The 57671-nt window shown below is 49.3% G+C and carries 57 protein-coding genes, 1 rRNA gene, 1 pseudogene and 5 riboswitches (1 of these 64 running past the window's edge); of the genes and pseudogenes, 21 read left to right on the top strand and 38 right to left on the bottom strand.

The features are described 5' to 3' along the window. From ABIC15_RS11210 to mtnK, 16 genes and pseudogenes are all read right to left on the bottom strand, one after another. A 16S ribosomal RNA gene (locus ABIC15_RS11210) occupies window positions 1–67 on the bottom strand; the annotation flags it as partial. Window positions 68–395: 328 nt separating this feature from the next. Continuing rightward, on the bottom strand, window positions 396–1307 hold the full coding sequence (locus ABIC15_RS11215) for a proline dehydrogenase family protein (protein WP_354020725.1): 912 nt from the start codon (window positions 1305–1307) through the stop codon (window positions 396–398). Window positions 1308–1398: 91 nt separating this feature from the next. Further along, window positions 1399–2751, bottom strand: a complete 1353-nt coding sequence (locus tag ABIC15_RS11220) for an NCS2 family permease (RefSeq protein ID WP_012369350.1) — start codon at window positions 2749–2751, stop codon at window positions 1399–1401. 87 nt (window positions 2752–2838) lie between these two features. Further along, a riboswitch (purine riboswitch) is annotated at window positions 2839–2940 on the bottom strand. 285 nt (window positions 2941–3225) lie between these two features. Next, window positions 3226–4316: pseudogene (tnpB, locus tag ABIC15_RS11225) on the bottom strand (IS200/IS605 family element RNA-guided endonuclease TnpB). A 138-nt stretch (window positions 4317–4454) separates the two neighbouring features. Beyond that, complete coding sequence (locus ABIC15_RS11230) at window positions 4455–5324, bottom strand: acyltransferase family protein (RefSeq protein ID WP_354020726.1); 870 nt, start codon at window positions 5322–5324, stop codon at window positions 4455–4457. 184 nt (window positions 5325–5508) lie between these two features. Further along, window positions 5509–6453: a YsnF/AvaK domain-containing protein gene (locus ABIC15_RS11235; RefSeq protein WP_354020727.1), complete on the bottom strand. Its 945-nt coding sequence runs from the start codon at window positions 6451–6453 to the stop codon at window positions 5509–5511. Window positions 6454–6765: 312 nt separating this feature from the next. Next, complete coding sequence (locus ABIC15_RS11240) at window positions 6766–7305, bottom strand: hypothetical protein (protein ID WP_012369346.1); 540 nt, start codon at window positions 7303–7305, stop codon at window positions 6766–6768. A 299-nt stretch (window positions 7306–7604) separates the two neighbouring features. Continuing rightward, complete coding sequence (gene guaA, locus ABIC15_RS11245) at window positions 7605–9125, bottom strand: glutamine-hydrolyzing GMP synthase (protein ID WP_041261800.1); 1521 nt, start codon at window positions 9123–9125, stop codon at window positions 7605–7607. A 129-nt stretch (window positions 9126–9254) separates the two neighbouring features. Further along, window positions 9255–9356, bottom strand: a riboswitch (purine riboswitch). Window positions 9357–9393: 37 nt separating this feature from the next. Next, entirely contained in the window at window positions 9394–11466 is a 2073-nt protein-coding gene (locus tag ABIC15_RS11250; RefSeq protein ID WP_354020728.1) for a transglutaminase TgpA family protein, read from the bottom strand. Next, on the bottom strand, window positions 11463–12545 hold the full coding sequence (locus ABIC15_RS11255) for a DUF58 domain-containing protein (protein WP_012369343.1): 1083 nt from the start codon (window positions 12543–12545) through the stop codon (window positions 11463–11465). The genes ABIC15_RS11250 and ABIC15_RS11255 overlap by 4 nt, the downstream gene beginning before the upstream one ends. Next, window positions 12542–13498, bottom strand: coding sequence for an AAA family ATPase (locus ABIC15_RS11260; RefSeq protein WP_012369342.1), 957 nt, complete (start codon window positions 13496–13498; stop codon window positions 12542–12544). The genes ABIC15_RS11255 and ABIC15_RS11260 overlap by 4 nt, the downstream gene beginning before the upstream one ends. Window positions 13499–13863: 365 nt before the next feature. Further along, the gene (locus ABIC15_RS11265) at window positions 13864–14883 is read right to left on the bottom strand and encodes an ABC transporter permease (protein WP_012369341.1); all 1020 of its coding nucleotides are present in this window, start codon (window positions 14881–14883) and stop codon (window positions 13864–13866) included. Next, window positions 14876–16399 (bottom strand): sugar ABC transporter ATP-binding protein, encoded by a 1524-nt coding sequence (locus ABIC15_RS11270; RefSeq protein WP_354020729.1) that lies wholly within the window; start codon window positions 16397–16399, stop codon window positions 14876–14878. The genes ABIC15_RS11265 and ABIC15_RS11270 overlap by 8 nt, the downstream gene beginning before the upstream one ends. Then, window positions 16396–17478, bottom strand: coding sequence for a sugar ABC transporter substrate-binding protein (locus tag ABIC15_RS11275; protein WP_354020730.1), 1083 nt, complete (start codon window positions 17476–17478; stop codon window positions 16396–16398). The genes ABIC15_RS11270 and ABIC15_RS11275 overlap by 4 nt, the downstream gene beginning before the upstream one ends. A gap of 19 nt (window positions 17479–17497) precedes the next feature. Continuing rightward, entirely contained in the window at window positions 17498–18544 is a 1047-nt protein-coding gene (mtnA, locus tag ABIC15_RS11280) for an S-methyl-5-thioribose-1-phosphate isomerase (protein WP_354020731.1), read from the bottom strand. Continuing rightward, complete coding sequence (gene mtnK / locus ABIC15_RS11285) at window positions 18541–19710, bottom strand: S-methyl-5-thioribose kinase (protein WP_290829500.1); 1170 nt, start codon at window positions 19708–19710, stop codon at window positions 18541–18543. Before mtnK ends, mtnA begins: the two co-directional genes overlap by 4 nt. 78 nt (window positions 19711–19788) lie before the next feature. Beyond that, window positions 19789–19891: riboswitch (SAM riboswitch) on the bottom strand. A 207-nt stretch (window positions 19892–20098) separates the two neighbouring features. Further along, a riboswitch (SAM riboswitch) is annotated at window positions 20099–20200 on the top strand. Window positions 20201–20280: 80 nt separating this feature from the next. On the opposite strand from mtnK, the gene ABIC15_RS11290 reads away from it, so the two are divergent. From ABIC15_RS11290 to ABIC15_RS11315, 6 genes are all read left to right on the top strand, one after another. After that, window positions 20281–21471: a 2,3-diketo-5-methylthiopentyl-1-phosphate enolase gene (locus ABIC15_RS11290; RefSeq protein WP_354020732.1), complete on the top strand. Its 1191-nt coding sequence runs from the start codon at window positions 20281–20283 to the stop codon at window positions 21469–21471. Further along, window positions 21468–22127, top strand: a complete 660-nt coding sequence (locus ABIC15_RS11295) for a 2-hydroxy-3-keto-5-methylthiopentenyl-1-phosphate phosphatase (protein WP_354020733.1) — start codon at window positions 21468–21470, stop codon at window positions 22125–22127. The genes ABIC15_RS11290 and ABIC15_RS11295 overlap by 4 nt, the downstream gene beginning before the upstream one ends. Then, on the top strand, window positions 22124–22747 hold the full coding sequence (locus tag ABIC15_RS11300) for a methylthioribulose 1-phosphate dehydratase (protein WP_354020734.1): 624 nt from the start codon (window positions 22124–22126) through the stop codon (window positions 22745–22747). The genes ABIC15_RS11295 and ABIC15_RS11300 overlap by 4 nt, the downstream gene beginning before the upstream one ends. 15 nt (window positions 22748–22762) lie before the next feature. After that, complete coding sequence (locus ABIC15_RS11305; RefSeq protein ID WP_214767803.1) at window positions 22763–23302, top strand: 1,2-dihydroxy-3-keto-5-methylthiopentene dioxygenase; 540 nt, start codon at window positions 22763–22765, stop codon at window positions 23300–23302. Window positions 23303–23443: 141 nt separating this feature from the next. Next, window positions 23444–23953 (top strand): arsinothricin resistance N-acetyltransferase ArsN1 family A, encoded by a 510-nt coding sequence (locus ABIC15_RS11310; protein ID WP_012369332.1) that lies wholly within the window; start codon window positions 23444–23446, stop codon window positions 23951–23953. Window positions 23954–24021: 68 nt separating this feature from the next. Next, window positions 24022–24777 (top strand): MBL fold metallo-hydrolase, encoded by a 756-nt coding sequence (locus tag ABIC15_RS11315; protein WP_354020735.1) that lies wholly within the window; start codon window positions 24022–24024, stop codon window positions 24775–24777. A gap of 61 nt (window positions 24778–24838) precedes the next feature. Here the strand turns inward: ABIC15_RS11315 and ABIC15_RS11320 are convergent, their stop codons facing one another. Next, window positions 24839–25486: a pentapeptide repeat-containing protein gene (locus ABIC15_RS11320; protein ID WP_012369330.1), complete on the bottom strand. Its 648-nt coding sequence runs from the start codon at window positions 25484–25486 to the stop codon at window positions 24839–24841. Window positions 25487–25644: 158 nt separating this feature from the next. On the opposite strand from ABIC15_RS11320, the gene ABIC15_RS11325 reads away from it, so the two are divergent. The 3 genes from ABIC15_RS11325 to ABIC15_RS11335 all read left to right on the top strand — a co-directional run bounded on the left by ABIC15_RS11325 (window position 25645) and on the right by ABIC15_RS11335 (window position 28165). Then, a complete protein-coding gene (locus ABIC15_RS11325) occupies window positions 25645–26970 on the top strand; it encodes a Y-family DNA polymerase (RefSeq protein ID WP_012369329.1) in 1326 nt (441 codons plus the stop codon). Then, entirely contained in the window at window positions 26954–27283 is a 330-nt protein-coding gene (locus tag ABIC15_RS11330; RefSeq protein ID WP_012369328.1) for a YolD-like family protein, read from the top strand. Before ABIC15_RS11325 ends, ABIC15_RS11330 begins: the two co-directional genes overlap by 17 nt. 69 nt (window positions 27284–27352) lie before the next feature. After that, complete coding sequence (locus ABIC15_RS11335; RefSeq protein ID WP_012369327.1) at window positions 27353–28165, top strand: ZIP family metal transporter; 813 nt, start codon at window positions 27353–27355, stop codon at window positions 28163–28165. A 63-nt stretch (window positions 28166–28228) separates the two neighbouring features. On the opposite strand, the gene ABIC15_RS11340 is transcribed toward ABIC15_RS11335, so the two are convergent. Continuing rightward, window positions 28229–30352 carry a heavy metal translocating P-type ATPase gene (locus ABIC15_RS11340; protein WP_354020736.1) on the bottom strand — a complete coding sequence of 708 codons (2124 nt, stop codon included), beginning with the start codon at window positions 30350–30352 and terminating at the stop codon, window positions 28229–28231. Between the two features lie 171 nt (window positions 30353–30523). On the opposite strand from ABIC15_RS11340, the gene ABIC15_RS11345 reads away from it, so the two are divergent. The 5 genes from ABIC15_RS11345 (at window position 30524) to ABIC15_RS11365 (ending at window position 34254) form a co-directional block, all read left to right on the top strand. Further along, window positions 30524–31360: an undecaprenyl-diphosphate phosphatase gene (locus ABIC15_RS11345; protein WP_214766232.1), complete on the top strand. Its 837-nt coding sequence runs from the start codon at window positions 30524–30526 to the stop codon at window positions 31358–31360. A gap of 109 nt (window positions 31361–31469) precedes the next feature. Further along, window positions 31470–32063 (top strand): LemA family protein, encoded by a 594-nt coding sequence (locus tag ABIC15_RS11350; protein ID WP_012369324.1) that lies wholly within the window; start codon window positions 31470–31472, stop codon window positions 32061–32063. Beyond that, entirely contained in the window at window positions 32060–32800 is a 741-nt protein-coding gene (locus ABIC15_RS11355) for a TPM domain-containing protein (RefSeq protein WP_012369323.1), read from the top strand. Before ABIC15_RS11350 ends, ABIC15_RS11355 begins: the two co-directional genes overlap by 4 nt. Before the next feature lie 8 nt (window positions 32801–32808). Continuing rightward, window positions 32809–33081, top strand: coding sequence for a DUF1294 domain-containing protein (locus tag ABIC15_RS11360; RefSeq protein ID WP_354020737.1), 273 nt, complete (start codon window positions 32809–32811; stop codon window positions 33079–33081). 210 nt (window positions 33082–33291) lie between these two features. Then, window positions 33292–34254 carry an EAL domain-containing protein gene (locus ABIC15_RS11365; protein ID WP_354020738.1) on the top strand — a complete coding sequence of 321 codons (963 nt, stop codon included), beginning with the start codon at window positions 33292–33294 and terminating at the stop codon, window positions 34252–34254. A gap of 54 nt (window positions 34255–34308) precedes the next feature. Here the strand turns inward: ABIC15_RS11365 and ABIC15_RS11370 are convergent, their stop codons facing one another. Beyond that, window positions 34309–35334 (bottom strand): iron-containing alcohol dehydrogenase family protein, encoded by a 1026-nt coding sequence (locus ABIC15_RS11370; RefSeq protein WP_354020739.1) that lies wholly within the window; start codon window positions 35332–35334, stop codon window positions 34309–34311. Between the two features lie 138 nt (window positions 35335–35472). Between ABIC15_RS11370 and ABIC15_RS11375 the strand changes: the two genes are divergently transcribed. Beyond that, window positions 35473–36297, top strand: a complete 825-nt coding sequence (locus ABIC15_RS11375) for an aldo/keto reductase (RefSeq protein WP_354020740.1) — start codon at window positions 35473–35475, stop codon at window positions 36295–36297. Between the two features lie 73 nt (window positions 36298–36370). Here ABIC15_RS11375 and ABIC15_RS11380 read toward each other — a convergent pair whose 3' ends face one another. The 3 genes from ABIC15_RS11380 to ABIC15_RS11390 form a co-directional block, all read right to left on the bottom strand. Beyond that, window positions 36371–37126, bottom strand: a complete 756-nt coding sequence (locus tag ABIC15_RS11380; protein ID WP_354020741.1) for a general stress protein — start codon at window positions 37124–37126, stop codon at window positions 36371–36373. Window positions 37127–37249: 123 nt separating this feature from the next. Further along, a complete protein-coding gene (locus ABIC15_RS11385) occupies window positions 37250–37567 on the bottom strand; it encodes a DMT family transporter (protein ID WP_354020742.1) in 318 nt (105 codons plus the stop codon). Beyond that, window positions 37564–37893: a DMT family transporter gene (locus tag ABIC15_RS11390; RefSeq protein WP_354020743.1), complete on the bottom strand. Its 330-nt coding sequence runs from the start codon at window positions 37891–37893 to the stop codon at window positions 37564–37566. Before ABIC15_RS11390 ends, ABIC15_RS11385 begins: the two co-directional genes overlap by 4 nt. 263 nt (window positions 37894–38156) lie before the next feature. Between ABIC15_RS11390 and ABIC15_RS11395 the strand changes: the two genes are divergently transcribed. After that, entirely contained in the window at window positions 38157–38714 is a 558-nt protein-coding gene (locus ABIC15_RS11395) for a GNAT family N-acetyltransferase (protein ID WP_012369315.1), read from the top strand. A gap of 181 nt (window positions 38715–38895) precedes the next feature. Then, window positions 38896–41448: an NlpC/P60 family protein gene (locus tag ABIC15_RS11400; protein WP_354020744.1), complete on the top strand. Its 2553-nt coding sequence runs from the start codon at window positions 38896–38898 to the stop codon at window positions 41446–41448. Between the two features lie 54 nt (window positions 41449–41502). Here the strand turns inward: ABIC15_RS11400 and ABIC15_RS11405 are convergent, their stop codons facing one another. Further along, window positions 41503–41796, bottom strand: coding sequence for a putative quinol monooxygenase (locus ABIC15_RS11405; protein ID WP_012369313.1), 294 nt, complete (start codon window positions 41794–41796; stop codon window positions 41503–41505). A gap of 77 nt (window positions 41797–41873) precedes the next feature. Between ABIC15_RS11405 and ABIC15_RS11410 the strand changes: the two genes are divergently transcribed. Further along, on the top strand, window positions 41874–43046 hold the full coding sequence (locus ABIC15_RS11410) for a M20 metallopeptidase family protein (protein ID WP_214766244.1): 1173 nt from the start codon (window positions 41874–41876) through the stop codon (window positions 43044–43046). A 71-nt stretch (window positions 43047–43117) separates the two neighbouring features. After that, a riboswitch (SAM riboswitch) is annotated at window positions 43118–43221 on the top strand. A 104-nt stretch (window positions 43222–43325) separates the two neighbouring features. Continuing rightward, window positions 43326–43856 carry a peptide-methionine (S)-S-oxide reductase MsrA gene (msrA, locus tag ABIC15_RS11415; protein WP_012369312.1) on the top strand — a complete coding sequence of 177 codons (531 nt, stop codon included), beginning with the start codon at window positions 43326–43328 and terminating at the stop codon, window positions 43854–43856. Between the two features lie 90 nt (window positions 43857–43946). Here the strand turns inward: msrA and ABIC15_RS11420 are convergent, their stop codons facing one another. The 3 genes from ABIC15_RS11420 to ABIC15_RS11430 form a co-directional block, all read right to left on the bottom strand. Then, a complete protein-coding gene (locus ABIC15_RS11420; RefSeq protein WP_012369311.1) occupies window positions 43947–44426 on the bottom strand; it encodes a DMT family transporter in 480 nt (159 codons plus the stop codon). Between the two features lie 20 nt (window positions 44427–44446). Further along, window positions 44447–44875 carry a DMT family transporter gene (locus tag ABIC15_RS11425; RefSeq protein WP_214766248.1) on the bottom strand — a complete coding sequence of 143 codons (429 nt, stop codon included), beginning with the start codon at window positions 44873–44875 and terminating at the stop codon, window positions 44447–44449. Window positions 44876–44997: 122 nt separating this feature from the next. Continuing rightward, entirely contained in the window at window positions 44998–45933 is a 936-nt protein-coding gene (locus tag ABIC15_RS11430) for an NAD(P)H-dependent flavin oxidoreductase (RefSeq protein ID WP_354020745.1), read from the bottom strand. Between the two features lie 83 nt (window positions 45934–46016). On the opposite strand from ABIC15_RS11430, the gene ABIC15_RS11435 reads away from it, so the two are divergent. Continuing rightward, window positions 46017–46535 (top strand): gamma carbonic anhydrase family protein, encoded by a 519-nt coding sequence (locus ABIC15_RS11435; RefSeq protein ID WP_354020746.1) that lies wholly within the window; start codon window positions 46017–46019, stop codon window positions 46533–46535. 51 nt (window positions 46536–46586) lie between these two features. Here ABIC15_RS11435 and paaX read toward each other — a convergent pair whose 3' ends face one another. The 12 genes from paaX to ABIC15_RS11495 form a co-directional block, all read right to left on the bottom strand. Continuing rightward, window positions 46587–47471: a phenylacetic acid degradation operon negative regulatory protein PaaX gene (gene paaX / locus ABIC15_RS11440; RefSeq protein ID WP_214766252.1), complete on the bottom strand. Its 885-nt coding sequence runs from the start codon at window positions 47469–47471 to the stop codon at window positions 46587–46589. A 76-nt stretch (window positions 47472–47547) separates the two neighbouring features. Next, window positions 47548–48318, bottom strand: coding sequence for an enoyl-CoA hydratase-related protein (locus tag ABIC15_RS11445; RefSeq protein WP_012369306.1), 771 nt, complete (start codon window positions 48316–48318; stop codon window positions 47548–47550). Then, the gene (locus ABIC15_RS11450) at window positions 48315–49523 is read right to left on the bottom strand and encodes an acetyl-CoA C-acyltransferase (protein WP_214766256.1); all 1209 of its coding nucleotides are present in this window, start codon (window positions 49521–49523) and stop codon (window positions 48315–48317) included. The genes ABIC15_RS11445 and ABIC15_RS11450 overlap by 4 nt, the downstream gene beginning before the upstream one ends. Further along, window positions 49520–50389, bottom strand: coding sequence for a 3-hydroxyacyl-CoA dehydrogenase (locus ABIC15_RS11455; protein ID WP_354020809.1), 870 nt, complete (start codon window positions 50387–50389; stop codon window positions 49520–49522). Before ABIC15_RS11455 ends, ABIC15_RS11450 begins: the two co-directional genes overlap by 4 nt. A gap of 56 nt (window positions 50390–50445) precedes the next feature. Next, window positions 50446–51954 (bottom strand): aldehyde dehydrogenase family protein, encoded by a 1509-nt coding sequence (locus ABIC15_RS11460; protein WP_354020747.1) that lies wholly within the window; start codon window positions 51952–51954, stop codon window positions 50446–50448. Between the two features lie 14 nt (window positions 51955–51968). After that, window positions 51969–52745 (bottom strand): enoyl-CoA hydratase/isomerase family protein, encoded by a 777-nt coding sequence (locus ABIC15_RS11465; protein ID WP_354020748.1) that lies wholly within the window; start codon window positions 52743–52745, stop codon window positions 51969–51971. Next, the gene (locus ABIC15_RS11470) at window positions 52723–53046 is read right to left on the bottom strand and encodes an EthD family reductase (protein WP_012369301.1); all 324 of its coding nucleotides are present in this window, start codon (window positions 53044–53046) and stop codon (window positions 52723–52725) included. Before ABIC15_RS11470 ends, ABIC15_RS11465 begins: the two co-directional genes overlap by 23 nt. Before the next feature lie 15 nt (window positions 53047–53061). Continuing rightward, window positions 53062–53556, bottom strand: coding sequence for a 1,2-phenylacetyl-CoA epoxidase subunit PaaD (gene paaD, locus ABIC15_RS11475; RefSeq protein ID WP_354020749.1), 495 nt, complete (start codon window positions 53554–53556; stop codon window positions 53062–53064). A 14-nt stretch (window positions 53557–53570) separates the two neighbouring features. Then, on the bottom strand, window positions 53571–54356 hold the full coding sequence (paaC, locus tag ABIC15_RS11480; protein ID WP_012369299.1) for a 1,2-phenylacetyl-CoA epoxidase subunit PaaC: 786 nt from the start codon (window positions 54354–54356) through the stop codon (window positions 53571–53573). Next, window positions 54353–54697, bottom strand: a complete 345-nt coding sequence (gene paaB / locus ABIC15_RS11485) for a 1,2-phenylacetyl-CoA epoxidase subunit PaaB (RefSeq protein WP_012369298.1) — start codon at window positions 54695–54697, stop codon at window positions 54353–54355. Before paaB ends, paaC begins: the two co-directional genes overlap by 4 nt. A gap of 13 nt (window positions 54698–54710) precedes the next feature. Continuing rightward, a complete protein-coding gene (paaA, locus tag ABIC15_RS11490) occupies window positions 54711–55682 on the bottom strand; it encodes a 1,2-phenylacetyl-CoA epoxidase subunit PaaA (RefSeq protein ID WP_214766264.1) in 972 nt (323 codons plus the stop codon). 17 nt (window positions 55683–55699) lie between these two features. Next, a complete protein-coding gene (locus ABIC15_RS11495; protein WP_354020810.1) occupies window positions 55700–56971 on the bottom strand; it encodes a phenylacetate--CoA ligase family protein in 1272 nt (423 codons plus the stop codon). Between the two features lie 349 nt (window positions 56972–57320). Between ABIC15_RS11495 and ABIC15_RS11500 the strand changes: the two genes are divergently transcribed. Further along, a protein-coding gene (locus tag ABIC15_RS11500; RefSeq protein WP_012369295.1) for a thioesterase family protein crosses the window boundary here: on the top strand, window positions 57321–57671 show its 5' portion. It continues 45 nt past the right edge of the window; only the first 351 of its 396 coding nucleotides appear in the window; it begins with the start codon at window positions 57321–57323; the stop codon falls past the right edge of the window.

The following is a 57671-nucleotide window of genomic DNA, read 5'->3' on the forward strand; positions in this document are numbered from 1 at the left end:
GCTCGACTTGCATGTATTAGGCACGCCGCCAGCGTTCGTCCTGAGCCAGGATCAAACTCTCCATAAAGTGTTTGACTTGCTCGTTTTTGTGACCGGAGTCACGTTGACGAAGCTTGCGCTTCATTCATTGTTTGTATCCGAAGATACGTTTTTTTGCCTCATCGTTCAGTTTTCAAAGTTCGTCATTTCTTTCGCGTCGTGTTAGCGACTTTAATAGATTAACAGGTTCTTTCGATTATGTCAACCACGTTTTAGAAAAGATTTTTCAGCCCCAACAAACCGTTTATAAAAGGCGTCTCGCTGGAACATTTATTAATATACCAACAAAATTCGACAAACACAAGCATTATTTTAAAAAAACTTTACAAAGGATTTAAAAACCCTTTGTAAAGCCTTTAGAGTCTTAACATGCTCATTGCCGTGAAGCCGATGTTGGCCGGTCGTTCCGCCAAACGTTTCATCAGATACGTATACCAGTCGACACCATGAGGGACATAAATGACGACACGATATCCTTCAGCTACTAATTCCTGTTGCCGCCTCGGCCGCATCCCTTGCAGCATCTGGAATTCAAATTGATCGAATCCAATTCCCTGTCGGTGGACGAATCGAATGACTTCTTGAATCATATCTTCGTCATGTGTCGCGACTTGCGTATAACAGCCTTGCAAAAGATTTTGTTTCACGAGTTGTAAATACGTCGCATCCACCGTTTCTTTCCGCTCGATATAAATATCTTCCGGACCGGTATATGCTCCCTTGACGATACGAACGGTGGATTGCAAGCGTTCAAGATCAAAACGCGTCCGGTATAGATTGGCTTGCAATGCAATTCCGACATTTGAAAAACGACGATGCAATTGTTCAAAAACTTGAATGATGCTTTCGCATACGGCTTCTTCTTCCATATTAATCGTGACACGCAAATTAAACGTTTCTGCTGTTTCCAAAATCCGTGTCATCTGCGCAACTGCAATTTTCGGATTTAACCTTAATCCGACTGAAGTCAGTTTCAATGAGACTTGCGCATTCAACTTTTCTTCCGAAATCCGATGAATGACTTTGATACATTCATCAGCAATCCCGATTGCATCTTGTTCCTTTTCGATGAATTCACCGAGACAATCAACCGTTACCGCCCGTCCGTCTTCATTTAATTCCCTGACCGTTTGGATCGTCTCTTCCGTTTCCTGCCCTCCAACAAAAAAGGTTCCGCCTAACGGCAGCCCCACCTTCCGCGCCGTTTCAATCAACCCTTTATGCTCCGCCAAGTATTCAAAGACAGGACCTGTAATCTTTTCAATCATGGAAACACCTCCTCTTATTTCTCTTTCCCTTCTGCATAAAAAAAACGCCTTTCTTCTATATAGAAGAAAGACGTTAACTAGAAAAGAAAACTCAGTGTAACCAAATGAAGTAAGCAAGGAATCCGAGTGACATGGCGTACATGATCGGATGGACTTCTTTTCCGCGTCCTTTTGCAATCATCGTGATCGGATAGAACAAGAATCCGAAGGCGATTCCGGTTGCGATCGAGTACGTCAGCGGCATCATGATGACTGTCAAGAAGGCCGGCACTGCGTACTCGAACTTCTTCCAGTCAATCTGGAGAAGAGATGAAGCCATCAATACACCAACGATGATTAATGCCGGTGCTGTTACCGGTGCCGTGATGATGGCAAGTAATGGCGAGAAGAATAATGCAAGTCCGAAGAATAAACCGGTAACAATCGCCGTCATTCCTGAACGACCGCCTGCTGCGACACCCGCACTTGATTCAATGTAAGAAACCGTAGTCGAGGTTCCGAGAATTGAACCCGCGACCGTTGCTGTTGAATCTGCAATCAAGGCGCGACCGGCACGCGGGACTTTATTTTCTTTAATCAATCCTGCCTGATTTGCAACCGCAACAAGTGTTCCAGCTGTATCGAAGAAATCAACGAAGAAGAATGTCAGGATGACGACTGCCATCTGGACTGTGAAGATTTCGTCAAAGTGTAAGAATGCTTGACCGAATGTCGGTGCGATACTTGGTGGTGCTGAGACGATTTCACCTAGACCTGACGGGACCGGAATTAAACCAAAGATCATACCAGCAATGGCTGTGATGATCATCCCGAAGAAAATCGCGCCTTTAATGCCGCGTGTCATCAAGATGGCTGAGATGACTAAACCGAAAACAGCAAGTAATGTCGTCCCCTGCCCCAGGTTACCGAGTGAGACGAGTGTTGCTTCATTGGCAACGACGATACCGCCCGTTTTTAAACCGATGAAAGCGATAAATAAACCGATTCCGGCAGCTACTGCCATTTTAAGAGGTTCTGGAATCGCATTGATGATTGTTTCCCGAATACCAGACGCTGTTAACACCATGAAGACCAGACCGGATACTAAAACACCGGATAAAGCCGTTTGCCATGGGATCCCCATTCCGATGACGACACTGTAAGCGAAGAACGCATTCAGTCCCATACCTGGTGCCAAAGCGATTGGGTAATTAGCGAGTAAGCCCATCGTGACCGAACCGATGATAGCAACGAGTGCTGTTGCACCGAAGACCGCTCCCGCATCCATTCCTGCTTCTGCGAGTGTGTTTGGATTGACGAACAGGATGTAGGCCATCGCGAAGAACGTCGTCATCCCGGCGATGAACTCTGTCCGCATATTCGTACCGAGTCCATTAAAATCGAAGTAACGCGCAATCGCATTCTCCTTTTGCTTTGGTTGTTGCGGTTTCATCTGTGTGCTCATGATTGCCCTCTTTCCAAATAAGCCGTCTCAAGAAACGAAAAAAACGGCAGTTACCTGAGCGGTAAAAGCCGTTTCTTTAAGCGCACACCGGAAATCAGTGCACGCCGTAGTAGGAACCTTTAAGGTGTTCCTGTAGAGACTTCCGGGCCATATCCCCAGAATTATACGGCATTATTTTTTGTTTTTTAGTGGATGATTAAAATAAGAACAGACACATCGTAGCACGCTCTAAATCACCGGTCAACCATAAAAACGAAATTTAGTCGTTCAAATAATCCGAACGTTCGGTTTTGGAAGCGTTTTTTTCGATCAACTCACTTTTTCTATGTTTTTCTGATTACGTCTGTCGTTCTGTGAACTACTCACCACTTATTTGCTTCGCAAATTGAAGTGGGAGCTTCTTAGGAAGACCGTACTTTTACGAGCTACGATTATTGACCAAGCTCATCGGGTGGTTCCCACCCTGAAGGGTTTTCAGTCTGCTAACAGCAACAAGTTGATACTTGCGTTGATATCTCGATCATGATGCGCACCGCAAGTGCATGTCCACTCTCGCATATCCAACGTCTTCTTCTCGCCTTTCGTTCCACAAGAAGAACAGATTTGCGTTGAGGCGTACCATTGGTCCGCTTTGATCAGTGTTCGTCCGTAGAATATGCATTTATATGCCAACTGCCGAACGAACTCATACCAACTGACGTCTCCGATCGATTTGGCGATCGTATGGTTCTTCATCATGTTCTTCGACTTCAGTGTCTCGACGACGATGACTTGGTTATCGTCAACCATCCGTTTCGACAGCTTATGAAGAAAATCTTGACGTTGATTTACAATCTTTTCATGCTTCTTGGCGAGGATGATCCTCGCCTTGTCTCGATTCTTACTCCCCTTTTTTTTGCGGGACAAGGCACGTTGTGCTCTCTTAATCTTCTCTTCAGACTTTCGAAGGAAACGAGGATTTGCAACTTTCTCAGAAGTCCACTCGTCGTTTGTCATGATGGCGAAGTGTTCCAGACCAAGGTCAATTCCTACTTTATTCTTAGCGGGAACCCATTGCTCTTCGGATTGATCGACAAGAATGGAGATGAAGAATCTTGAGGTCTTCGTCATCGAGACCGTCGCGGACTTGATCACACCATCGAACGAACGATGTTGCTTCAACTTCACAAAACCGATTTTAGGAAGCTTCACCTTACGATCTTCGATTCGTATGCTACCCTTCAGATTATTTGTTGTGTAAGATGCACGGGCGTTGTGCTTCGATTTGAACTTCGGAAATCCAACAGACGGATCTCGAAAAAAGTTGTTATACGCTTTGTTCAAATCCATCTGAGCGTTCGACAGAGACAGGCTGTCGACTTCTTTGAGGAAAGGGAATTCGGGCTTATACTTTGCGGGTGTCGGGAGCTTCTGTTTCGCATTAGGGTTCAGTTTCGAATCTTCATACAATCGAATCCTCTCTTCGAGCATCTTATTGTAGACGAAACGGACACAACCGACGTCTTCACGAAATATTCTTGTTGTGGTTTCGTCGGATAGAGTCGAAACTTGTACGCCTTCAGCAACGCAATCACACCTTTCCTTTTGATTCGTTACACTGATTTTATCAAACAATCTCAGTCTTGAAAAACAGGGCGATTCATCTCCCACCTATGCTGGGCTTCGCCCTGAGACGCTTAGAGGTGGGAGAATTCTCGCTAAATTTAGTTAAAATAAGCAGTGGCAATGAGTCCTTTCACAATAAATCCATGAAGTATGTAAATGGTCAGCGTCTTTGTTCCAAGATGAGAAAGTACGAATGGTCTTTTCGGCAACAAGGTAAAGAATGCCATGATCATCATCCACTGAGTCAGATATAGAACAAGTCGTACGATTAGACCAGTGTCGTTTAATCCAATTTTCGCATACGAATTTGCTCCACTCAGTAAGTTAAACTGAAAAAGATCCGGCCAAATCCACATCATCAGAGCACCAGCCAGCATGACCGCTAAAGCCATCCAGCGGTTCGGGAACACCTGATAGATGATCCATCCACGACTCTTGAAGTAATAGCCGAGCACAAAAAACGGAAAAAAGACTACAATGCGTGATAAGCTCCATGCCCAACCGATTTGGTCGATGTAGCCGGCTCCCAAAGCGACCAGTACACTAACCAAAAAAACGCGTCCGATTCCGATCTTGACGGATCGCCCCAGCCAAAGAGCAGCGGGCAGCATTAGACTCCAGACGAACATCGCAAACAGATACCAGTAAATATAAGCGGGTTGTACCGTCAAGAATTGGTATTGATCAATTCCGATCCCTTTCATAACCGCTACAAATACCAGTTGTATCATGATGAATAACATGAAATAGTCCAAAGAGAGTTTCAAGCCGGTTCTAAACGTTAACTTCCCCTTTGTAAAATAACCGGAGATGAAAATGAAGGCTGGCATATGGAATAAATATATAAAATTAAATATACCTTCCAATCCTCGGCTTTTTGAAATAAAGGGCTCGATTATATGACCCAAAACCACTAAAAAAATCAATATTAATTTGGCATGATCGTAAACCCGATCGCGTCCATTCATTATCTTCCTCCACCTCCTTCCACTTTTCATCGGTTAATTGATACATCTCTTTTTTTACGTTACTAAAGTCTATGCTCAAACACACGGTTTTTCGAAGAAAAGAGATAAAAACATGATATATCGTATCGCATGCAAAAAAGAGAGTAGCTGATGAGCCACTCTCTGTTAACAATTAACTATAAAATTATCTTCTCTCATCTCGATCAAGATCGTTATCTCGGTCAAGTCTGTTATCTCGATCATTATCTCGATTAAGATCATTTGTCATGTTCGTACCATCATTGATGTCCGCTTCTTCACGACGGACTGTTTCCGAGACGGTTTCCGTATCCTGAACTTTCCGTTTCCCGACGACAATTTCTTCAGTAACAACATCTTGTTTTGAAACGACAACGCGTTCTTCAGAAAGTGGAACATGAATCGAATCATTTTCATCTACAAAAGCATCTGTTCTTGTTTCGCTCTCGTTGACCGGGCGACGTTCCACATATACTTCTTCGCGTTCAACAGGCACTTCGATGGATTGTTGATCTTCGACAACACGTTTGCTGACATTTACTTCTCCAGTTTGAACTCTTTCTTTATCAACGTTCAAACGTTCTTCATGCAAGCGAAGACGTTCTTCCTCTGTTCCAGCATCTGGTGCAATAGAAGATGTCCGATCCGTTTTTGAAGAGTTATCATAATCCTGATTCCGGTCCACTCCGGAAGTCGTACCGTATCCTTGATTCCCGTTCATATCTGAAGCAACACCATAACTTTGATTGTGTTTTTCGTAAGAATCCCCATACTCACTGTCTACATACAATACTAATTTGCCGTTTTGTACTTGACGGCGGTACTCTTCCGATTCAGTACGATCCAATCCCATACCACTGAATGCTCCCGCAGAAGAATCTTCAGAGAAGGCGGCCATAAATTTCCCCATGAACCCTTGATGCTGCTCTTCACCTGTAGTATCCACATGGACCTCTGTCTGGTCTTTTAACATAGAAAACGAATCTTTATCTTGTGCGACGACATACATATCGCTTTCATTGTAACCCTGTGCCTTTAATTCATTCACTTTACTTAATACTTCCGCTTGGGTATTAAACACGTCGATAAATGTATTTTCTTTTCTACTCATGACCTTCTCCTCCTTTGGGATAAACAGCGTTTAAAATTCAATGTTAAAATCAAATATCAAACGCTTACAAGTAATTTTAAGTGCCAACATTTTGAATTTGCCCTATTTCTTTTTTTATTAAACATTTTTTTCACATGTTTAATTAAAAGAAAGTCCGCGCTGGTTTAGCAACAGACTTTCTTCTGGCATTCCATGTTTTGCATTAATCAACAAAAAAACTAATATTTCGCCTTAACCCCTCTATACTTCTTCACATTTTTTATACATCAGATCTCATGCAAAAAAATTGAGGATTAAAAATCATCTGGAATGTTAGCTAAATATACTTTTAAAGTACTCAGACAGTAGGCCTTCTCCTCTAAATCGATCTTCTAAAACAGGTTTTACCCGCTTTAATTCATTCTTACTTGTTCGACGTGTTCGATAAGTATTCGTGAAAGATCCTAAGTAAGAATATTTATATATAGGTTCCTCAGGATACAATTCATAAGCATGCTTTAACATGGAAATTCCTTTTTCTTCCCACTGTTCATAGTCTCCAAAGTAATAAGGAAACATGGAAATCATATAACCAAAACACCAGAGAAAATCTTCATGCGTTATAAAATGAGCCAAACCGAAATTTGTCACTTCAGTCAAAACAGACTCTAATTCATCCGTATCTATATCTGCATCTGTAATCCCAAGCGGCCCTTGTTCGACTACGACATACCAACAAAAAAAGCCAAGTCGTACAGTCGTTTTTAAGTCCGTCGGATTTTGTTGCCATGCTTTTATAAGATATTCTTTTGCTTCATTCCAATTCTCTTGATGCTCTAATCGATCAACTTCAGGCCATGTCCAATCAATCATAGTAGTTCGCCACCTATTCCATTTCATTACTGACTTCATATTATATCAACTGTACGATACACAGCTCGGTGTGTCTTATTTTACTCCTTAGAATTTGTTGGTTCAGTTTGACGTCACTTAACAGTTCCATAATTTTGGCCAAGAAAAAAGCCCCTTTCATTCACAAATCGTGTGAACAAAAGAGAGCTTCATTTTTAAATATAATTGTTGAAGGTGAAACGGACTTCTTTTCACCTGTCCCCTTTAAAGCGTTGGTACGACAGGCTTCATGAGACGAATCCCCTCAGCAAGTCTAGTTCTTATTCCCACTCAATCGTTGAAGGTGGTTTCGACGTCACATCGTACAGGACGCGGTTGACGTTCTGAACTTCGTTGACGATCCGGACAGAAATCTTCTCGAGCACGTCCCACGGGATGCGTGCCCAGTCCGATGTCATCCCGTCGATTGATGTAACGGCACGGATTCCGACGGCATAGTCGTATGTCCGCTCGTCACCCATGACACCAACTGAACGAAGTGGCGGCAAGACTGTGAAGTACTGCCAGATTTCGCGTTCAAGACCGGCTTTTTTGATTTCATCACGGAGGATGAAATCGGATTCGCGGACGATTTCAAGTTTCTCGTCTGTGATTTCACCGAGGACACGGATCCCGAGACCTGGTCCCGGGAACGGCTGACGCCAGACGATTTCGTCCGACAAACCGAGTTCTTTTCCGAGTTCGCGGACTTCGTCCTTGAACAGCGTGTTGATCGGTTCGATCAACTTGAACTGCATGTCTTCTGGCAATCCACCAACGTTGTGGTGTGATTTAATCGTTTGGGCCGTATCTGTTCCGCTTTCGATGATATCCGTATAAAGCGTTCCTTGAGCCAGGAAGTCCATATCCGTCAGCTTCGACGCTTCTTCGTCGAATACATAAACGAATTCGTTCCCGATGATTTTTCGTTTTTGCTCCGGATCCGAGATCCCTTTTAACTTGTTGAGGAAGCGGTCCTGCGCGTCAATCTTGATGACGTTCATGTGGAAGTGATCCGCAAATGTTTTCATGACACTTTCGGCTTCCCCTTTACGCAAGAGACCGTGGTCGACGAACATACATGTCAACTGGTCACCGATTGCTGCGTGAATGAGTGCCGCGACGACAGATGAATCAACACCGCCTGAAAGGGCGCAAAGGACCTTTTTATCGCCGACTTCTTCTTTAATTTTTGCGATTTCGATTTCGATGAAGTTTTCCATCGACCAGTCGCCCGTACACTGACAGACTTCGAAGAGGAAGTTTTTCAAGAGTTCTTTACCGAACATCGTATGGTTGACTTCCGGATGATACTGGACGCCGTACATCTTTAGCTCTTCGTTTTTGATTGAAGCAATTGGGCACGAGACATTTGTTCCATCGACGACGAAACCGTTTGGTACCGATGTGACGAGGTCACTGTGGCTCATCCAAACCGTCTGTTCGAGCGGGAGGTTCGCATACATCGGCGATGGATCGTTGAGTGTCAACGTCGCTTTTCCGTACTCGCGGTGTCCGGCGCGTTCAACCGTTCCACCAAAGTGTTGCGACATCAATTGCATACCGTAACAAATTCCGAAAATCGGAATGCCGAGGTCAAAGATTTCTGGATCACAGCGGTACGCGTCTTCTGCGTAGACACTCCGTGGTCCCCCGGAGAAGATGATACCGGCTGGTGCGATGTCTTTTACTTCCGCTGCAGTGATCTTATGCGAATGCAGTTCACTGTAAACTCCGAGATCACGAATGCGGCGTGTGATCAATTGATTGTACTGACCTCCAAAGTCGAGGACGAGGATCATTTCTTGGTCCAAATGTGCTTCCAAATCTATTCCCGCCTTTCCAATTTCATGCGTACCCCGATGAAAAAAGCCCACTCTTCCCCCATAGATAAATGGAAAAAGAGCAGGCCGCTTCACAAAAAAGTGTATACGAAGGGTCTGCTCCTTCATAGTCAGGTCGTTTAAGGTGACCCGGTAGAGACTCTCACGCCATATTCGCGAGTATATACAAAGGAGATGCATGTATGATTTACGTTGTTCCCATTGTAACTGTATCAATTCGAAAATATCAACCCTCTATCCGTCGAATGATATTTTCGAAATATTCACGTTTTTTATCAACCGATAACGATTCGCCTCCGTAGACCATCCGTTCATAGACATCCGTCAACGGACGCATCGCATACGTTTCGTAATATCCGTCAACCTCATGCGCAAGTTCCGTCAGTGTCCGGCCGTCCTTGTAGTGGAAGCCTTGTTTGTCGAGACGGCGCAATAAGAAACGGTACATCCGCTTGAATCCTTCCGGACGATGAAGCTGGTTGCGGAAAAATAAAATCGCCGCGGTCCGGGTCAACGGTTTCCGGAACAGATACAAGAATACCAGTCCGACGATTACACCGACAACCGGCCAAATCGGAAACGATTGTTGTTCGGTCTGCGCTGCTGTCGTCGTTTGTTCTTCATCCAGCAGATTCTCCTGCGGACGTTCCGGTGTTGCGGTTTCCGTATCGGTCTCCGTATCGCGTTGCGGATTCGCTTGTTCGGTCTCATTATTCGTTTCCTGATCAATCGTATATTGTCCGGCTCCGTCAAAACTGACGGTCGGTTCGAGCGGTACCCAACCCGGTCCTTCGATATAGACTTCGACCCACGAGTGGGCATTTTTATTGCGGACCGTATAACTCGTCACGGCTGCCCCGATGACATCCGATTCGCCGCCCGTAAATCCTTTTACCCAGCGGGCCGGCAAACCGACAGCGCGTAATAACACGGTCGCGGACGTCGAAAAATTATCACAGTAGCCGAGTTTCGTCTCAAATAAAAATTGATCGACATAATCCTGATTTTCTTCCGGTACGGCGACTTCTTCCGTATTGTATTCGAAGTTTTCCTGCTCAAAATAACTTTCGATCGCCTTCGCTTTGTCCCACGGACTGTCTTCGTCCGCGACGATCTCTTCCGCGAGATCTCGGACACGATTCGGTAACGTATCCGGTAACTGTAAATACCGGTCCTGCTCCATCTCCGACAATGTAATCGGCTCATCCGTCTGGAGCAATTCTTCCGTAAACAACGGATACGTGTATTGAATCTGATAATTTTGCTGGCGTTCCGCATCATCCAGGTACGAGACCTTTTGATTTTCCGGATCAATCAACAGATTTTGCCGTTGCTTATCTACACTCAAACGGACATTGTCCCCGTTATACGGCACAAACGGCAGCTCCCGTGACAGTTCAAATGTCGCCCGTTCTTCCCGTGTCTTGACATCATCTCCGAAGTGCGAGAAAAATCCCCGCGAATCAATTTCCGGTTCTGATTTCGACAGGACCCAGCCTTTTCCGGTATAGACGTCTTTTGTCTCGACACGCCAGTAGCGGCTGCCTTCACTTTCAACCTGGAAGACTTCCCGGTCGTCCATTTGGAACGGACCGCCGAGTTGCTCGTCGTTGTTGCCGTATCCGACTTTTTGGATCTGGCTCGACGACGTGCCTTCACTTTCAAAACCGTCCGTCCAGTCGTACCAGCTGTCTTGCCATGTCGCCGTGATGACGGGACTCTGAACTGCGGCAACCACCGTCGCTCCAATGATCAGCAAGGCGCTGAACGGACGGACATACGATGCCATCGGCCGTTCACTGACTTCTGTCGCATATAACAAAAACAGAGCCAGCACAATCGGGTAGATGATGAACTGTTCGCCCGAGTAATCCGTCCACGTGTCGCAATAGGCAATGAACCCGATGACACCAAGCGCCAGTCCGAAGACGAATCCGCGGTTTGGAAACGTCCGCCGCGCCAGATAACCAATCAGAAAACTGATCAGTCCAATCGAGAACGCAAATGCCGGACGTCCCGGTAACTCCCCGTTGATGACACGGTTGATGTCACCGGCAATTTCACGGAACAGGTTCCACGGTGCTTCGCCGGGAATCAAAATCAAATAGAACGAAACGAGCAATGCCAGTAAACTGCCGAGTAAAAACCAGCTACGTCGGACATGCGACAGCAAAAGTGGTGTCAACAGAAGCGGCAGAAACGGAATGACACTCTCAAACGTCGTCAGCTCAAGCAGCGGCGGCATGAAACTCGCGAACAGCAGCCCGGCGAGCAGATTCCAAATCAGTCGTCGCATCATCCGGTCGTCCTCCTCTCTGGTGTATAGACATGAACGCTTGCTTCCTGCCGGATTTTCGAAATCCACATTTCATTGTTGGATTCAAGGTCCGGTGTGATGAACAGGACATTTCCGCTCAGTCGTAACGCTTTTGAAGAATATTCCCAGGATTCAATGAACGACCGGGTCCGGCTCGGTTGCGCCGTCATCAGGTAATGCGTCAGTTTTGCGCCTTCAAGCGGCAACGATAACGACTGGACGCCATGTCCGACAAGATGAATCCGGTAATTCAGATGACGTTTATTCAATTGATCCGTTGCGGCAGCCAGCATGGAAATACTTTTTTCGAAGTTCTCATCGCTGACGGTTCCTTCGTTAAAGACGATTGTCGTCTCGCGTTCCTGTTCCCGCTCAAACGTTTTCGTCATCAATCCTTGGCGTTTCGCGGTTGATTTCCAGTCAATCTGATTCATCCGGTCTCCGCTGACGTACTCACGGACACCGACGACCGTAAAGGAGGATTGCCGGAGATCCAGTGAAACGGGAGAAATCCCGCCGTCGCCGCGATCGTCTTCATGCGGCAGTTGGACCGCTAACCGGGCCGGTTCGACGGCCAGATACGTTTCGACCGGATAGAGTTTTTTCCGCATGAACAAGCCGAACGGATCACGGATTTCGAGCACACAGCCGGGAATTTGATACAGTCCCCGGCGGATGGAAGGAATCAGATAATCGATGTGCTCGACTTTCCGGTAATGTGCCCGGAGCGGATGCCGGATATCGAGCGGTTCTTCACTGAGTGTGTCCGGAACGGCTTCCGTGACATCGACGGCACCGATGAGAAACGGATATTTCCGCCGGACTCGAAGTGAAACCGGAAGATCGGTTCCGGCAATCAACATCTTATTTGAAACTTCCCGCGTCGCGATTGCTTGTGTGACCGGCCAGATCAAAAACAGCGTCCAGTAGACGGTTAACCCTGCCATGATATAAACCAACAGTGAAGCGACGTTTCCGCCGTCAATCCGGGCATAGATCCACAGAGCTGTGACTGTAATCAGCAAGACGGCGTAACGCCAACCGATTTGCCATTTTGTCATAAGGACTCCACGTCTTGCTGGATCGGCACGGCGACTTCTTTTTTCACTTGTTCCAGAATTCGTTCTGCCGTCTGCCCATGATAGCGGGCATCCGCCGTTAAGATCAAACGGTGCGAGAGTACGGGAGTCAGCAGTTCCTTGACGTCATCCGGTAAGACGAAGGACCGTCCTTCCATATACGCCCACGCTTGTGCCACTTTCATCAGGGCAATCGAAGATCGTGGACTGGCTCCGAGATAAAGCGAGGCATGGGTCCGGGTCGCCTGAACCAAATGAACGATATATTTTTTGACCGGTTGCGAGACATGCACAGCCTTGACGTCTTCTTTCATCCGTAACAATTCGTCGCGTGTGATGACGGACTCCAGCGTCTCGATCGGTTCATCCCGCTCGAACCGTGTCAGTAGCTTCATCTCCTGTTGAAAATCGGGATACCCCATCTTGACCTTAATTAAAAACCGGTCGAGTTGGGCTTCCGGAAGCGGATAGGTCCCCTCGTGTTCAATCGGATTTTGGGTCGCCATGACAAAAAAGGGATTAGGAAGCGTGTGAATTTCTCCATCCACCGTTACGTTCGCTTCCGCCATCCCTTCGAGTAAGGCTGATTGTGTTTTCGGTGAGGTCCGGTTGATTTCATCTGCCAGGACAATGTTTCCCATCAAAGGACCCGGGCGATACTCAAATTGACTCGTCTTCTGGTTGTACATCGAAACCCCCGTCAAATCGGACGGCAACAGATCAGGTGTGAATTGGACACGCTTAAATGTCAAACCGATCGAACGGCTGAATGCACGAACGAGCATCGTTTTCCCGACACCCGGTACGTCTTCCAGTAAGACGTGACCTCCGGCAAGTAACGCGGCTAAAGATTGTGTAATGACATTCTCTTTTCCGATAATGACTTTTTCTACGTTGTCGATGATCGCTTGAATCTCCTTCGTATATGTTCGCATTGTCTGGCCCCTTGCTGTTTAGTAGTTGAATTTTCTGACTTTTTATATCATCTCATATTTTTCAATGCTTTTAAAGGCATGGGGGTAGCTGAATACGCACAAAAGGGGGCGCCGCTGTTCGCGACTCCCCCTTCCTGCTTTCAGGAACGATCACATATCGTAAACCGTTCTTGAGCCGTGCAATCTGCACGTAAAACACGAATCACTTCGTGTCTATTGTCATGTTGCGTCCGTCAAGTCCGGTGATCCTCTTCTTCTCGAAGCGACATGCGATCGTTCCCTATACATTGATAATCATTCATGTGCATCACCATCCTTTCATATACTGAATATTACCGATTCTATTAGAACTTAAACCACTTTTTTTAATTTTTTTTGAAACGGTAATAGGTCGACGCTAAAGCAATCGCCAGGACGGCGCCTTTGATGATGTTTAGGGAATAATATGGTACCGATAACATGACGAGTCCATTCTCGAGAATTCCGACGAGACAGGCACCGACGAGTGTGCCGAGCGCATTCGGTTTCCCTTGGCCGGCAAATGAGGAACCGATGAAGGCTGCTGCGACAGCCGGCATCAAATAACCCGATCCGGCGTTAATTTGGGAAGAACCGACTTGTGACGCCAGTAAAATACCGCCAACGGCCGCCAGTAATCCGGCAATCAGATACGCGACTGCGCGATACCGGTTCACCCGGATTCCCGTCAGATGCGCTGCTTCCGGATTTCCACCGATGATATACAAAAAACGTCCGTGCCGTGTGTGGTTCAAAAAGACATGTGTCACCGCTACGACGACAAGCATTATGAGGATGATCCAAGGCGCCTGACTGATTTTTAAGAACGATTCCGGGATCAGTCCGACCGTTGGTGTCCCGTCAAGACGTGGCATCCCGGCACTGATCGAGCCGCCGCCGGTATACGTCATCGCGACACCTTCAAAAATGAACATCGTCGCAAGCGTTGCGAACAAATCCGGAATCTTGAACTTCACGATTAACAGAATGTTGACGAGTGCGACCGCCAAGGCAATCACGAGAGCCAGACCAATCGATACGCCGAGCGGCAGACTGTACCAGACAAAAAACGAGACGACTAGTGAACTGGCAAACGTCGCGGTCGAACCGACGGATAAGTCAAACCCGTTGACTGTCAACGAAACCGTCAAGCCGATGGCGATGATCGTGACAATCGAGATACTTCGTAAAATGTTGACGAGGTTCGTCCCTTGTAAAAAATTCGGTGCCGTCATGGCAAAGAACAGAATAAGTGCGAGAATCGCGAGGACGATGCCCCAGTCATTCAAGAAACGCAACACCGGTTTTCCCGCTGCTGTTCGCGGCGCTTCCGGCTGTGCAGCCGGTTCGTGCAATACATCATTCATGTTGTTGTCCTCCTGTTGCATACCACAATAATTGTTCTTCGGTTGTTTCCGAAGTGGTCGCCTCGAATACGATCTGTCCGTCATACATGACATAAATCCGGTCGGTTACAGCCAGCAGTTCATCCAGTTCACTCGACGCATAAATGACGGCTTTTTGTTCTGCTGCCAGTTGATCAATCACTTGGAAAATTTCCGCTTTCGCCCCGACATCGACCCCTTTTGTCGGTTCATCCAATACGAGGACGGAAGCGTCGGCCAGCAACCATTTCCCGATGGCAACTTTTTGCTGGTTACCACCGGACAACTCAGCGGCACGTTGTCGGGTATCACTGACTTTAATCGACAGTTGCTGTACGATCCGGTTTGCCGCTGTCCGTTCTTTTTTCTTCTTTACAAACCCGAATCGGTTGACGAATTGTTTGAGGCTGGCCGCCGTCATATTTTGTTCAATTGGATCCGCGACCAAAATTCCTTCTTTCCGTCGTTCTTCCGGCACGAGTCCGATGCCCAGCCGGACCGCATCATACGCCGAACGGATACGCCGTGTTTCTCCCGCAAGACGCATCAATCCCGAAGTGACCGGAATCGATCCGAAAATCGTTTTACACAGTTCTGTTTTTCCGGCACCGACCAATCCGGCAATCCCGATTACTTCTCCAGCACGGACCGTTAACGAGATCTCGTCCAGTTGTCCCGCGACCGTGATACGGTCAAGCTCAAGTGAGGGGGCACCAGCCGGACGCGCCTCGCGGCTGCTTTTTTGCAAACGCCGGCCCAGCATCTGTTCGACGACCGTTTCTTTCGTTTGTCCGGCAAGAAGTTGCCGCGATACCAGCTTGCCGTCGCGCATGACGGAAATCGATTCACAAATCTCAAACAACTCCTGCAGACGGTGAGAAATGAAGATGACACCCAGATGTTCCTTCTCCGCCAACTCGCGAATGATCCGAAACAGTTGTTCCGTTTCCCGGCCGCTGAGTGGAGCGGTTGGTTCATCCAAAATCAAAAACCGGCTTTCCTGCACGAGGGCACGGGCAATCAGGACGAGTTGTTTCTCGGCCAACCGTAACTCACTGACCCGTTGGCGGACATCAATCGATGCTTTCAATTTTTGTAAAGCACGCTCGGCGATTTCTTCATACCGCCGGCGTCGGATGACTCCTTTCAACTGTCCGCTCGCCAGCATATCGAGACAGATGTTTTCGGCGACGGTCAAATAATCGACCAGTGCCGTATCGACTTCCTGATAGACGATTTCAATCCCGGCCCGTTTCGCGGCATTTGGTGAATCAATCGCAAGCGGTACACCGTCGAACAAAATCGTTCCTTCGTATGACGCATAGGCGCCGGCCAAGACTTTCATCAGCGTTGATTTACCGGCTCCGTTCGCTCCGACAAGCGCGTGGATTTCCCCGCGTTTCACGGAAAAGTGAACGTCATCCAGCGCCTTGACACCGGGGAATTCCATTGAAATCCCCCGCATTTCCAGTCGTTGTTCGTTCACCGGAGGCGTCATTTCCCGTCATTCACTTTCCGCAACTGATCCATCCACGGCTCATTGAATTTTTCGGATGTACTCCAGCCTTTGATGATGGTATCGAGATTGTACATCGTCGTATCCGCCTTGAGTGCTTTTTGTTCGACCAGTTTGGCATCGAGATCAAAACTATCCGGTGTTTTTTCGCCGGCCAGCTTTTTCGCAAGCAGGCGCATATCCGTCTGTCCGATCAAATGCGGATCAACGGCACTCGTTGAGACCCAGTTACTGCCCTTTTCACGCATCAGATTGATGTCCTGATTCGAGACATCGATCGAAATCAGCGGAATTTCCTGACGCTTGTTGTCTTTTAAAGACTTATAAGCTCCTTTGGCGACTTCATCCCAGGCGCCCCAGACGGCATCGATGCTGCCCTTCGGGTACTTGGCGAGAATCGCGTTCATCTTCGTCGCAATATCCCCTTGGACATCCTGGAAGTTCGTGGGTCCGACGGTTTCAAGCGTCTTGATTTTGCCGTCCGCTTCATACGTTTTGTAGATTTCCTGACGGCGGTCAAGCGGGGCAAATCCCGGACCAAACCATAGTTTGATGACACGGACCGGCTTGTCGTCCTTCACTTTCGTCACTTCATCGAGCGACAGCTGGGCCAGTTTATGGTCATCCTGGAATGTCTCTGTGATACCTTTTAATGTCTGGTCTTTTTTCTTCGTCACCGTATCAAATGTCACGACTTTGATGCCTTTGTCGATGGCCGGTTTGATCATGTCATAGGCATAATCCTCTTTGCCGTGCGAGATGATCAATCCGTCATAATCCTGCTGAACGGCTTGGGCGACCAACTCCTTGAACTTGACGTCATTCCCTTCCGAGATAAACGTGTTGACTTGAAAACCAAGTGCTTCCCCTTCCGAGCGGGCGCCGTCCAAAAACTGTTTTGTATGGTCGTCGGAAGCAAGGTTACGGATAACGGCAATCTTGACATCACCCTGAACCCCTTCCGGTACACCGCTGATTTTTTTCACCGGTGTTGCTTCACTGTTCGCGCAAGCAGCCAGTAAGACCGCTGGTGCCAGTACAGCCAATGCTAATTTCTTCATCTCAATCTCTCCTGTCTGTTTAGTGTGTATGTTGTCCGATTGTCTGTTTGATTGTCTCCACATCCGGGTGTTCAATGACTCCGATCTCCGTAATGATGGCGGTGATAAGGTCGTGCGGCGTCACGTCAAACGCCGGATTAAAGACCGGTACGCCGGCCGGTGCCGTCGCTTTTCCGGCAAGCTGTGTCACTTCACGGGCGTCGCGTTCTTCAATCTCGATCTCATCTCCTGACAGACTTGTAAAGTCAAACGTCGACAGCGGTGCGGCGACGTAAAACGGAATTCCGAAGGCACGTGCGAGTAATGCCAGCTGAAACGTCCCGATTTTATTGGCCGTATCCCCGTTCCGGGTAATCCGGTCCGCTCCGACGATGATGGCGGTGATCTGCTTTTCCTTGATCGTATGCGCGACCATATTGTCCGTGATCAAGGTGACGTCAATCCCTGCCCGTTGCAACTCCCATGTCGTCAAACGTGCACCCTGCAACAAAGGCCGTGTTTCCGACGCATAGACGGATAACGGGATGCCTTGCTCCTTGGCGAGATAAAACGGAGCGAGCGCCGTTCCGTAAGCTGCCGTCGCAATTGATCCGGCATTACAAATCGTTAGTACCCGGTCACCGGACTCGAACAATTCCAGTGCATGAACCCCGATTTGACGGGATGTTTTGGCATCCGTCTGATAAAGTTCCAGTGCCTTTTGTTCGAGACATACCGGCAGTTCTTTCAGCGTCGTAGCGGAAACAATCAGCTGATTCAGCTCATCGAGGACATTTCGCAGATTGACGGCCGTCGGACGGGTCGCGAGTAATTGTGCCGACACCTCCAACAACTCCTGTTTTGCTTCAGCCAGCGTCCCTGTCGTCCGAAACGCTTCCTGAACGAGGACGAATCCGCCGAACAGACTGATGGCCGGTGCACCACGGACCCGCAATTGTTTGATGGCGTCAATCGCCTGCGCCAAGTCATGGATGATTTCATAATGTTCTTCTTCCGGAAGACGGGTCTGATCCAAAATTGTCACCGTCCGGTTTTCATAGATGATGCTCTGAACGAATTGGCTCATCGGCTGAGTTCCTCCGTCACGTCAAAATTCCGCAGATCGGTAAACGTCTTGCATTCCGTCCGGCGTTTAATCAAAGCAGCACCAAGCCGCAATGCATGGCGTTTTCGTTCAAGGCGAACGGTCGAATCCGAAATTTGCTCCAAGTCTGCAACTAATGCCAATCCAATCGTCCGGCGAATCAGTTCACAACCGGCAAATCCGAGTGCGTCCTGTAAAATCGTGCTAAGAACATCATCGACCAGTCCGTCTGCCGTCCGGAACGGCTCGACCGCTTCCCGTTCCCATAACGCTTTGAACGTCGAAGCAAACGTCAGCCAGAATGTATCGATATCCTTGATCCGCTCATCCCGCAACCGGTCATAGTCCGGATACGCGGCAAAAAACAGATGTGCGATAAATTGACCGACATCAAATCCGAACGGTCCATAAAACGCAAATTCGGGATCGATGACTTTCGTTTCTTCCGCCGAGGCAAAAATACTGCCTGTATGTAAGTCGCCGTGCAACAATGCGTCGCCCTTCGTGATGAACAAGGCTTCAAGTTTCGCGACTTCCCGTTTCAGTTCCGCGTCGTTCCAAATCCGGTCAACTTCCGCTTCGAGACCTGCTTCAATCGCATTCGTTTCTGCATCATAAAACGGATCCGTGAAGATTAGTTTTTCCGTGATATCGCACAGATCCGGATTGTAGTACTGACGGGCAATCTGTTTTTTCGCGACCGGTCCGACGGCAAAATCCGACGTATAAAACAGTGTCCGCGCCAAATACGAACCGATGTGTTCCGCGAGCAACGGATACTTTTCCCCTTCAAGCAGTCCGCCCCGGACGATTGTCAGATGTGACAAGTCTTCCATCACCGTGAACGCTTCTTCTTTGCTCGCATGGTAGACATGCGGGACAAACGGAACGGCGACTTTCGCGAATTCTTTTAAGGCCGATTGTTCAATCCAGGCCCGTTCGAGCGACAGCGGCCAGCTTTCCCCGACGACTTTTGCATAAGGTAACGCCTGCTTTAAAATCAGCCGTTTTTCCCCTGCCTGAATCCGGAAAACGAGATTTAAATTTCCATCTCCGATTTCCTCTGCCGTCACCGGTTCATTGCCGATCAATCCGAGTGTCCGGACCCGTTCAATCGCGTCCTGTACTGTAAATGCTTGATATCCCATTCTGTTTTCCTCCTTGGTGATCACACGAAAAAACGCCTCTTTTCGTCAAAGAAAAGAGGCGCGGCAGAATATTCCGTCCTCTTATCTCTCAGACGAATGTCTGTTGGATGTAGCACCGTGCCGGATGGTCGGTTGCTGCGGCGTCTTCGGGCCAATTCCCTCTGCCAACTCACGATAAGAGTCATATGTAGTTGTCGTGTGATTGATGTTGGTTTGAATACTACGTGCGCTGCCGGTCGTCTGTCAATTCCCTTTTTTAGTGAAACGGCTTCAAAAACGGAACCGTCTATAGAAGAAGTATTTTCAAAAAAATAAATTTTCAAAATATAGTTTGACAAGTGACGAATCTCATGTAAAAATTGCAATTAGATTTCACAATTTCATCCAATTCTTATCAAGAGCAGACGGAGGGACGAGCCCTACGATGTCGCAGCAACCGACCACTTGGCACGGTGCTAATTCTTGCAGCTATTACGCTGACAGATAAGAGTCCACGCGCAATTTTTCATGGTCTCTTGTCATTGACGAGGGACCATTTTTGTATTCTTTAACAAGGGAGAGACAGTCGATATGACGTATATTACCGCAACCTACCAACTCGGAACGACGGATCAGTTACCAAAACGGGCAGAACAAATCGCGCTCGGTTTGACCGTTGGTTCGTGGACCGATTTAAATCATTTGGAACAACAGCAGCTTGAATCGTTCAAAGGACAAGTTGTTCATACGGAAGAACACGACGGAAAAGGCTACATCACGATCCGTTATCCGGAACACAACGTCTCCCGTGACTTTTCAGCAATCTTAACGACCGTCTTCGGCAAGCTGTCGCTCGACGGACAAATCAAATTAACGGATTTACAGCTTCCGGCTTCGTTCACCACGGACTTCCCCGGTGCCAAATTCGGCATCGAGGGCGTCCGGCAGTTGATTCAAGTCCACGACCGTCCTCTGTTGATGAGCATCTTTAAAGGCGTCATCGGCCGGGACCTCACCTTTTTGCGGGAACAACTCGAAGCGCAACTTGCGGGTGGCATCGATCTCGTCAAAGATGATGAGATTTTGTACGATAATCCGTTGACGCCGGCACTCGACCGGGCGCGGATCGGACGCGACGTCCTAAATGCCCATTATGAAAAGACCGGCAAACGGGCGCTTTACGCGATTACGCTGAGCGGTTCCGTCTTCGGCTTGAAGGATCAGGCGAAACGTTTGATTGAAGCCGGTGCGACCGCCTTTCTGCTCAATACGTTTACATACGGACTCGACGTCTTACGCGAATTAGCGGCTGATCCGGACATTTCCGTTCCGATTTTTAATCATCCGGCCTTAAGCGGTGCCTTGATCGCAAGCCCGGAATACGGCATTGCAGCCCCTGTTTTACTAGGGACTTTACCGCGGCTGGCCGGTGCCGATTTGACGTTGTTCCCGTCACCTTACGGAAACGTCGCCCTCGCCAAAGACTTGGCGCGCGGAATTGCCGTCGAAGCCACACGGATCGGAGAAACGAAGACGATTCTTCCGGTTCCCTCGGCAGGTATTCATCCCGGTCTCGTCGCTCAGCTCGTTCGGGATTTCGGGACTGATTCCGTCATCAATGCCGGCGGTGGCGTTCACGGTCATCCGCAGGGCGCGGCGGCCGGTGTGCTCGCTTTCCGTCAGGCCCTCGACGCAGCACTTGCCGGTGAATCTTTGACGAGTGCCGCAACGCGGCAGGAAGAGCTTCGGGTCGCCCTCGACGCCTGGGGGATTACGAAATGACGATCCGGATTTTATGTGACTTTGACGGGACCGTGACTGAACACGACAATATCATTGCGTTGATGACAGAATTCGCTCCCCCGGAAGCGTTTGAACCGTTGAAAAAAGGTGTCCTCGATCAATCATTGTCCATCCAGTCCGGTGTCGGACAGATGTTCCGGTTGCTCCCCTCGGATCGCAAACAGGACTATATTGATTTTTTGGAACAGCGGGCTGTCATCCGTCCCGGCTTTAAGACCTTACTCGCCTTTGCCAAATCGAACGGGATTGACTTTGCGATCGTCAGCGGCGGAATCGACTTTTTTGTCCAACCGATTCTTCAAGAGTTACTGACAGATGAAGCGATTTACTGCAACGGCAGTGACTTCAGCGGGGAGACGATTCGTATTGAGTGGCCGCACACTTGCGATGCAGCATGCAACAATCAATGCGGGTGTTGTAAAACGTCGATTGCCCGGAAGCTCAAGCAGGATGGCGATATCATCGTCGCGATCGGTGACTCCGTGACGGATTTTGAACTAGCGAAACAAGCGGATCATGTCTATGCCCGCGATTATCTGATTACGCTGTGCAAACAGCACGGGATTGCATACACACCGTTTGAAACATTTTACGACATTGTTGATCATCTGCAGACAACGGAGGTGTACGCATGACATTTTTGACACGATACGAAGAACTCCGCGCCATCAAACAAGAGTTCGCAGCGCGGGACTGGTTTCCCGGTACAAGCGGTAACCTCGCTATTCGGACAAACAGCAGTCCGACGGAATTCCTTGTGACGGCAAGCGGGAAAGATAAACGGCAGGACACGCCGGACGATTTTGTCCATGTCGACGCGACCGGTCAATTGATCGGCGACGAGCAAAACGGACGTCCTTCCGCCGAGACGTTGCTGCATGTCGAAGTGTTTAACCGGACGACAGCCGGCTGCTCGCTTCATGTCCATACCGTCGACAACAACGTTATTTCGGAACTGTACGGAGACCGCAGGGAAATCCGGTTCAGCGGTCAGGAAATCATCAAAGCACTCGGCCGTTGGGAAGAAGATGCGGAAGTCATCGTGCCGATCATCACGAATCATGCCGACATCCCGACTCTTGCCGCTGACTTTGCCAAACACATCCGGACCGAAAGCGGCGCCGTTTTGATTCGCAATCACGGCATCACGGTCTGGGCACCGACTGCTTTTGAAGCCAAAAAACAGTTGGAAGCCTTTGAATTTTTGTTCAGCTACACTTTAAAACTGCAAACGTGCCGACAGGCGATTTATTAAAAGGAGGAATTTACAATGGCAACAGTACTTTTCCAAAAAACAAACGAACGGTATACGGATCAAAACGAGGTATCTGCTTTTCTCGTTTCACGTGGTGTCCTGTACGAACAATGGGATGTCTCGAAGCTCCCGGTAGAACTGGTCGATACGTACACGTTGACGGATGCGGACAAACAAACGATCCTTGATACATTCCAACCGGAAATCACCGATGTTTCGGAACGACGCGGTTATCAGACGGCTGATATCATCTCCCTGTCTGACGCAACACCGAACTTGGATGAGTTGCTCGTCAACTTCCAAAAGGAGCATCACCATACGGATGACGAAGTCCGGTTCATCGTCAGCGGGCACGGTGTGTTTGCGATCCAGGATGACGAAGTCGGCTATTACAACATTGAGTTGAACCCGGGTGATTTGATTTCCGTACCTGTCAACACACGCCATTACTTCACGCTCCAAGAGGATCGAAAAGTTGTGGCGGTCCGGATTTTCGTGACAACGGACGGCTGGGTTCCGATTTATGAGAAGGATCCGATTGAAACAGCAAACTAAGAAAATATCCTGAAGACAGACGGTCCGAATCATCCGGCCGTCTGTTTTTTCGGTCCCATTCCTATCCTACAAACATACCGCTTGTTTCCCCTTCCTCCTATATAATGAAGAAAAGACTTATTTTAACTGGAGGTCACGTGTATGATGATTCGCCCTGTTAAGGAAGACGATTTAAAAGACATCCTTGCCATCTATAACGAAGGCATCGAAGACCGGATCGCGACGCTTGAAACGGATACGAAGGAATTGTCTTTCATGGAAGACTGGTATCGGGAACGGACACCCCGTTATGCCGGTTTTGTGGCGTATGAAGGAACAACGATTCTTGGCTTCATCTCACTTGACCCTTATAACCCTCGTCCCGTCTATCAATCCGTCGGTGAACTGTCGGTCTACATCACCCGGACCCATCGCGGACAGGGCATCGGGCGTCAGCTGTTACATGTCATCGAAGAACACGCGATTACACAAGGTTTCCATAAGTTGATTCTGTTTACGTTCCCCTTTAACAAAATCGGTCAAAAACTGTACATCCGGTCCGGCTTCCGGATTGTCGGAACGTTTAAGGAACAAGGTATGCTCAACGGATATTATGTGGACGTCCTGGCGATGGAGAAGCTGCTCCCGAAAACCATCGACGATCAAATATGATTAACACGGCGTCTGAATGGGAAATTAACGAACAGTGAAACATTCCCAACCCGAAAGGAAGACTGCCCGTGGATATTCAACAGATCCGTAATGCAACACTCGTCGTCACCTATGCCAATCAAGTATTTTTGATCGATCCGTTTCTCGGTGAAAAAGGATCTCTTCCGCCGTTCGGAGAGACGCCGAACGCCGTTCCGAATCCGCTCGTCGACTTGCCCGTTGATGTCTCGACACTGCTTGATCCGGATGCGATTTTCGTCACCCACCTCCATGCCGATCATTTTGATGAGACAGCAAAAGAAATTCTGCCGAAACAGATTCCGCTGTATGCACAAAACCAGGCGGATGTGGCGACAATCCGCGAAGCCGGATTCACGAACGTCTCGTCGTTTGAAAACGGACTGGCGCTCGGTGATATCCGCGTTTACCATACGTCAGGCCGGCACGGTGTCGGGGAAATCGGTCAACGGATGGGCACCGTCTCCGGTCTCGTCTTGACGCACCCGGACGAACCGACACTTTACATCGCCGGTGACACGATTTGGTGTGAAGAAGTTGAGACGGCAATCGAGCAGCATGCGCCTGACATCATCATCGTCAACAGCGGCGCGGCACAATTTTTGACCGGCGAACCGATTACGATGTCCCAGCGTGATTTGCTGGCTGTTCATCAGGCGGCGGCTGAAGCGACTATCATCGTCTCTCACCTCGAGTCGGTCAACCATTGCCTGTTGCGCCGTGATATGATTGCTGATTTTCTGGCCGCCCACCATCTGTCCGCTCATTTTCTCATCCCGGATGACGGTGAAACCATTTCCTTTTAAACGAAACGAAGTCCACTCTCCCGAATATGACGGGGACAGTGGACTTCGTTTTTTTTACTGGTTAACCATGACTTGGAATGACGAGTCCGAGTAACCGGGCAAAGGTGATAGCCTGGCTTTCCGTAACGATGGCCCCCGGCAAAAAGCGTGGATCAATCGTGATGCCCGATAAGTCGGCTTGTCGCAAATCCAGTCCTTTTAATGCCGTCTCGACCCATTGACTTTCCGACAAATCAACTTCATGCAGTCGGAAATCGATTGGCTTCATTTCAAAGAAATGACTTTCCCGCATCGATGTCTGTTCCAGTGTGACATGACGCAACGCCGTCCGGATGACTTGGGCGTAATTGGCCTGACAGTCTTTGATTGTTACGTGATCGATCGTGTTCGACTCAAAATGAATTCCGGTCAGGCGGCAATCCTCAAAAACAACCCGATGAAAACGACTGTCCTGAAACTGACATCCTGTCAGGTCACATTGTTCAAAACGGACATTTTCAAATGAAGCCCGCTCAAAGACCAGTCCTGCAAACGAGACATTCCGAAAACAGACTTGATTGACGTCGAGCCGTTCCGTCAGTTCGACCGGCAACGTCTCTTTCTCATACAACGTTTGATACAGATACGGATCATCGATTTCAACATCCGCAAAGGTTTCCGATGTCAACTGTTGCGGTAACTCGGGTAATTGAATGATTTGTTTTTTCATGTACTTCCCCTTCTTTCCTTTACATCGCATTCACCTTTTCCAGTGTAGCAAAGATTGACTCTTTTTTTATTTTTTTGATTTGAGACCGCTTGAGACCATGATATAGTCAAATCAAAAATAAGAACAAACGTTCTTTTATGTAGTAAGGAGTGTTTTCTATGAATCCGATCCTACCTTTTCCGGACCGACGGATTTTTTGTGTCGACAGTGTCTCTTTTTATGCCAGTTGTGAATGCCGTTATCGAAATTTACCTCCTTTAACGACGAAACTTGCTGTCGTATCGGACTTAACCCGATCCGGATCGGTTATCCTTGCGGCCAGTCCCGCTTTAAAACAACTCGGAATCAAGACAGCTAGTCGTCTTTATCAGATTGAGCAGTTGCCTTATCGTGAGCGGAAACAGATTGTGCTCGTCGAACCACGGATGCTGGCATACATGAAAACATCGATCGAAGTGCTGGACGTCTTGCATCAGTTTGCGCCGCCCGACGCAATCCGGATCTATTCAATTGATGAAAACTTTGTCGACATGAGCGGAACGGAACGGCTTTTCGGATCAGACACGGAAACAGCCTGGAAAATTCAGACGGCAATCTGGCAACAGACCGGCATTCCGGTCCGGATCGGAATCGGTCCGAACAACGTCATTGCAAAGCTGGTCCTCGATTTACGCGGAAAACGTGAAGGTATCGCACAATGCGGTTATGCGGATGTCTCTCGGTTGTTGCATGATTTTCCGGTCCGCAAGATGTGGGGCGTCGGACGGATGATGGAGCAACACTTGTCGGTAATGGGAATCCACACCATTGGGGACCTGGCAGCAGCCCCGGTCGAAGATCTGCACGAACGGTTCGGCGTAATCGGGGCAGAACTTTGGCACCATGCCTGGGGAATCGACGGTTCTCCGACAATCATTGATCCGATGACCTTGTTCCGGACTGCACCGGATACCAAACGAACGATCGGACATGGGGTGACCCTGATGCGTGACTATTACCAGTACGAACAGATTCGTTTAGTTCTCGCCGAATTAGCAAGTGATGTTGCGGCACGGGTCCGTTTTTCCAATCAGGTCGGTTGGACGGTCCATCTTGGCGTCCGCTACTCTCGACATGTCGCCCGTGACGGCTTTTCAAAACAGCTCCGATTGCCTTATCCGACCGCCGATGAACGGCTGTTATTACGTCATATTCTTCAATTGTTCGAACCGAATTGGCTCGACGGTGAACCGGTTCGCTTTCTATCGGTCGCTCTTGGACAACTCACCCCGGATCAGGGAACACTTCAATTGTCCTTGTTTGAAGACAATACAAAGGTCTGGCGCCGAAAACGGTTATTAAAAGCCATCGATCACGTCAATTTACGTTACGGTAAAGGAACGATCCGTTTGGCGGTGTCATTCCTCGATACAAGTGTCGCGAAACGCCGGCTCCGATTCGTCGGCGGACATCCGGGAGGTGATTTACATGACACGTTATCGTGACCGCGGAAATCTCAAATGGCTTCCCTTTTTGATGCCGGAACACATTCAACTCCTCAAAGCCTACTATCTTGAAACACATCAAATCGATTTTCCTGTCATCGATGAACAATTGCAGTATCCTTGGCAGTTCTTACTCGAACAAGCATTAATAGAAGGAATCGAGCTCGAAATCACGTATTATAGTGAAAGAGGCTATGTCACGACATCCGGATTCATCGAGCAGGTTCACCGTGAGCGCGCGTACCTTGTTTTGCGCGGGTCCTCACGGATTGAAATTCCGCTCGGACGAATCATCCGGATCGAAAACGGGTAGAAGAGACAGAAGCTGCTGTACGATACGCACTTATTTTAAGAATTGTCATTGAAAGAAGGATTGATTGGTATGATGGAATGGTTTACCGGACTTCCGGTCGTCATGCAAGCCCTGCTTGCCGGTATGATGACCTGGGGATTAACGGCACTCGGGGCCGCACTTGTCTTCGTCTTTACGACGATTGAAAAACGGGTCATGAATATGATGCTCGGCTTTGCAGCCGGTGTCATGATTGCGGCGTCGTTTTGGTCCTTGCTTGCCCCTGCAATTGAATTTACGGAAAAAGATGGTGGGATTGCCTGGTTGCCGGCCGCAATCGGTTTCCTCGCAGGCGGTTTTTTTGTCCGCCTCCTGGATTTTGTAACTCCCCATCTGCACTTATCCGCTCCGCTCGAAACCGCTGAAGGTCCTTCGACCGGTCTGAAAAAAACAACATTGCTGTTTCTCGCGATTACGCTCCACAATATCCCGGAAGGACTCGCGATCGGTGTCGCTTTCGGTGCCGCCGCACTGAACATGGATGGTGCGACCGTTGCCGGTGCCTTGACACTGGCACTTGGAATCGGGATTCAAAACATGCCGGAAGGGGCTGCTTTGTCGATTCCGCTTCGCGGAGAAGGCATGTCACGTCGGCGTGCCTTTAACTACGGACAATTGTCGGCGATCGTCGAACCGATTGCCGCTATGGTCGGAGCTGCTGCCGTCTTCTTTATTCAACCGCTCTTGCCGTATGCTTTGGCGTTTGCCGCCGGCGCAATGATTTTCGTCGTCGTCGAAGAATTGATTCCCGAATCACAGGCTGAAAACGGATCAGACTTGGCAACACTTGGTCTGATGGTCGGTTTCACTGTTATGATGATTCTTGACGTCGCACTTGGCTGATGTAACATCAATAAAACCTCTCCCGTGTAAATATGGGAGAGGTTTTATTTGTAGATTGAATTCTTATTTTCGTAAAATCCGCATCGCGTTTAAGACCGCGAGCACCGTTACACCAACATCGGCAAAAACAGCTTCCCACATCGTCGCAACACCAAAGGCGCCAAGCAATAAGAACACGCCTTTGATACCAAGTGCAAATGCAATGTTCTGATAAACGATCCGGCGTGTCGCCCGGGCAATCCGAATCGCTTCGACGAGCTGTTTCGGTTCATCCGTCATCAGGACGACGTCTGCCGCTTCAATTGCGACATCACTTCCGAGTCCACCCATCGCAATCCCGACATCCGCCCGCGTCAACACGGGAGCATCGTTGATTCCGTCGCCGACAAACGCGACCCGGCCGTTCGCTTGATACAAGATAGCTTCTAATTGTTCCACTTTTTGATCCGGTAACAGTTCCGCCTTCACTTGCGTTATCCCGATTTGTCGCCCGATCCGCTCCGCCGTTTCCCGGCGGTCGCCGGTCAACATGATTGTCTGACGAATTCCGAGTGCTTTCAGCCCGTCCAACGCTTCTACCGTCGTGTCTTTAATACGGTCGGCAATCCGGATAAATCCAAGGTAGCTGTCATTTTGGGCAACATGTACGTAGGTCCCGTCTTCGGTCTGATCGAGCGGCGTCAAGCCGAGTTCTTTGAACCACCGGGCATTTCCGGCCTGAATCTGATCCGTGCCGAACCGTCCGGTGACGCCGGAACCGGCTACTTCCTGATAGTCTTGAACAGCGGTCGAAACAGAAGCGTGCCGGGCATACATCCGCTGAATGGATTTAGCAATCGGATGATTGGAATGTTGCTCAACGGTCGCTGCGACGCGAAGCAGTTCGTCTTCCGATCCATGCACGGCTTTCAGTTCGACGACTTCAAACACCCCTTCCGTCAACGTTCCCGTTTTATCGAAGACGACCGTATCGAGTTGTTGTAACGCTTCGAGATGATTTCCGCCTTTGACGAGAATACCGCGTTTCGAAGCGGCGCCGATTCCGCTAAAGAAGCCGAGCGGAATTGAAATGACGAGCGCACACGGACAACTGATGACAAGGAACACCAGTGCCCGGTAAATCCAGTCACTCCACGTCGCTCCCGTCACGACAAGCGGCGGCACGACGGCAAGCAGTATTGCCACCAGAACGACAATCGGTGTGTAAACCCGTGCAAATCGTGTGATGAATTTTTCCGTCGGTGCTTTATGACGTGACGCATTTTCCACTAAATCGAGAATTTTAGCGACGGTCGACTCATTGTACGGCCGGTCTACTTGAATCAACAGATGACCGTCAGTGTTGATTGTTCCGGCTAAAACCGGCTCGGTCGGACGGACACGCCGCGGGACGGATTCCCCCGTCAACGCGGTCGTATCAATGAACGCTTCTCCTGTCAGAACCGTTCCATCGAGTGGAATCTTCTCCCCTGCCCGGACAACGATCCGTTGACCGATATTGACCTGTTCCGGACTCACACGTCGTCCATCCTCAAGCGTCGCAATATCTGGCCGGATATCCATCAGCGCAGCAATCGACTTCCGCGACTGATCGACAGCACGGTGTTGGAAAAACTCCCCGACTTGATAAAACAACATGACAGCGACGGCTTCCGGATACTCTCCGATTAAAAAAGCACCGACCGTCGCAATGACCATCAAGAAGTTCTCGTCAAACACCTGACCATGCCGGATATTTCTGACAGCGGTTTGAAGGACATCCCAACCGATTAAAAAATAGGCAACCGCAAAAAATAGAAGGTCAATTGATCCCGGAACAAAAAAAGCACTGATGAACGAGATCATACCGACACTGTATTGTATTTTTTTCGTACGGTTCAAAAATGGACCATGATCGTGCGGATGGCTGTGGTCATGTCCCGCGTGTTCACGCGGATCGACGGCTTCTGTGGACGCCGTCCGGACGAGGTGGACATCCGGTTCAAGTTGCTGAATCCGTTCGACGACTGCCTGATACGTATCGTCGCTTGCAGCGCCCTTTTCATATGTCAGATAGAGTTTCTGACCGGCAAAATCCAAATCAGCTTGTTCGATGCCTGCCACGCTCGCGACACCCCGTTCCACCTTCGCCGCACAGTTGGCACAATCAATTCCTGTAATTTTCAGACGTTCTGTTTTCGCTTCCATTCCCTCACCTCATTCAAACGTTTGTTTGATTATAAGTTCAGTGTACTCTTTTTTGATGCTTGCAACAAGCCGGATTTCTCTCAGTCCTGCGCCCTATATTTCGATTCGTTCTATCTCAGAAGAATAAAACATGATATGTTTTTATTTAGAATAATATAGAAGGAGAATAACATGACTATCATTGAATTACTTAAAGCACTTTTACTCGGTTTCGTCGAAGGAATGACGGAATTCGCCCCTGTCTCCTCGACCGGACATATGATCATCGTTGATGACATGTGGCTTCAAACAACGGACTTCTTAGGGAAGTACTCGGCGAACACCTTTAAAATCGTCATCCAACTCGGTTCGATTTTAGCCGTCATCGTCGTCTTTTGGAAACGGCTGTTCAGTTTAATCGGTCTTTATAAAATCGAAGGTGAACATGATGCATCGGGTACGCATAAATTAAAATTACGCCACGTCCTGATTGGTTTACTCCCGGCAGCCGTTCTCGGTCTGTTGTTTGAAGACTTCATCGACGAAAATCTTTTCTCGATCGATACAGTCATCATCGGTCTTGCCGCCGGTGCGATCCTGATGATTGCCGCCGATAAACTCGGACCAAAAGAACCGAAGACAACGTCGCTTGATCAAATTTCGTATCGTCAGGCAGCACTCGTCGGTCTGTTCCAATGTATCTCGCTTTGGCCGGGATTCTCACGGTCCGGCTCAACGATTTCCGGTGGTGTTTTCCTCGGAATGAATCACCGGACAGCAGCGGACTTTACATTCATCATGGCGGTTCCGATCATGTTCGGGGCAAGTGCCTTGTCACTCGTCAAGAACTGGGAATATATCAATGTCGGAGATCTTGGATTTTATGTAGTCGGTTTCATCGCTTCGTTCGGCTTTGCGTTATTGTCGATCCGCTTCTTCCTGAAACTGATCAATAAAATCAAACTCGTTCCGTTTGCGATTTACCGTCTTGTCCTGGCAGCGGTTCTTGCCGTTATCGTCTATATGTAATCCCAAAAATCATCAGCTTTTCGCTGATGGTTTTTTTATTTTTTGAAACTTATTGTTGCGGATTAGGGTATAGATAGTTGAGATACAGAAAAAAGGAGTGGTCATCAATATGGCTCGTAGAAATCGTGGAGGTTCCAAGTTACCTCTCATCATCGGGATTGCAGTCGTCGTCCTGATTGCCTTTTTAGCAATCGGACAGTACAACAGTCTCGTCAATGTCGAAGAAGATGTTTCGAATAAGTGGTCGCAAGTCGATAATCAGATCAAACGCCGGGCGGATTTAATTCCGAATCTCGTCGAAACCGTCAAAGGGGTCGCCGGTCAGGAACAAAAAGTTTATGGCGATATCGCCGAAGCACAAGCCGGTCTTGCCCGTGCCGCTTCGACGGAACAACGGATTGAAGCCGATCAACAGGTCACGTCTTCACTTCGCGGATTGATTGCGTTGCAAACGACATATCCGGAATTAAAATCAAGCGAACGATTCCAATCGTTAATGGATACACTAGAAGGCACGGAAAACCGTTTGGGTATTGCTCGGAAAGATTATAATGATGCCGTGACCGTTTACAATAAAAAACGTCGCAGCTTCCCGACTTCGCTTTATGCTTCGGCATTTGGTTTCGAGAAAAAACCATATTATGAAATCTCGGAAAGTGACCGTGAAAATCCAACGGTCGACTTCAATAGTGACTCGAAATGATTTGGCGGCGAACGCGACTGCTTTTTACCGCGTTCCTCGTCTTCTTCCTTCTGACTCCGACTGCCGAAGCCGTGTCAGAACGCACGGGCGCAGCGTTCTTCATCCAGGATGATGCACAGCTGCTGACCGCGTCGGAAGAAGCGGAGCTCGCTCGTCTCGGGCAAGAACTCGAACAATACACGACAGCACAGGTCGTTCTCAAGACGGTGCCGGATTTAAAAGGACAGGATTTAAGCACGTATGCCAATGAAACGTTTCGGGCTCAAGGCATCGGGCAGGCCGGAAAAGATAACGGGATTCTCGTCGTCGTGGCACCAAACGAAAAAGACCGGAATTTTCGGATTGAAGTCGGCTATAAGCTCGAAGGAATTCTGACCGACATCACAGCGGGACGGATTCTGGACAAATACGCCGTTCCGTATCGGGATCAAGGTGATTATGGCAAAGCAGCATCCGAAACGTACAAAGCGGTCGTCAGCGTCGTGTCAAAAGAACAGTCGCTTGAATCGCAGGATCCGGTCAAGAAAAGTACGGACGGCGGTTTGAGTACTTGGGCAAAAGTCCTGATCGGTGCCGGTCTTGTCCTCTTGCTGTTCCTCGACATGAAGTTCACCGGGGGCATGTTCTTCTTTGCCATCATCAATATCTTTTCCGCCATCATGCGTGGCGGTGGAGGTGGTGGCGGTGGCAGCCGGGGTGGCGGCGGAAGTTCCGGCGGCGGCGGCGCGGAAAGGTAAGGACTGCTATGACTATTTTTTCAGGTATCGTTGTATTTTACGGGATCATGTCCGTCATTGGATTCGTCTCGATGTGGCGGGATAAACGTAAAGCGCAGCAACACGAATGGCGGACACCGGAAGCCACCTTGTTGACGATTGCTTTTTTGGGCGGCGCACTCGGGACACTTTTAGCCATGCAGCTCGTGCGGCATAAAACACGGACCGCCAAATTTCAACTCTTCGTACCGCTTGCGATTTTACTGCATGCGACGCTGTGGATTTTTTGGATTCGGTCATAATTCTTCAGATTATGTATCAATTAACTGATAAGAGAGACAGGATGATTCGTCATATGACGAACCTACCTGTCTCTTTTTTTAGTTTGGTCAATAGAAGCGCAAATAGTTGATATTAGGTTTATCAATAGATTACGTTCGGGTAAAGAATTTAACCAATTTAACAAATACATGTTTAACATGTATTTAAATCAGAAAGGTGGACATCCATTCATGTGGCATCCTTGCGCCGAATGTACAACAACAATCCGATTTATCGAAGCAGGTTCTTTACATATTCAATCGCCGACACCGGAAGTATTTTCTTACAGTTCATTTGAGCAGTTGGAACAAATCCTTAGCTCTACGTTACAGATTGGGGATTTTCCGGTTTCCTGCCGGGCGAACGGATCACGTCTCGTGACACCTGTACTTGCAGCTTCTGTTTTGCTCGAACAGTTGAAGAGCCGACAAGCCATTGATTTCATTCAAAACGGCATCATGACGAGTCATCTGCAACCAATCTTCAACATTCAAGACAACTCACTTTTTGCGAATGAAGCGTTGCTTCGGGCCGCTGACCAAACGATTCCGATGTCCCCGGGTCTGCTCTTTTCGACCGCTTCCAAAATGGGGCTTCATTCCCGACTCGATCAACGGGCGCGTGAAGAAGCGATTCGGGCAACACATCTGGTCGGTGGAACGCAAAAAACCTTTATTAACTTCCTCCCTTCGACCATCTACAATCCGGAGTACTGCCTGCGTCATACGTTCGAAATCGTCGAACGGTATAACGTCGATCCAAGCCGGCTCGTGTTCGAAGTCGTCGAGACGGAAAAAATCGAAGATGTCAATCACTTGAAACATGTCTTCGAACAATATAAAAAACAAGGCATCCAAGTAGCACTCGATGATGTCGGTGCCGGCTTCTCGACGCTTGATATGTTGTCGTTACTCCAACCGGATTATGTCAAAATTGATCGTGCCTTCATCTCAAACTGTGACACTGTAACAGAAAATGAAGCCTTTTTACGAAAAGCGCGTCATTTAACAAAAGAGATGGGGATTCAGATTCTTGCGGAAGGCATCGAACGTCAGGAAGAACTTGAGCTCTGCCGCGAACTTGGATTTGATCTCGGACAAGGTTATCTGCTCGGCCGTCCCGCACCGTACTCAGAACTGGCAAAAGCACAGTAATCGTAAAGCCCCTCTCCTCCGCTTCGAGGAAAGGGGCTTTATCTTATATTTCCATCAAGATATGAGTACTGCTTCCCGGTCATTTTTCATTAAGGCCGAAAGAACGGTCGCCTTCGACCAATCCGTCGCAATCAGTTGACAGAGCGGTTCCTGACCAATTCGTTGCGCCAAGTCGGCTCGCTCCGCTTCCGTCAATCCTAGATTTGTACTCGTCGTCGGTTGTTTGTTTTCAATCAAATACTTTCGCAACTCTGTATAGGACACTGTTTCACCTAACAATAACTCCTGAATCAACAAGCCGTAACCGACTTTACTTCCGTGTAAAATCCGGTTCGTCGACGGGAACGGAGATAACGCATTATGAACACCGTGACCAATCGCCCCACGTGTTGCTTCGTCACCGAATCCACCGACACTTCCGGCAAGCGGAATGACCGTCTCCACCAGATGTTGAATCGGGGACGAATACTCCTGAAATTGTTTTGGACTGATCGGTGTCTGCAAAATTAATCGTTTACAGTGTTCTGCCATCCGTAAGGCCGATTCGACGACAGGATGGTCAGAAGTCGATCCGCTCAGCGCCCGGGCTTCGTACCATTTCGCTAATGTATCGACCAGTCCGGCAACAAAATAATCATATGGACTGGCTGCTAAAATCCGATGGTCGAGCAATAATGCTTCAATGACGACAGGAATCGTGTCAAAACGAAGGTACCGACCCCGTTCATCATACATGACACTAAGGGGTGTCCACGGGGCACAGTTCGAGACGAGCGTCGGAATGACGATCAAGGGACGGTTTAGTTTGAAGGCAACTTGTTTTGCCGTATCGATGACGGAACCTCCGCCAAGAGCGATGATGATGTCATACGAGGCACATCGTTCTGTCAGCTCGGCTACCTGCTGGTCGGTACAGTGTCCGGAAAATAACAGCTTCGGCAGTTCCGGCAAGTACTGCCTGGACGATTTCAACGCCTGTTCGCCGTGAATCAGGACAGCTTTTCTCCCCCGTACTACTTCTGAAAGTCGATCGACAGCATGTTCTTCGTGTATGTATTGTAAAACGGCTTGACGAATCATCCTGATCCCTCCCATTATTTGTTAACGCTCAGTATACGGATTTCCTTGCGCCAATTCAACCCTTCCTTTGATTCGATTTTCGAAAGTGAAAAGCGTAAACTGGGTAAGACAGGATTATTATCTTAAGGGGGAATTCAAATGGAATTCGTTACGTTGAACAATGGGCTGGTCATGCCGCAACTCGGATACGGTGTGTTTAAAGTCCCGGAACAGGAAGTGTATGAAGCGGTGCGGGAAGCTTTACGGGTCGGCTACCGTTCCATTGATACGGCAATGATTTATGAAAACGAGGCCGGTGTCGGTCGCGCCTTAAAGGATTCGGGGATTCCACGGGAAGATATCTTTTTGACGACAAAGGTTTGGAATAAGGATCAAGGTTATGAACGGACACTGGCCGCGTTTGAAACCAGTCTCCAAAAGCTCGGGGTTGATTACGTTGATTTATACTTGATTCATTGGCCGATGCCGGACGAGGATTTGTATATGGATACGTGGCGTGCTTTAGAACAGCTGTATCGGGACGGCAAAACAAAAGCCATCGGGGTCTCGAATTTCCACATTCCGCATTTAACACGGGTATTGGAAGAAGGAACCGTCGTCCCTGCCGTCAATCAAATCGAACTGCATCCGTTCTTAAGTCAGGAAGCGATTCGCGCATTTTGCCAAAAGAACGGGATTGTCGTCGAAGCCTGGAGCCCGTTGATGAAGGGACGCGATGCCTTAACAGACCCGGTCATCACAGACATCGCGGCACGTCACGGTAAGACACCTGCTCAAGTCGTTCTCCGTTGGCATCTTCAGCATGACATCATCGCGATCCCGAAATCCGTCACACCAAGCCGGATTCAGGAAAACTTGGACATCTTTGATTTTGTGTTATCACCGGATGACATGCGACAAATCGATCAGCTCAATCGGAATGAGCGGACCGGCTCGAATCCGGACGAGATGCATAAAAAATAAGACGAGGCTTACATCAACGTAAACATCGCCCCATACAAAAAGGCTGACATGAGCGTCAGCCTTTTTGTATGCATTAACGGTCCAAATCATTTCCGTGATCTTGTTTTGCTAAATCATCGGAATGATCCGCAGAACGGTTCGGACGGTGGATATCGTCTTTTTTCCCGTCCTGCTGTTCTTCGTGACGTACTTTTTGTTCTTCCCACTCCGGACGCTTAAAATCATCGTCCCGGCGCATCGCGATATCCGGTTTACGATCTTCTTTTAACTTGGCATGATGAATGGCTTCTTCGTCTTGCGGCATCTTATCCGTACCGGCACGGTGCAAATCAATCTCCGCGTGTTCTTCTTTTGAGTCTTTATCGACATCAAGCGGATTTCCCGATCCGAGTCGGGCATTTGAATTGGCATCGTCCGATGTATGCGTTTCTTCGTAACTGCCGTAACGTACTTTGACGTCAGGATGTGTATTGTCCGTGTTTAAGTGGGGATCGAACTGAATGTCCTGAACTTCCAGTAACAGAACGAATCCACCGCCTTCGACTTCCGTCTTATGGACCTCGACTTGATCCGCCGGTAAATCGAGTGAACCAAACAGATCATTTACTTCCTGATCACGTCCCTGATTCCCGCGAATCCGGTCAATCCACGACGGTTTCGTCGTCGCGATTTCCGCGTCCATCTGACTGCGGACCAGTTGAAGATTCGATTTTTCTTTAACGATGATATAAAAATCTTCTTCGCGATGACCTTGCTGATGCAACTCATCCATTTTTGAAATCAGTTCTTCCTCTTTATAAAACGTTCCGATATACTGTTTCGTTTTCATATCCATCCATCCCCTTATGCACGATTTTAATGACGTACTTGTCTTATAAGGAGTATTTCCTTTTTTCCGCTAAAATATGCCACCAAGTCGGCTCGGACAGGAAAAGTAATCTAAATGATATGTTTATTCGCCTGCAAGCTTCAAGCCGATTGTCGCACTGAGAATCAAACCGATACAGACAATCCGTTTCCAGTCCTTCGCTTCGTTGTAAAAAATCATGCTGAGAATCGTACCGCCTGCCGCTCCAATGCCCGTCCAGACCGCATAGGCTGTTCCCATCGGCAACTCATTCATCGCCAAGGTCAGGAATAAAAAACTGAACCCAAAACCAGCGAACATCAGCAACAGATTTTTGGTGTTTTTTTGCTGATTAAACGTATTGATCAGGACGACACCTAACATTTCAAATAGTCCTGCCAGAATCAAATAGAACCAACTCATTGTTGTTCCCCCTCCCCACTGACTAATTTCAAACCAATCACGCCCACTAACAGGACTGCAATCAACATCAACTTGATGATGGATGCCGACTGACCGAATAAGACGATATCCGTTACGACCGTACCCGCTGTTCCGAGTCCGACGAACACGGCATAGACCGTTCCGACCGGCAGATGATTGCTGACCTTGATTAAAACCGTGAAACTGATAATGATACTGACCACAGTCGCCGCCCATTCAAGTGGTGTCGTAGCATGCTTTAATCCGATGACCCAACCGACTTCAAAAAAGGATGCCAGAATGATGCTGAACCAATATTTTGCCATGTCATTTCCTCCTTTAGATTGAATCAAACAAAAAAGCCCGGGAGCAAGCGTAAAAACGCTTTACTCCCGGGCTTTTATCCCTCCGTTGCATAAGGTTTCCCTTATGTTCCTCCCTTGGTCCAGCCGAACGGAACCCTAGAGGATACTTATACTGTTCATTCGATACACCGACTTTAGCACGCTTGATTTTGCCTGTCAAACAGGAAAATCGGGCTGAACAGCTAATATCTTATAGAGAGTCCACTACAGAGGAGGAGTCCATCATGCGCTATAAAATCAACGAGCAACTACGAATCCGTCGTTTCACTCCAGAAGATTTAGAAGCTGTCCATGCCTATGCCTCAAAACCGATTGTCAGTCAGTATCAATCGTGGGGACCCAACTCCGAAAGCGACAGTAAACAGTTTATTCATGATGCTCTCGAGAGCGAACTTGAAAATCCACGCCGCCGTTATGTCTTTGCCGTCACCTTCCCGGACGACCGTGTCATCGGAGCCGGTGAACTGGTAATCACCGATACCGAACACAAGATTGCCGAAATTGGTTATATCCTGTCACCCGATGAATGGGGAAACGGCTATGCAACGTCCGTTGCGGCATTTTTACTCGAATTCGGATTCGAAAAACTGGAGTTACACCGGATTACTGCCACGTGTGACCCGCGAAATGTCGCTTCAGAACGTGTTCTTCAGAAAGTTGGGATGACGAAAGAAGGACAGCTGCGTGAAACCGTCTATCTCGAAGATCATTGGCGCGATTCGCTCATTTACGGCATGCTCGATTGGGAATGGCAAGTCGATCACGAAGACGATCCCGCATAATTCAGACGGTGCCTCTTTAACACGAGGTACCGTTTTTTTTAACGTCATACCGTCTCTTGTATCATTTGGATGATGATTTACTTTTTTTGATATCTTTTTACACCATTAAAAATGAACATGGTAAACTTAGTTTTAATTGGATTAAAAATTAATTTTCTATAGAAATGGAGTTTTATATACGATGCCTCTTTCAAAAAAATGGTTCACATCACTCGCTGCTTCCGTCATGCTGTTCAGTTCTTTCCCGATCAGTCCGCTGGCAGAAGGAAATGATTCAGCCGCCGTTGTCGACGAACAAACAGAAGTGGCGACCGGTAAACAGTTTACCCAGACTGCTACCCCGGTCTTTGAAACAACGGAAAGTACAGCCGCAGTCAGCACTCTGCCTGCCGCTACTGAAGTCGAGACGTTCGGAGTCGAGGGTCTCTTCACCCGGATCCTGCTCGATGGCGTCTACCGTTTTGTGAAGACAGACCAACTGGCGGATACTCCGACGTATCCGAAAATTGACAGTCACTATACAAATAAAGTGACAGCCCTGTATTCATCGGCAGATTCGTCGGCAGCAACCGCTCAGACATTTGCGCCAAACAGCAAAATCGATACATATGGTCAGGTCGGTCTCTTCACCCGCGTCAAACAGGATGCCGATTATCTGTTCGTCCTGACGGCGGATTTAAGTACAACCCCTGTCTATTCGGCGACAGGAGAACGGTTCGTCCAACAGAAAACGTCGGTTTATCCAACAGCTGATACGGTTGGAACACCTCTCACCACGTTGAAACAAAATGATTCCATCAAGACATTCGGGACGTCAGGGAATGTTACCCGGATTGAGTGGAACGGTACATATGCTTTCGTCTTAACGGCTCACCTCGGGACGAAACCAGTCGTCTCCTATGAAGCAACCGGTAAAAAGTACAGCCAACAAACTGCCAACGTTTATCCAACCGCCGCAACGACAGGGACACCACTCGGCATATTGTCCCAAAATCAACTCGTAGACATCTACGGCGTATCCGGTGCCTATACACGCGTCCGCTTAAATGGCGTCTATGGATTTGTCCTGACAGCTCAGTTAGGCGATCTGGAGTTTTTTGCGCAGACAGCCCGACTTTATGTCCAGTCACCTACTCCAATCCGCCAAGCACCTAACGCATCGAGTCCCGTCTTAAAAGAACACCAGACAAATACCTTGCTGACGGTATATGGCACAAGCGGTGCCTACAGCCGGATTTTATTCAACGGACAGTATGCCTATGTCCTGACGAGCGCACTTGCTCCTTTAAAAGTCTATGCCAAAACAGCTCGTTTATACGTCCAGACACCGACGGCAATCCGTTCCGCACCTAATGCATCCAGTCCCGTCCTCAAGCAGCATCAGATGAACACGCTGTTAACGGTCTACGGAACAAGCGGTGCCTACAGCCGGATTCTGTTCCGCGAACAATACGCCTACGTCTTAACGAGTACGCTTGCTCCGACAAAAGTCTATGCCAAGACAGGTCTCCGGTATGCGAGCAAATCAACAGCGATTTTTAAAGACACGACGGCAAAAACGATTGTCCGTACAATGAAGCGCGCAGAACAGATTGACATTTATGGCACAAGCGGTTCCTACACACGCGTTAAGCTTGGTTCCGTCTACGCTTACGTCAAGACAGCCGATCTCGTGACGAAAAAACCGGATTTGTATGATGTCACCGGAATCCGTTACGTTCTCGATGATAAAGTCGTCGTTCATCCAAAAGCCAGTCTGACAGGAAAAATCGGCACCCTGAAGAAAAATGCACAACTGTCGATTTACGGTACAAGCGGCTACTACACACGGGTCAAAATTGGAACGACATTTGGCTTCGTCGACTCGAGCAGACTTGGCTTAAACAAACCGGTCGCGCGCCCGAAAGTCGGCACCGTCTTTTATGTCCACTTTGATCAGACGCCGCTCTTCTCAGCCGATGTCGCTTACAGCCGCCCTGCCGGTTATTTGAGTAAAGGCACAAAGTTGATTGGTCTGAAAGCAATCGACGATGACTTTTGGCAAGTCCGCTTGCCGAACGGAACAACCGGTTATGTCATCAATCCGTACATCGGAACAACAAAACCGGATATGCGTTACACCCAACAAGCGATTAACCGTCAAAAAATCTATACGGTCAAAGCAACATCGTCTTATTTTGCGACACCGGTCAGTCCGAAAAGTGCCGGATTGGTGGAACAGGGAAAACGTGTTTATCCCCGGTACCGGGTCGGTAATTTTTATGTCATCCAGTCCGGCTGGTCCCCTGTTTATCTGCCGGTCAGTGCCGTCACGGTCAAGACGGATACACGGATTGCACAGAAAAATACATCGCGCGGTGAAAAGTTGATTCAGGCAGCCGCCAAACACTTGGGAACACCATATACATGGGGTTCGCAAACAGCAGCCAACGGTGGGTTTGATTGTTCCGGACTGATTCATTACGCGACGAATGAAGCCGGGAAATACGGTGGCCGGACGAACGTCAGCGGCTACTGGTACGGGGCGTTCTTTACGAATCGACGGACGACAATCAGCAGCGGGAAACGGTCGGATATCGTCTTCTTCGAAAATACGTACACGGATGGACCGTCACACATCGGTATCATGCTCGATAATGAATATTTCATTCATGCCGGCGGCTCACAACTGCAAATCAATTCGATTTACGAACCACGTTGGCAGGAACATTTCCTCGGCTTTAAATCGATGTAACAACGAAAAAGGCGTATGGACCCTTTCGGATCCATGCGCCCTTCTTTCCTTGATTTAGAATGTCATCTCGACGTACTTCGTCACTTGACGATCCTCCAGGTATAACTCGATTTGTTCCCGGTATGCTTTATAATGATCAGATGCGATATGCGCTTCCAGAGCCTCTTCGTCCCGGTACACTTCATAAAGCATGAACTGATGTTCATTTTCAATCGATTGATGTAATGTATAACGCAAGCAACCCGGTTCATTTTGTGCTGCTTTGTAGACTGTGCTTAAAATCGGAAAGACTTGATCGGCTAATCCTGCTTTGACTGTAAGAACGGCATTGACGATGATTTCACCCATATGTTGATTCCTCCTCTGATTGATTACCTCTATCTGTACCCGTTTTTACTCAAGACATACCGAAAAGGATGATTTCGATGCAAGAAAATTTATTCACCTACTTAACTGAGTATGAATCAGAGATGATTCGTTTACGCCGCGACTTTCACCGCCATCCGGAATTATCGTTTCAGGAAGTCCGGACTCCCGCTAAAATCGCCGCTTTTTATGACGCCCTCGGTATTCCTTACCGGGCGAACGTCGGCGGCAGCGGAATCGTCGCGACGCTGACAGGGACACGTCCCGGAAAAACAATCGCCATCCGGGCCGATTTTGATGCGTTACCGTTGCAGGAAGAAACCGAGTTATCGTTCCGTTCGATTCGTCCCGGCGTCATGCATGCCTGCGGACACGACGGTCATACGGCGATTGTTCTCGGACTGGCCGCTGCTTTTCATGCCATACAGGATGAACTGGCAGGTACTGTCGTCTTCATTCATCAACACGGGGAAGAAGTGTTCCCCGGCGGTGCAATCCAGATGATTGAGGACGGTTGTCTCGACGGTGTCGATGCCATCTTCGGCACCCACCTCGAAAATGATCTTCCGGTCGGATCAATCGGCTATCACAGCGGTCATACGTTATGTGCGATCGATGAATTTGAAATCGTTGTTCATGGTCAAGGCGGTCATGCCCAGGCCCCGCACCGGACACAGGATGCGCTCGTCGCCGGTGCACAGCTTGTCTGCAATCTCCAGCATCTCGTCAGCCGGCGGGTTGATCCGTTTGAGCCGGCTATCGTTGCGATCGGTTCGTTCCACGCTGGAACGGCTCCGAACATCGTCACCGGTGAAGCCCGGATCGTCGGAGAAATCCGGACGTTCAATGAACAACTCCGGCACCAGTTACGTCAACAGGTGGACCTCGTCGCCCGGACGACCTGCACCGGAGTCGGCGCTGATTATTCGATCGATTTCACGACCGGTTATCCGTCGCTTTGGAATCATCCGGATGAAACACAGCTCGTCCAGGAAGCCGCCGGTTTTTTACCGGAAGCACAGGTTCGCGAGATGAAACCGATGATGGCAGCGGATGACTTTGCCTATTACCTCGAAAAAGTACCGGGCAGTTATTTCTTCACGGGCTCTGCAAAAACGGATGGGCGGACGATTTATCCGCAACACCATCCGAAATATGAAATTGATGAGCGGGCTCTGCTGATTGGAGCCAAAACGTTAGGAGCCACCGTTCTTCGTGCCTTACAAACATAAGGATTGACTTTCCACTTTTATGAATGGTATTATCATCCCAATGATAACGAACTTACATCAACTTCATATAACACTTATCAAGAGTGGACCGAGAGATCTGGATCGATGACGTCCCAGCAACCTGCGCACAGCAAGGTGCTACGACCAGCAAAGCGAAAGCTTTGGTTGATAAAAAGCGGCGACTCCTTTTGCAACCAAGCAAAGGAGTCGTTTTCGTTTTCTCGCTGTCAGACATGACAGGATTACGGCTCAAGCAGCCAAGGGAAAGGGAGAGATGACATGGAAAAAGCAACATTTGCAGGAGGATGTTTCTGGTGCATGGTGACACCATTTGAGGAACTGCCGGGGATTCACAGTATCGTATCCGGCTATACAGGAGGACATGTCGACAATCCGACATACGAGCAAGTCAAAACCGGAACGACCGGACATTCCGAAGTCGTCGAAATTACATTTGACCCGGCCCTGTTCTCATACGAACGGTTACTCGAACTGTACTGGCCGCAAACGGATCCGACCGATGCCGGCGGACAATTCCAGGACCGCGGGACACAGTATGCTCCGGCGATTTTTTATCACACGGAAGAACAACGCCTTGCAGCAATTGCTTCGCGTGACGCCTTAGCGGCGACAAACCGTTTTAAACAACCAATCGTCACCCGGATCGAACCGGCACACGCCTTCTATCCGGCGGAAGAATACCATCAGGACTTCCACAAAAAAAATCCGGCGCACTACAAAAAAGACCGGAAAGCATCCGGTCGCGATGCCTTTATCGATGTCGCCTGGAAAGAAGAAGTCACTGTCTGATTCAGCTTCAAAAAGAGATCACCCTTTCACGCACTTTACCAGTAGAAGTGGCGTGAAAGAAATGATCTCTTTTTTTTTATCTTTTTTTCTTCAGGAAATGACTTTAACATCTTCCACTTCTTCTGTATCCTCTGCGACCTGATACCGTTTCAGGACAAAGATGCCGCTGAGCATGACGGCCAGACCGATGATTTGACCGAACGACAACTCGACTTTCGGTAAACCGAACCAGCCAAAGACGTCGACACAGAGCGCAAAACTGAGTTGCGAAATCAGGACGACGGAAATCGCAATCGACGGTCCGAGCAACTGAATTCCCCGCATGACACAAAAGACAACCCCGACACCAACGAAACCGCCAAACAGATAAAGCGGTTCGACTTCGGCCAGCCCCGCAAGCGTTCCACCCCGAAAGAAGATCAATGCGAGCAACGACCCGAGCAGTCCGACAAAAAAGACTAATGTCGTCGTCGCCCAAGCACCGAAGGCATGACTCATCCGTGCATTTAAAACGGTCTGTAAACTGATCATCATTCCTGCGACGATGGCACAAAACATTCCGAGTCCCATTCTAATTCCTCCTATTCCATTCAGGCAAATGAAAAAATCAAGACGCCGGTCAACATCAAGCCGACACCGACCCACTGCCCGGTATTACTGCTTTTTTTAATGACTCCAAACCAGCCGTTCAAATCAATCACAAAGGCACACAAAATCTGGGCGACAAGCAACAGCGACATTGCCCATGTCATCCCGAGCAACTGGATCGACGTCAGTTCCGTCACGACGACCAGGACACCAAGCAATCCGCCGCTTGCGTAAATCAGCGGCAAAGTGCGGAAACCGCCGATTTTTCGGTCCCGGACAAATCCGTAAATTAATAAACAGCCGATCAGACCGACGAAATGGACGATCGTCACGGAGATCCATGGCCCTACCGCGTCACCGAGCCGGGCATTAAAGATCCCTTGCAATGCGATGAACAATCCGCTGAATAAAGCAAAAACGATTCCTTGCATCTTCATCCTCCTTTTTCTCTAATTATGAGTAGAACGTATTTTACACTCATTTGAAAGGACAAATGTCCTGAACCACAAGAAAAAGAAGCAGACCAGATCGGTCGGCTTCTTTTTCTTGTACGCTACTGGAGTGTCCGGTACATCCGTTCAATCCGTCCGAACGCATCATCCATCATCCGGTTAAACAGCTCCGCGACGGTCGGAACATCATCAATCAAACCGGAAATCAGACCGGCATTGACGTATCCTGCCGTCTCGTCCCCCTCAAGGGCTCCTTTGATATGAAACGATTCGTTTGTCTGTTCCTGAAAAGCCGTGAGTGACGTCGGCTGCAATGCCTCGACATACGGTCCGTTCAACACCCGCCGGACCTGTCCGACTTCACGGCCGACGATTCGTGTTTCCAGGTCGTCCGCCTGCACAAGATGTTGTTTATACTGCTCATGCACACGGGATTCCTGTGTCGCAATCAATCGGGTGCCGAGCTGCACACCTTCTGCTCCGAGCATCCAGGCAGCGGCAAGACCACGCCCGTCGCCGATGCCGCCGGCGGCAAGGACAGGAATCGTGACATGATCCGCAATTTGTGGAATCAAGGTCATCGTCGTCAACTCAAGCGGTGAATTGATGCCCGCCGCTTCGACGCCTTCCGCCACCAGTACATCAATCCCTGCCTGTTCAGCTTTAATCGCCTGTTTGACCGAAGCAACGACTCCGATCGTCTGGATCCCCGCCTGCTTTAACTTGGACAAAAAAGGAGCCGGATTACCGGCCGACAAGGATACGACCGGAATCCGTTCCTCAATCGCCAACTCAACCAACTGTTCGGCATGGGGCGAGACGCGGATCGCGATGTTGAGGGCAAACGGACGTGATGTCAAACGGCGTGTTGCTTCGATTAACTGTCTGACTTCAGCAAGTGTCATCGTCCCGCATCCGATCGTTCCAAGCCCTCCGGCATTTGAGACGGCTGCGGTCAGTTCGGCATGGCTGATATTCCCCATCCCGCCTTGAATAATCGGGACATCAATCTTTAATTTGCTGCATAGACGAGACATGGTCTCCCTCCGTTTCCGTTGTCAGGAATGGTATACTAAGTAAGGTTGAATTTTAATTCATTTTTTAGAAAAGAGGCGTTTCCATGAAGATTTCGTACCGTGATAGTTCTCCGCAGCTCGCCACAAATGTCTTTGTCGCTCCTGGCGCTTTTTTGATCGGCGATGTGACCGTCGGGGAAGAGTCGACGATTTGGTTTAATGCCGTCCTCCGCGGCGATGAAGGTCCGATCACGATCGGCAAACGTTGCAGCATCCAGGACAATGCGACCATCCACCTTTACGAGGGAGCACCGGTCATTGTTGAAGATGAGGTGACGGTCGGACACAACGCCATTTTACACGGTTGTAAAATCGGCCGGCGCTCAATCGTCGGGATGGGGGCGACGGTTCTCGATCATGCCGATATCGGGGAAGAATGTATTATCGGTGCCAACACCTTAATTCCGTCCGGCAAAAAATTCCCGCCCCGTTCGCTCATTATCGGGTCACCGGGTAAAGTCGTCCGTGAGCTCACGGCAGCCGATCTCGAGATGATTCAGGAATCGATCGATTCCTACGTCGATAAAGGGTATGCCTTCCGAAAACAGCTTGCTGACAATTGACGATCTGCACGAAAACGCTCATCTCGTTTCTTCGGGATGAGCGTTTTTGTTTTAGCGTTCTGCGAACAACGGATGTTCCGAAGCATCATAATCGGCACTTTTTTGCGTCACATCGTGGGTTTCACGAAAAATGGATTCAAAAAACCGGCTCGCCGGTTCTGCGAGCAGCCGGTAGTATTGTTCAAACAACAAGGCCGCGTGATGACCGCTCCACTCATCCGGCAACAGCTCCTGCGGCAGTCCGGGATCCGTAAATAAAAACTTCCGGTATTCATGGACGAGTGTCGTCCGTTCGACAAAACACTGTTCCTCATCCATTTCACCGAGCTGGATCCGGCTTTGATGGACGATGTAACGCCGGCTGTACTCAGCAATGAACCGTTCATATCGTTCCTGTAATTCATCGAGCGGAAAGGCCCGTTCGACCAGTGATTGATCCTGTTGCGGTCCATGGTATTCGCCGACAAAAAAGTCGACATACGCCTTGATATCATAAGCTTCAATCAACCGTTCTGCTTCTTTTTCAAGTGGGTTCGGCGAAATCCAGACACCGTTCGATAAATTTCCGAAGCCGCTCCACGACAACTCTTTCCGCAATTCATCACGGATTTGCCGTTTGTCTTCCGGAATCGTGTACATCAGCGTCCGCCATTTTCCGTCCCAGACATGAGGTGTCGATTTATAAATCCGCCGGGCGGCTTCTTCCATCCGCTCGACACCACGCGGGGTCAGCGAATAAAAACTTTTCGTGCCTTGTTTTTGTGAGGTGAGCCAGCCTTGCTTGACCATCCGGGAAACCGCGACCCGGACCGCCTGTTCATTATGACCAAACTCTTTGAGCAGACGAATCAGACTGCCGACCCAGATTTGATTGCCGTAATGACGGATGTAATCCCCGTAGACCGTAAAAATCATCGATTGTGTATTCGCACTCATGTCATTCACTCTCTCTTTAATATAACGTTTTGTTGTGTACCGTTAGTATACGTGTTATTTCAGAGAACGACCATCCTCATTTTCCTTGAAACTGCGGTGTCCGTTTCTCGGCAAAAGCACGTAACGCCTCCAAGCGGTCTTCCGTCGGGATGACGGTTTCATAGGCAGCTGTTTCAAGTTTCAAGCCTTCTGAAAGCGTATGATCAAGCCCTTGGTCGATTGCCTGTTTCGCCTGCCGGATGGCAATCGGTCCGTTGCGCAGCATCTCGTCGGCAAAAGCCAGACAGACTTCCATCAATTCTTCGACGGTCGGAACGACACGCGAGACGATGCCGTAACGTTCCGCTGTCTCCGCATCGATTTTTTTTGCGGTGAAAATCATTTCCTTTGCCCGGGTCTCCCCAATCAACCGGGGCAGACGTTGTGTCCCGCCGGCGCCGGGAATGATCCCGAAACTGGTTTCCGTTAAGCCGACGAGCGCACCGTTGACGATGATCCGGAAATCACAGGCGAGCATCCATTCGAAGCCTCCTCCGAGCGCATGACCGTTGACGGCAGCAATCGTCGGTTGCGGCAAACGGGCAATATCTGCGAAGACGTCACGAATCATTTCGACGTTCCGTCGGACTTCCGTTTCGTTTAACGTCACCCGTTCCTTTAAATCCGCTCCGGCACTAAATGCTTTTCCCGTTCCCGTGAAGAGAACGACCCGGATATCCGGCTCGCGACGGACGGTTGCGACGAGCTCTTTCAATTCGACCAGCGTCGGATAATCGAAACAGTTCAGCCGTTCCGGCCGGTCCACCCGAATAACGGCGACGTGATCCAAACGTTCCAAATGAATCATGTCAGTTCCTCCCGTTCAACAATGAGTGCAATGCCTTGTCCGACTCCGACACACATCGTTGCGAGACCATATGTCTGATTCGTCCGGCACATTTCGTGGATTAACGTCGTCAAAATCCGTGCCCCGCTTGCGCCGAGTGGATGACCGAATGCGATCGCACCTCCGTTGACATTAACTTTTTCCGGCGGTAATCCAAGCTCGTTCATACAGGCGACGCTTTGTGCCGCAAACGCCTCGTTGAGTTCAATCAAGTCCAGCTGCTCCACCGTCAAACCGGCCCGTTTCAAGACTTTCCGGGTCGCGTCGACCGGTCCGATTCCCATGACAGCAGGCTCAACACCGGCGACGGCACTGGCTCGGTAATAGGCAAGAGGCTTCAGACCAAGATGTTTCGCCGTTTCTTCGTTCATCAACAGCAAGGCGGCTGCCCCGTCGTTGACACCCGATGCATTTCCCGCTGTAACAGTACCGTTCGGAAACAGGCTTTTGAGCGTTCCAAGCTTTTCACGGCTTGTATCGGGACGCGGATGTTCGTCCGTATCGACTTCGATGACCTGTCCTTTACGTGTCGTATACCGGACCGGCACCAGCTCGGTTTGAAAACGATGTGTTTCCATCGCCTGCTTCGCCCGTTGCTGACTGGAAAAGGCAAAATCGTCCTGCGTTTCCCGCGAAATGCCGTACCGGGTTGCAACGTGTTCCGCCGTTTCCGGCATCGAGTCCGTTCCGTACATTCCTTGCAGCTTTTCATTGACGAACCGCCAGCCGATTGTCGTGTCATACAGCGTCGGATTCCCGCGGGCGAAACCCGTTTCCGGTTTGCCCATGACGAACGGAGCCCGGGTCATGCTTTCCGTTCCGCCGGCAATATAAATATCGCCTTCGTTCATCGCAATCGCCCGGGCTGCCGCAATGACGGCATCCAGTCCGGAACCGCACAGCCGGTTGACGGTTGTTCCCGCGACTTCTACCGGCAGACCGGCGAGTAAGCCAGACATCCGGGCGACATTCCGGTTATCTTCTCCCGCCTGATTGGCATTTCCGAAAATCACTTCTTCGATTTGCTTCGGATCGACATTCGGATTGCGGTCAACGAGGGCTTGAATGACACACGCCCCTAAATCATCCGGGCGGACGTCTTTCAGTGCCCCGTTATACCGGCCGATTGGTGTACGGACCGCATCAATGATCGCTACACGTCTCATCGTGTCTTCACCCCGCTGTCGGAATACTCATAGACACCGCGTCCGGTTTTTCGCCCGAGCCGTCCTGCTTTGACATACTGTTCGAGCAGTGGTGCCGGCCGGTATTTTTCACCCAATTTTTCATGCAGATACTTCAGATTGTTTAAACGGGTGTCGAGTCCGACGAGATCCCCGAGTTCAAACGGTCCCATCGGATAGTTCAGTCCAAGCTTGATCACTTTATCAATTTCTTCCGGTGTCCCGAGTCCTTCCTGGAGCATATAAAACGCTTCATTTCCGACAAGGGCACTGATCCGTGACGTAACGAATCCGGGAAACTCCTGAATGACAACCGTCTCTTTTCCCATCTGTTGCGCAACGGTTTCGCAGATCATTACCGTTTCGTCCGATGTCTCAAGACCCCGTGCCAGTTCGACGAGCGGCATCCGGTGGACCGGATTAAAGAAATGCATCGCCATGACCCGTTCCGGACGTTTCGTAAACGACGCAATCTCGGTCGGGCTCATCGTCGACGTATTGGTCGCAAAGACACACTCCGCCGGCGCATGACGGTCCAGTGTCTCAAACACCATTCGTTTGATTTCGAGTCGTTCCGGAACAGCTTCGATTACGAGATCTGCTTCTTTGACCGCCTCTTCTAAATCCGTTGCATAGCGCAAACGGTCGAACAGTTGACCGACTTCTTCCGTCGTCATTTTCCCACGGCTGACACCTTTATCCGCAATCGTTTCCAGTTTTTGCTGCGCTGACGCAAGCAGTTGTTGCTCCACATCGACGAGCGTCACGTCAAATCCGCTTGCTGCTGCGACGTACGCAATCCCTCTTCCCATCACACCTGATCCTACGACAACCATCTGTTGAACCATCATCTGATTTCCCCCTTTAAAAAAAGCGTCCGGACGAACGTCCGCACGCTTTGGTTTTACAGTCCGAACGGATTAAGTGGACGACTGCCGTAGTACGACAGGATACTTTTCGTTTCCGTATATAAATCAAGCGTCTCGATGCAGAGTTCACGACCGAAACCAGATTGTTTGTAGCCGCCGAACGGTGTGCCCGGGAAGGCCGAGAACGGACAGTTGATCATGACGATACCGGCTTTGATTTGATTCGCAATCCGTGTCGCCCGCGCTCCGTCTTTTGTCCAAATCGCTGATCCGAGTCCGAACTCCGTATCGTTTGCGAGACGCACGGCTTCTTTTTCGTCCTTGAACTTCATCACGACGACGACCGGTCCGAAGATTTCTTCCTGGACGGCTTTCATGTCGTGTGTCACATCGGCAATGATCGTCGGTGCATACCAGAAACCTTCTTCAAAGCCGGCTACTTTCTCGACTTGACCCCCAGTCAAAATCGTAGCGCCGTCCGCTTTCGCCGATTGGACATAACCGTCGATGACATCGAGTTGCTGTTGATCGATGATCGCTCCAACGTGTGTGCCTTTATCGAACGGATTACCGAGCACCAATTGTTTCGTTTTCGCGACGAATTGTTCCATGAACGTATCGTAAATGTCTTCATGAACGTACAGGCGTGAGCGCGCTTCGCACGACTGACCGCTGTTGTAGAAGATCCCGAACAACGAACCGTCGACGGCTGCCGTGATATCGGCATCCTCAAAGACGAGATTCGGTGATTTACCGCCAAGCTCGAGCGTGACGCGTTTCAGACTTTCCGACGCCCGGCCCATGATATCTTTTCCGACTGGTGTTGAACCGGTGAAGGCCACTTTATCAACATTCGGATGCTCTACCAAATGATTGCCGATTTCACGGCCCGATCCCGGAATGACGTTGACGACGCCCGCCGGTACACCGGCTTCGAGACAAATTTCACCCAGGATAATGGCTGTCAGTGGTGTCAGCGTCGCCGGTTTCACGACAACCGAACAGCCGACGGCAATCGCCGGTGCGACTTTCCACGCCGCCATCATCAACGGATAGTTCCACGGAATGATTTGGGCACAGACGCCGACCGGTTCTTTTTCCGTGTAGTTATGGAATTGACCCGGCACGTTATTGACGGATCCGCGGTGACCGACGATGGCACCGGCATAAAATTCAAAGTCTTCAATCGCTTGCGTGATTTGTCCCTGTGCCGCAGCGAGTGATTTCCCGGTATCCAGAATCTCGAGTTCCACGAGCTCATTAAAACGTGAACGCATGATGCCGGCAATTTTATTCAGCACTTGTGACCGGCGACCGACCGGCCACATTTTCCACTTCCCGTGATCAAAAGCATCACGCGCCGCCTGGACAGCACGATCGGCATCGGCTTTTGACGCTTTTGCGACTTCCGCGATGACTTCGCCCGTCGCCGGATTATACGTTTTGAATGTCTCGCCTGATGTCCCTTCGACCTGTTCACCGTTGATGACCAGATGATAGACGGAACGTTTCATCTCAATTGTTTTTTCATGTACCGTTGACATAGCTCCCACTCCTTTTAGTTTCCTTTGAATGTCGGTTGGCGTTTTTCAACGAAAGCTTGCATGCCTTCCGTTTGATCGTTCGTCCCGAATAGTAAGTAGAAATTTCGTCGTTCATGATCCATGCCGTCTTGCAACGATAGATTCCCTGCTTTATCGACGGCATCTTTGATCAGACGAACGGAGACCGGAGGCTGGGCGGCGATTTGGTGTGCACGCGTCATGACGTCATGTTCGAATTGTTCCGGTGCGAACACGCGGTTGATGATGCCAAGGCGTTCCGCTTCCAGTGCCGGCATCCGTTCCCCCGTCCATAACCATTCAAGCGCCCGTGTCCGACCGATTCGTCTCGTCAATCGTTGGGTTCCGCCGGCTCCCGGCATGACGCCGAGTCCGACCTCCGGAAACGCAAACTGCGTCTCGGGTGTCGCATAGATTAAGTCGCAGGCGAGAGCCAGTTCAAACCCTCCGCCGAGCACAAAGCCATGAACGGCCGCAATCAACGGTTTATGCAGCCGGCTGATTCGGTCCCAATCCGCAAACGGATCAAGCAATTCCATCGAAACCGGGGTTGCGTCGACCATCTCCTCGATGTCGGCTCCGGCGGAAAAGGATTTTCCTTCACCGTTCAGGACGATGACCGCAACCGTTTCATCCTGATCGAACCGCTCCATCGCTTCGACGATTTCCCGGATCATCGCCCGGTTTAAGGCATTGTAACGCTCCGGACGGTTCAGCCGGATCCGGCCGATCCGACCGTCGATACTCGCCTTAACGTACTGTGGCGTCAGCATGGACTTCTTCACCAATCATCAGCGTTACAAGATCTCCCGCAAAGCCCATCAAATCTTTCCCGGATGCTTTCCCTTCAAGCGAACGCATGCCGGCTTTCATCGTTTCATGGCTTTCGTAGACCATTTCGCACATCAGATAATATTTCCCGTCTCCGCCCATCGGTGAACCGACGATTTTCGTGACCGTCATCTGTTGCAGACCGGGAATCTTGGCCGTCAGCGGACCATGGACATTAAAGTAATGCTCGTCAAACTGTTCCTTGTTTTCCGGATGTGTATAAAGCGCGATTAGTTTTACCATAATGATTACCTTCCTTCACATGAGAGTAGAGACGGGTTTCATCGCCTCGAATGGATTTTTGCATGATTTACAGTATAAAATGCTGCGACAAGCCGTCGGACCAAACAGATTTTCAATCGAGACGAACGTCGATCCGCAGTACGGACAGTCGATTTCCCATTTTCCGTCGACGACGCGCGGCGGGGCAATCCCAAACGACTTCAGACCGACAATCCCTTGTTCCGTAATCCGGTCCGATGTCCAGGGTGGATCAAACAGGAAGACGACATTGACCGTATTGACCCGAGGTACTTGCAACAACGCGGATTCCGTATTTTTTTGAATGATATCAAGCGCCGGACATCCTAAAAATGTCGGCAGCAGTGTCACCCGGACATCGTATCCGAACGGTGTCTCCGTCCATTCCGTCGCTTCGACCATCCCGAGATCCAGGATACTGACCGCATCGATTTCCGGATCCTTGACCGTATCGAGCGCCTGCCGGATCTCCTGTTCTAAACGTGTCGTCATCTGCCGTTCCCCCTTCACCATACCGCTGACTGATCGAGCAGATACACTTCCCCGAGCGTCGATAAGGCATCGTTCAAATCAGGCGAGTGCTCACCGTTTCGTCCGTTGTAGGTCATCTTCATTTCCGGCAACGTGACGTTTAGATCGACGAGCACCGGCGTCAGTGCCTGATACCAGCGATCCAGTAAAATCCCCTGACCTTCAATCAACCGCATTTCATCAATCAGTTCTGACGCTTCCCCGTAATCAAACAGATCACCGAAGTCTGCCAGCACCCGTTCAAGCGCCGCATCCATTTTCTGACGGGCTGTTTCCGTCGATTGATACAGCTGGGTGAACCACGTCTGCCAGTGCAGCAGATGATAATACAACTCCATGTTGACCTTGACGGCGAGGGCCGCAAGCGGCGTATAACTGCTTTTTTTCAACGAATCAATCCGAACCTTTTTCGCGAGCGTGTAACAATAGTTGCGGACAACGGCGTAGGCCCAGTCGTATTCCGGGTTTTCCATATAATAGCCCGGTCCGTTGACGCGTTCGACGAGAACGGAGTTTTTCCGTTCGTGCGCAAGCCGGACGTGTGCGAGTGCATCGGCTTTTCCTTCTCCGATTTCTTCAAGCAGCTGATAGTACATCGCCGCATGCCCCATCGAATCCTGGGCAATCGAGGATGACGCGACATCTTCTTCGATATGCGGAGCGAGCCCTAACCACTCTGATCCCCGGTAGGCGTATAAAAAGTCATCATCCGCCAGTTGATAGAGCAGTGAAGCCAACGCTAAACGTTCTGTTTCCGTCATTTCGAATCGCCTCCTTGCCAGGACATGATTTCTTTTTCATCGAGCATCTGTTGCTCATAATGACGCCATTTTTTCTTCAGGTAACCGTACCCTTTCGTCGTCCGGTAATCTTTGTTGTCGAGCCGTTGCAGCATCAGCTTTTCATCCGGTGTCATTCCCCGGATATCGGCCCGTTTGACGACCCAGATGTCGACGACCGGTTCGCGGCGCATGAAATTTTCCTGCGCCATCAGTAGAGCCATCTCTTTATTCGGTGCCAGTAAACTGAACTGATGCGTAAAGGCTGCATTCGGCGTCCGTTTACTGAACACTTCGAACTCTTGATAAAACGTTTCCGTCATGGTCTTTCCTCCTTCAGCCGATCGTCTCAGCAAGTGCCTCGCGCACCCAGGCATTGTTTTGATATGAAGTTTGGCGTAAGGCGAGCCGTTCCTTCGAACGGGGACCGCCGCCCTGAATGATTTTCTTGAATTCCGTCCAGTCCGGCTGGGCGTAAATCCATTGTCCGGTTTCCTCATCAAACCGTAATGTCGGATCCGGAATGATGAGACCAAGCGAACGGATACGGGGAACATATTTCGTAAAGAAATTTTGCCGCAACTCTTCGTTTGTCTTCGTCCGGATTTTATAAGCGATCGTCACGTCCTGTTTGGACGTACCGGTCGTTTCTTTTGATGCCGGACCGAAGAACATCAACAGGGATTCCCACCACTCGTCCAGCGATTCCTGAATCATTGCTTTTTGTTCCGGTGTCCCTTCTGCCAGAGCCATGATGATTGATTCGCCGTGCTGGGCATGGAACACTTCTTCGGCACAAATCCGTTGCAATGCCCGTGCATACGGTCCGTAGGAAGCTCCGAGCATGTTCGTCTGGGTAATGATTGCTGCCCCGTCGACGAGCCAGCCGATTGTCCCGGCGTCTGCCCAGGAACGGGTCGGCATATGGAAGACGTTATGGAATTTAAGACGTCCCGTGAATAAGTCATCCATCAGATCCGCCCGTGTTTTTCCGTACGGTTTCATCAAGTCCTCAACGACCCGAAGCAGGAGTTGACCATGTCCCATCTCATCCTGGACTTTTGCCATGATACCAAGTTTCCGGCGTAAGGACGGCGCTTTCGGCACCCATTCTTTTTCCGGTAAGGCGCCCATGATTTCACTGATGCCGTGCATCGAAATCAATTTGATCAGCGTGTCCCGGTAGAAATCAGGCATCCAGTCGTCGGCTTCAATTTTTTCCCCGTTTTCGATCCGTTCTTTAAATCGTTCCATTTTTTCCTCTTCGGTCATGACCGGTGGTTCAAAAAGATGCGTCGCATCGTACATTTCATTTCCTCCTTTGCTTAAACAAACTTCTTCTCAGACTCTGTGCGACGGTCGATGATTCGGACGGCCTTGCCTTCAGACCGCGGAAGTCCATATGGCGGGTGACAAATCAGATCCACTGATATCAGACATTCTGTTTTCATCGCATGACAGATGACCCGCTTCAGCTCTTCGGCAACCGTCCCAGCTTCGAGCTCGATGTGCAGTTCCAGTGCTTCAAGTCCTGCCCGTTGAATCCGGTGAATTTGATAGTGCGGTGTGACACCCGGTTGTTGCAACAGCACCCGTTCGATTTCGGACGGGAAAACATTGACGCCCCGGATAATCATCATGTCGTCCGTTCGTCCTTTGACCCGTGACATCCGGGTCGTCGTCCGGCCGCAGGCACAGACTTTTGTCGTCACGGATGCCAAATCCCCGGTCCGGTACCGGATGATTGGAAGCGCTTTCTTTTTTAAGCTTGTAAAAACGAGTTCCCCGACCATTCCTTCTGGTAGCGGTTCGCCCGTTACGGGATCAATGACTTCTGTGATGAACAAATCATCCATCAGATGCAATCCGTTTTGTTCCTGACATTCCATCGCGACACCGGGACCCATGATTTCGCTGAGACCATAGATGTCAAATGCCCGAATCCCCCACTTGTCTTCGAGAGTCTGCCGCAGCTCTTCCGACCATGGCTCGGCTCCGAAAATCCCGTACCGGAGGCTGCTCATCTTCGGATCGAGACCCTTCTCTTCCATCCGTTCCGCCAGATGCAACATATAAGACGGTGTTCCGCAAATTCCGCGCGGCTGAAAATCTTCAATCAATGTGATTTGCCGATCCGTATTACCGCCGGACACGGGAACAATCGTCATTCCCAGCTGTTCAGCTCCGCTGTGCAAGCCAAGTCCGCCGGTGAACAGACCGTAGCCGTAGGCGTTGTGCAACAAATCGGTTTTTTCAGCACCGATGGCGACCAGACCACGTGCAACAGCGGTCGACCAGTCATCGAGGTCACTTTGTGTATAACCGACGACGGTTGGTTTTCCGCTTGTTCCGGATGAGGCATGGATCCGCACCGCTTCATGCGGCAGAACGGCAAACAATCCGAACGGATACTGTTCCCGAAGGTCACTTTTATACGTGAACGGTAACTTTTGGATGTCTGCCATCGTTTGCAGTGCTTCGGCATCAAGTCCCCGTTCCTTGAAGCGGGTTTGATAAAACGGAACATGTTCCATCACATGACGAACGGTCTCTCGTAGACTTGTCAGTTGTAAGCGCGTCCGTTCTTCCGCTTCCATCGTTTCCAGGATTTCGTTATACAAGTGGCACCCCTTCCCGCGTCTATATAACACAATAAATAAACGTTCGTTTTAAAATGGTTATACCATTAAACTACGATACGTTCACAATGTTGTCAATCCTTCATTTTGTTAAAAGCTCCCAACTTTCTTAAGATCCGTCTTTATTTCGATTAAATATGTGAATAGAGACCTTTCCTACAGAGAAACTCAAAAAACGATATTTCTTTTTGGAAAATATTCCTGAAATTGTTTGCTCATTTTGTAACTGATTGATAAAATATCGTGTGACAAGTGTTATACTGTTTTTGGTAAGATCAGCTCTGGTCAGGGGTAAGGGGGAATCGACGTGAAAAACGGTTTGTCGCTCGGCGACTCTGCGGTGATCGAGACGACTGTCACAGAAGAAATGTTTGCACAGTTTGAGGGTGTGGTTGTCCATCCTGCCTATTCGACCGTCTCGATGGTCTATCATATGGAATGGGCTGCCCGAAAACTCATCCTTCCTTATCTGGAAGAACAGGAGGAAGGTGTCGGTGGAGCTGTTTCCTTAAAGCATGTAGGAATGGCGACACTCGGATCGAATATCCGGATTGAAGCCGTTGTCAGTGAGCTTACCCCGGGTCGCGTATTGGCAAAAGTCGAAGTCAGACACGGCAATCGTGTCATCGGTCTTGGGGAAGTCAAACAGATTATCTTA

The sequence above is a fragment of the Exiguobacterium sp. PvP048 genome, assembly GCF_040549175.1.
Classification (GTDB): Bacteria; Bacillota; Bacilli; order Exiguobacteriales; family Exiguobacteriaceae; genus Exiguobacterium_A; species Exiguobacterium_A artemiae.

Coding starts and splice junctions, on each gene's coding strand:
- paaB (WP_012369298.1), bottom strand. CDS start 54,697: ATGACGGAAACGTTTTATCAAGAGTTCGAAGTGTTCAGTAAACGGACG.
- ABIC15_RS11430 (WP_354020745.1), bottom strand. CDS start 45,933: ATGTCTCGTCTATGCAGCAAATTAAAGATTGATGTCCCGATTATTCAA.
- ABIC15_RS11425 (WP_214766248.1), bottom strand. CDS start 44,875: ATGCAAGGAATCGTTTTTGCTTTATTCAGCGGATTGTTCATCGCATTG.
- ABIC15_RS11240 (WP_012369346.1), bottom strand. CDS start 7,305: ATGATTGATTGGACATGGCCTGAAGTTGATCGATTAGAGCATCAAGAG.
- ABIC15_RS11465 (WP_354020748.1), bottom strand. CDS start 52,745: ATGCTGACGCCACAGTACGTTAAGGCGAGTATCGACGGTCGGATCGGC.
- ABIC15_RS11395 (WP_012369315.1), top strand. CDS start 38,157: ATGCGCTATAAAATCAACGAGCAACTACGAATCCGTCGTTTCACTCCA.
- ABIC15_RS11290 (WP_354020732.1), top strand. CDS start 20,281: ATGACGTATATTACCGCAACCTACCAACTCGGAACGACGGATCAGTTA.
- ABIC15_RS11295 (WP_354020733.1), top strand. CDS start 21,468: ATGACGATCCGGATTTTATGTGACTTTGACGGGACCGTGACTGAACAC.
- ABIC15_RS11495 (WP_354020810.1), bottom strand. CDS start 56,971: ATGGAAGCGGAAGAACGGACGCGCTTACAACTGACAAGTCTACGAGAG.
- ABIC15_RS11365 (WP_354020738.1), top strand. CDS start 33,292: ATGTGGCATCCTTGCGCCGAATGTACAACAACAATCCGATTTATCGAA.
- ABIC15_RS11320 (WP_012369330.1), bottom strand. CDS start 25,486: ATGAAAAAACAAATCATTCAATTACCCGAGTTACCGCAACAGTTGACA.
- ABIC15_RS11275 (WP_354020730.1), bottom strand. CDS start 17,478: ATGAAGAAATTAGCATTGGCTGTACTGGCACCAGCGGTCTTACTGGCT.
- paaA (WP_214766264.1), bottom strand. CDS start 55,682: ATGTACGATGCGACGCATCTTTTTGAACCACCGGTCATGACCGAAGAG.
- ABIC15_RS11385 (WP_354020742.1), bottom strand. CDS start 37,567: ATGAGTTGGTTCTATTTGATTCTGGCAGGACTATTTGAAATGTTAGGT.
- ABIC15_RS11420 (WP_012369311.1), bottom strand. CDS start 44,426: ATGGGACTCGGAATGTTTTGTGCCATCGTCGCAGGAATGATGATCAGT.
- ABIC15_RS11335 (WP_012369327.1), top strand. CDS start 27,353: ATGATGGAATGGTTTACCGGACTTCCGGTCGTCATGCAAGCCCTGCTT.
- ABIC15_RS11405 (WP_012369313.1), bottom strand. CDS start 41,796: ATGGGTGAAATCATCGTCAATGCCGTTCTTACAGTCAAAGCAGGATTA.
- ABIC15_RS11270 (WP_354020729.1), bottom strand. CDS start 16,399: ATGACGCCTCCGGTGAACGAACAACGACTGGAAATGCGGGGGATTTCA.
- ABIC15_RS11390 (WP_354020743.1), bottom strand. CDS start 37,893: ATGGCAAAATATTGGTTCAGCATCATTCTGGCATCCTTTTTTGAAGTC.
- ABIC15_RS11250 (WP_354020728.1), bottom strand. CDS start 11,466: ATGATGCGACGACTGATTTGGAATCTGCTCGCCGGGCTGCTGTTCGCG.
- ABIC15_RS11375 (WP_354020740.1), top strand. CDS start 35,473: ATGGAATTCGTTACGTTGAACAATGGGCTGGTCATGCCGCAACTCGGA.
- ABIC15_RS11445 (WP_012369306.1), bottom strand. CDS start 48,318: ATGATTCATTTGGAACGTTTGGATCACGTCGCCGTTATTCGGGTGGAC.
- ABIC15_RS11220 (WP_012369350.1), bottom strand. CDS start 2,751: ATGAGCACACAGATGAAACCGCAACAACCAAAGCAAAAGGAGAATGCG.
- ABIC15_RS11455 (WP_354020809.1), bottom strand. CDS start 50,389: ATGGTTCAACAGATGGTTGTCGTAGGATCAGGTGTGATGGGAAGAGGG.
- paaC (WP_012369299.1), bottom strand. CDS start 54,356: ATGACGGAAACAGAACGTTTAGCGTTGGCTTCACTGCTCTATCAACTG.
- paaD (WP_354020749.1), bottom strand. CDS start 53,556: ATGACGACACGTTTAGAACAGGAGATCCGGCAGGCGCTCGATACGGTC.
- ABIC15_RS11380 (WP_354020741.1), bottom strand. CDS start 37,126: ATGAAAACGAAACAGTATATCGGAACGTTTTATAAAGAGGAAGAACTG.
- ABIC15_RS11215 (WP_354020725.1), bottom strand. CDS start 1,307: ATGATTGAAAAGATTACAGGTCCTGTCTTTGAATACTTGGCGGAGCAT.
- ABIC15_RS11460 (WP_354020747.1), bottom strand. CDS start 51,954: ATGTCAACGGTACATGAAAAAACAATTGAGATGAAACGTTCCGTCTAT.
- ABIC15_RS11310 (WP_012369332.1), top strand. CDS start 23,444: ATGATGATTCGCCCTGTTAAGGAAGACGATTTAAAAGACATCCTTGCC.
- ABIC15_RS11470 (WP_012369301.1), bottom strand. CDS start 53,046: ATGGTAAAACTAATCGCGCTTTATACACATCCGGAAAACAAGGAACAG.
- ABIC15_RS11325 (WP_012369329.1), top strand. CDS start 25,645: ATGAATCCGATCCTACCTTTTCCGGACCGACGGATTTTTTGTGTCGAC.
- ABIC15_RS11230 (WP_354020726.1), bottom strand. CDS start 5,324: ATGAATGGACGCGATCGGGTTTACGATCATGCCAAATTAATATTGATT.
- ABIC15_RS11255 (WP_012369343.1), bottom strand. CDS start 12,545: ATGACAAAATGGCAAATCGGTTGGCGTTACGCCGTCTTGCTGATTACA.
- ABIC15_RS11400 (WP_354020744.1), top strand. CDS start 38,896: ATGCCTCTTTCAAAAAAATGGTTCACATCACTCGCTGCTTCCGTCATG.
- mtnK (WP_290829500.1), bottom strand. CDS start 19,710: ATGGGATATCAAGCATTTACAGTACAGGACGCGATTGAACGGGTCCGG.
- ABIC15_RS11450 (WP_214766256.1), bottom strand. CDS start 49,523: ATGAGACGTGTAGCGATCATTGATGCGGTCCGTACACCAATCGGCCGG.
- msrA (WP_012369312.1), top strand. CDS start 43,326: ATGGAAAAAGCAACATTTGCAGGAGGATGTTTCTGGTGCATGGTGACA.
- ABIC15_RS11330 (WP_012369328.1), top strand. CDS start 26,954: ATGACACGTTATCGTGACCGCGGAAATCTCAAATGGCTTCCCTTTTTG.
- ABIC15_RS11300 (WP_354020734.1), top strand. CDS start 22,124: ATGACATTTTTGACACGATACGAAGAACTCCGCGCCATCAAACAAGAG.
- guaA (WP_041261800.1), bottom strand. CDS start 9,125: ATGATCCTCGTCCTCGACTTTGGAGGTCAGTACAATCAATTGATCACA.
- ABIC15_RS11360 (WP_354020737.1), top strand. CDS start 32,809: ATGACTATTTTTTCAGGTATCGTTGTATTTTACGGGATCATGTCCGTC.
- mtnA (WP_354020731.1), bottom strand. CDS start 18,544: ATGAGCCAATTCGTTCAGAGCATCATCTATGAAAACCGGACGGTGACA.
- ABIC15_RS11265 (WP_012369341.1), bottom strand. CDS start 14,883: ATGAATGATGTATTGCACGAACCGGCTGCACAGCCGGAAGCGCCGCGA.
- ABIC15_RS11355 (WP_012369323.1), top strand. CDS start 32,060: ATGATTTGGCGGCGAACGCGACTGCTTTTTACCGCGTTCCTCGTCTTC.
- ABIC15_RS11410 (WP_214766244.1), top strand. CDS start 41,874: ATGCAAGAAAATTTATTCACCTACTTAACTGAGTATGAATCAGAGATG.
- ABIC15_RS11435 (WP_354020746.1), top strand. CDS start 46,017: ATGAAGATTTCGTACCGTGATAGTTCTCCGCAGCTCGCCACAAATGTC.
- ABIC15_RS11370 (WP_354020739.1), bottom strand. CDS start 35,334: ATGATTCGTCAAGCCGTTTTACAATACATACACGAAGAACATGCTGTC.
- ABIC15_RS11235 (WP_354020727.1), bottom strand. CDS start 6,453: ATGAGTAGAAAAGAAAATACATTTATCGACGTGTTTAATACCCAAGCG.
- ABIC15_RS11305 (WP_214767803.1), top strand. CDS start 22,763: ATGGCAACAGTACTTTTCCAAAAAACAAACGAACGGTATACGGATCAA.
- ABIC15_RS11340 (WP_354020736.1), bottom strand. CDS start 30,352: ATGGAAGCGAAAACAGAACGTCTGAAAATTACAGGAATTGATTGTGCC.
- ABIC15_RS11260 (WP_012369342.1), bottom strand. CDS start 13,498: ATGCGAACATATACGAAGGAGATTCAAGCGATCATCGACAACGTAGAA.
- paaX (WP_214766252.1), bottom strand. CDS start 47,471: ATGAGTGCGAATACACAATCGATGATTTTTACGGTCTACGGGGATTAC.
- ABIC15_RS11345 (WP_214766232.1), top strand. CDS start 30,524: ATGACTATCATTGAATTACTTAAAGCACTTTTACTCGGTTTCGTCGAA.
- ABIC15_RS11350 (WP_012369324.1), top strand. CDS start 31,470: ATGGCTCGTAGAAATCGTGGAGGTTCCAAGTTACCTCTCATCATCGGG.